This is a genomic window from Benzoatithermus flavus (assembly GCF_037908215.1).
Classification (GTDB): Bacteria; Pseudomonadota; Alphaproteobacteria; order Geminicoccales; family Geminicoccaceae; genus Benzoatithermus; species Benzoatithermus flavus.
In genome coordinates, this window is record NZ_JBBLZC010000001.1 from 111,031 (window position 1) to 168,701 (window position 57,671).

The window sequence follows — 57,671 nt, forward strand, 5'->3', positions numbered from 1 at the left end:
ACAGCGACGACAACGGCGTGATCAACGGCGCCGACCGAGACGTAGCGGTGGTAGGCAGGAACCTCGTCCTCGACATCGGCGCCGTCTGGGAGCACGCCATGGGCCGGCCGCTTCCCGGCGGTCAGCCGCAGCAGGTCGTGCTCGAGGGGCTGACCCAAGGCTTCGCCGTCTCCCTCGTCGACTCGCAGCTCGACACCCACCACGGCTACACCGTGCTGACCCAGGACTTCGTCCTCTGAGCCGCCGCGGCGGAACGCGGCCGCCCCGCTTGCACCGCTGCCGCGGGCGTGACAGCATCGCGCCGTCGAGGCGCCGGAGCGGACCGGCGCCCGCGATGGAGGCAGCGAGAGGCTCATGACCGAGGCGGTCGGTACGTTCGATTACATCGTCGTCGGGGCCGGCACCGCCGGCTGCGTGCTCGCCAACCGCCTCTCGGCCGACCCTGGCACGCGCGTACTCCTGCTCGAGGCCGGCGGGCGCGACCGCTATTTCTGGATCCACATCCCGGTCGGCTATCTCTACACCATGAACAACCCGCGCACGGACTGGTGCTTCGTCACCGAGCCCGAGCCGGGTCTGAATGGCCGCGCTCTCAACTACCCGCGCGGCAAAGTGCTCGGTGGCTGCTCCGCCATCAACGGCATGATCTACATGCGCGGCCAGGCCGCCGACTACGACCACTGGCGCCAGCTCGGCAACCGGGGCTGGGGCTGGGACGACGTTCTCCCCTACTTCAAGCGCTCCGAGGACCGCTGGTCCGGTGCGGACGAGTTCCACGGGAGCGGCGGCGAGTGGCGCATCGAGCTGCCCCGTGTCCAATGGGAGATCCTCGACGCCTTCCGCGAGGCCGCGGCCGAGTGCGGCATCCCGAAGGTGGACGACTTCAACCGCGGCGACAACGAGGGCTGCGGCTATTTCGAGGTGACGCAGAAGAAAGGCGTGCGCTGGACCACCGCCAAGGCATTCTTGCGCCCCGCCGCCGGCCGCCCCAACCTGCTGGTCCTCACCGGCGCCCACGCACATCGCCTTCTCGTCAAGGAGAGCCGCTGCATCGGGGTCGAGTTCGCGATCGCGGGCGAGCGCAAGACGGCCGCCGCGAGCGCCGAGGTGATCCTCGCCACCGGCGCCATCGGCTCGCCCCAGCTTCTCCAGCTCTCCGGCATCGGCCCCGGCGATCTTCTCCGGGCGCACGGTATCCCGGTCCGTCACGAGCTGCCGGGTGTCGGCGAGAACCTGCAGGACCACCTGCAGCTCCGCCTCGTCTACAAGGTCAAGAACACGCCGACCCTCAACGAGCGCGCCCGCTCGCTCCTGGGCCGCGCCGGCATGGCCTGGGAATACGCCCTGTTCCGCCGCGGGCCGATGACGGCAGCCCCCTCGCAGCTCGGCGCCTTCGCGAAGAGCGATCCGAGCTTCGCCACCGCCAACCTGGAATACCACATCCAGCCCTTGAGTCTCGACAAGTTCGGCGACGAACTCCATCCCTTCCCGGCCTTCACGGCCTCGGTCTGCAACCTGCGCCCCACGAGCCGCGGCCATGTCCGGATCAAGGCCCCGGATGCCGCCGTCCATCCCTCGATCCGCCCGAACTATCTCGGCACCGACGAGGACCGCCGCGTCGCCGTGGACGCCATCCGCCTCACCCGCCGGATCGTCGCCGCGAAGGCGCTCGCCCGCTTCGCGCCCGAGGAGTACCGCCCCGGTCCCGCGCTCCAGAGCGAGCAGGAGCTGGTCAAGGCCGCGGGCGACATCGGCACCACGATCTTCCACCCCGTCGGCACCTGCAAGATGGGTCCGGCCGCGGACCGGACCGCCGTGGTCGACGATCGCCTGCGCGTCCACGGGTTCGAGGGCCTGCGCGTCGCCGACGCCTCGATCATGCCGACGATCACCTCCGGCAACACGAACGCGCCCGTCATCATGATCGCCGAGAAGGCGGCCGACATGATCCGGGAGGACGCGAAGCTGCGCCGCGCCGCCTGAGGTCCGGCGAGCGAAAAGCCTGCCGGTGCGGTTGAGCGACGGCTAGGCCTGTCACCCGAGACGGCGTACACTCTCCGCGAACCTCGGCTGCGGGGAGGCGATCATGGAAGTCGGGCTGTTCGTTCTCGGTCTCCTGCTCGGCATCGGCCTTGCCATGTATCTGCAGGACCGCAGCCGCCGGGACGAGGCGCAGGCGCAGGACACCGTCCATGCGGCACAAGCGAAGCAGCTCCAGAGCGAGCTCAAGGACGCCGACGCCGCGCTCACCGAGACCCGCGACCGGCTGATCGCCCTGCAGATGGAGCACAAGGCGCTCGAGCAGCGCACGCTGCCGCTCGAGGCCGACCTCGCCCAAGCCAAGCGCGCCGCCCAGCAGGCCCTCGAGATGGAAGCGAAGCAGCGCGAGGCCGCGCGGGCGCTCCGGGAGCAGGTGACCCGCCTCGAACGCGAGCTCGCGCAGGCGCGTGCGGCAGCCTCCTCCGCCCAGCCGCCAGCGGCGGTCGCAGCCTCGGCCGCCGCCACGGCCGCTCCGTCCGAGCCCGAGTCCGCCGCGCCCCGGATCGATGCGACCGCGATCGAGCCTCCGGCCTCGGCGGCGCCGGCTGCAGTCGCCGAGCCGACCCCGGGTGTCGCGGCGAAGCCCAAGGCGGCTGCCGGCGGGAAGCGCCGCAGCGGTCGCGGCAAGCCATGAGGCGCTGCCCACGTCTCCCGCTGCGCGCGGCCGGTCCTTCGGGGGCGCTGCCAGAGCCGGACGACAGGCGCCCGTCGGCGGGTGGATCTTGCCGCCCGTTCCGGCGTGGCCTCCGCTCGGCCTGCCAGCCGCCGGCACGAGACGGAAGACCACCTCGCGGAACGGAATGCGCCTCATGAAGGGCACGATGCAGAACACGTGGGAGGATCTGATCTCCCTCAACTCGCAACGAACGCTCGAGAGCGCTGCGCTCGGTCCCGTGAACGCCTATCTCGGCCAGGACGATGGTCAGGTCGCCTGGGACACCGACCTCTATCCTTGCCAGGACGCCATCGAGCGCGATCCGTTCCCCCTTCCCGCAGCATCCGACCGGGAGGGATATTATGGCGACAACCACTTCCATTACTGGGCCTCGGGGCTGCGCGACCTGTCGCAGATGGTCCGCTGGGCCCGGGCGCACGGTCAGGAGCTCGGCAGCCTGCTCGACATCGGCTGCGCCAGCGGCCGCCTCTTGCGGCACATGCGTCTGCAGCTCGGCTCCCCGACCGTGCTGGGCTGCGACATCAACCGGCTGCACGTCGACTGGTGCTGCCGGCATCTGCCGCCCGGGATCACCGTCTTCCAGAACACCGCCGTGCCCCATCTCCCCATCCCCGACGCCTCCCTCGATCTCGTGTCGGCCTTCTCGATCTTCACCCACGTCGAGAGCTTCGACACGACCTGGCTGATGGAGATCAGACGGATCCTGCGGCCGGGCGGGGTAGCGTGGCTGACGGTGCACAGCAATCGCACCTGGCGCGAGCTGACGCCCGACTGGCCCCTCTTCCCTGCTGTCGCGCAGCACCCCGATTACGCGGCGTACCGCGGCGCCAAGGAGCTGCCGCAGGAGCGGCTGGTGTTCCGGTGGCACGCCGACCGGTCCTATAGCGCCAACGTCTTCTACAGCGAGAGCTACATCAAGAACAACTGGGGCAGGATCATGGAAGTCGTGGACATGTTTCCGGCACTTCCGCCCTATCAGGACATCGTGGTCCTGCGCGCACCGAGGGCGGCAGAACGGGCGTGAGCGGCGATCGTCGGGGGCGGGCGCACCGACGGTTGGCGGGAGTTAGTCCGCGCGCGTCGGTGCTCGTCGCGCCGCCGGACACCGCCCTTCCGGGCCGTCGCTCGCGTCGACCTGCACGCCACGCCGCCCGGCGAGCGCGCGCAGGAGCGCCTCGAACCGGTCCGGGGCGAGTGGCTGCGGTGGATCCTGCTCGGCGCCGAGCCGATCCAGATCGCGGTGGAAGCGGACGAAGGTGGCGAAGTCCCGCGGGTAGCGGGCCTCGTCCACACCGAGAAACAGACCGCGCCGGCGTGCCCGGCCGAGGAGCGCGCGCCACGTCTCGATCGGGGTGACACCGACGCCTTCCGTGCCGTGCGAGAACAGCATCTGGCCGATCTCGTCGAAAGCGGGCCCCTCGTCGAGCCAGCGGCGCAGGCTCCTGGCCGAAGGCTCGGTGTTGAAGAGGAGCCACAAGGGAACCAGCCGTCGCTGTAGGGCCGCGAGCGGCGCCATCAGCACGAAGCTCTCGACGAGCAGGCGCGACGGCTCGAGACCGAGTGCGCGATACCACGACCGGTACAGATCGGCCGCGAGCAGGCTCATGTCCTCGCCGTCCCCGAAGCGCAGCCGCACGAGGCGCCAGCCGTGCCCTGCTGCCAGCGCCTCGAGATCCGCAAGCAGCGCCGGCTCGAAGCCCCACTCCGCTTCGGGCGCCTCTCCGTCCGGTGCCGGCGGATCCCAGCGCTCGCGGTGCACGCCGTAACGCGCGAGGTAGGCCCGCACACGCGGGCCGCCCGTGAAGTATTCCTCGACCGTAGCTCCGCCGACCGCGCCGAACTGGAAACTGCAGCGCTCGGCCGTCCGGGTCACGGGCCAGCTCGTGCCGCACTCGACCACGTAGAGCGTCGCCCCCGGCGTCAGCGAGCGCTCGAGCAGGCGGCGATAGGCGGGCGGCAGCCGGCGGAACTTGAGGCGATGATACGCCATGGTGTGTAGCATCAGCCGGTCCTGGTTCGGATCGTGCATATGATGCACCGACACCTCGGGGTTGCCGGCGGCCAGCGCCTCGGCCACCGGCAGGCCGTCCTCGAGCGCCCGCTTCGGGTCGTCGGGATCGAGGCCGATCCGGCGGATCGGGCAGAGATAGGTCTGCGGCAGCCAGGGGCAGCCCAGCGCCGCGGCGAGGTGGACGATGCCGCCGTTGGACGAGCCGACGAAAGCCGCAGGGTAGTGCCGCTCGGGAAAGAGCCCCGCGATCCAGGCGGCGATCGCCTCGGCCCGCATTTCGGCCGCACGCTGGCGCGGCACCGCCTCGCCGAGAGCGCCGAGCGCATAGGCGACATCGCGCACCCGCTCCGGCAAGTGGTTGGCGAGTGGCATCAGCCGGTCGAGCAGAGGCGACTGGCTCGGACTGTCGAACGGCTGGCCCTGCAGGCAGAGTGCCAGAGCCTGCACCATGCCCGCGGCCGAATCGAAGCGGGCGATCCCCTGCGGCGGGTGCGTGTTCATGCCGGCACTCTCCCGGCGAGCGGCGCTGGTTCACCGGTCGGCAGGAGAAAGGCCTCGATCAGCGCGGCGAGCCGTTCGGGTTCGGTATAGTTCAGGGTATGGGTGCCACCCTCGATCACGGCGAGCGTGCCGTCCGGCAGCAGCCGGGCGACCTTTTCCGCCCAAGGCGGCGGCGTCACCGGATCACGGCTGCCGGCGACGACCAGGGTGGGTGCGCCGATGCGCGGGAGCTTGTCCTCGATCCGGTCCCGGATCATTGCCCGCATCGTGGCGACGGCGCGCGGCAGACCCGCCTTGGCGTAGTCGATCCGCGACAGGCGACCGAGAGCGGCCGGCTCGCGGCGGCCGTTGCGCAAGGCACGCCAGATCTGGACCCAGAGGCTGCGCGCGGCCGCGTCCATGGTGGGGCCCTGCAGGACCAGCCGGTCCACGGCTTCGGGATGGCGCGCCGCCAGCTCGGCGATGATCTGGCAGCCGAAGGAGTTGCCGACCAGCGCTGCCGGTAGCAGCCCGAGTGCTCGCATCCAGGCAAGGAGTGCTCGGGCCAGTTCCGGCACGTCCAGCGGCCTCGCCGGCTTGCTGCTTTCGCCGAAGCCGGGGAGGTCCGGGGCGTAGACGGGAAAGTCCGGTGCCAGGGCGCGCGCCAGCGGGACCATGTAGCGGCTCGAGACGACGAGCCCGTGCACCAGCACGACCGGCACCCGGCCGGGCGGCGCCGGCCGGGTCGAGACGCGGGCGAAGATCTCGTGTCCGCCCACCGGCGTGCGCAGGCTGCCGAGGCCGGTCCGCCGCGTCTCCGGCGTCTCCGCCGGTGTCCGCTTCAGCCGCATCCAGGCGATCGCCGCCGCAGCCGTGCTTCCGGCTGCCAGCAGGAGAATGGCAAGCGCCGCTATTCCCCGCATGCCGGCTACCCTGCTCGGGTCCGGCGCCGAGCGATGGCCTACAGGCGCATGGAGCGGCCGGCGCGATCCCTCCGCCATGGACACCTCGCTGGCGGTCGAACGAGCGCGCCGGCGACGAGCCTGCTGCGGCATCACCCGGCGCGTCCGGCCGCTCAACCTCCATCGCCGGGGGATGTTCCTCGCTGACACACCGGCCATGTCCGAGGTGCTGCCACACATCGGCGTGAACGTCTTTCGGCTCGGAGCGAATGTCCCCCCATGTGATCGGCCGCGCGCCCCGTGCGCGCAGCCGATCCGAGGGCCGATGTTATCGGCAGCGCAGGCGATGCGGCCGCATCACGGTGCCAGCGCGACGGGCACGGTGCTCCATCCCGGATCCTGGCGCACCAGCGCGAGGTCGGTCCGGCGATCGCCGTTGAAGTCGCCGGTCACCACCTCCACCCCGCTCTCGGTGGCCCAACCGGCGAAGCTGCCGGCCGGTCGATTCTCGATGTTGAACCCGCTCCCGGTCGAGAGCGCCACGGGTATGGTGTTCCAGCCCGGATCCTGGCGCACCAGCGCGATATCCGTGCGACGGTCGCCGTTGAAGTCGCCGGTCACCACCTGGACTCCGCTCTCGGTGGCCCAACTCGCGAAGGCACCGACGAACGGATTCAGGACGTTGAATCCGGTGCCGGTCGACAGCGCCAGCGGGATGGTGTTCCAGCCCGCATCCTGGCGCACCAGCGCGAGGTCGGTGCGACCGTCGCCGTCGAAATCGCCGGTCAGCACCTGCACCCCGCTTTCCGTCGCCCAGCCGGCAAAGGCACCGACGGACGGGTTCAGGATGTTGAACCCGGTGCCGGTCGACAGCGCCAGGGGCACGGTGGCCCAGCCGGCATCCTGGCGCACCAGCGCGATGTCGGTGCGACGATCGCCATCGAAATCGCCGGTCAGGACCTGGACCCCGCTTTCCGTCGCCCAGCCGGCGAAGGGGCCGACCGCGGGATTGAGAATGCTGAAGCCGCCGCCGATGGAAAGTGCCAGGGGCACGGTGGCCCAGCCGGCATCCTGGCGCACCAGCGCGACGTCGGTACGACGGTCGCCGTTGAAGTCGCCGGTCAGGACCTGGACCCCGCTTTCCGTCGCCCAGCCGGCGAAGGAACCGATCGGGTAGTTGCGGATGCGGAAACCGAAGTTGGTGGAGAGCGCCACCGGCAAGGTGCTCCAGCCGGCATCCTGGCGGATCAGGGCGACATCGGTGAGGCCGTCGCGGTTGAAGTCGCCGGTCAGGACCTGCACCCCGCTCTCGGTCGCCCAGCCGGCGAACAGGCTGATCATGCGGTTCTGGACGAGAAAGCTGGCACTGGTCGCCAACGCCACCGGCAAGGTGCTCCAACCCGGCTCCAGGCGGATCAGCCCGAGATCCGTGCGGCGGTCGCGGTTGAAGTTGCCGGTCAGCACCTCCACCCCGCTCTCGGTCGCCCAGGTCGGGAAGAGGCCGGCGGAGCGGTTCTGAATGATCCAGGCCGGCTGACTGTGCGCCTCCTGCGCGAACGCGAGGCAGCCGATACCCAGCGCCGCAGCCAGCAGCAGCGAACGCGACCACCGCTCCGGGCTGCAGCCGGACGCGATCCTGCCGCAGAAACGAGACGTCGCCTCGAGCATGATCCGGAACTCCTCTCGCTGGCTCGGACCTTCTGCACCGGACCGTTCGAGGCAGAATCGCTCGGCTGCATGGAACTTGCGGGCGGCTGCGGGCCGCTCATACCCGGCGCAGAGGGTGCGGCATCCATACCAACCTGCCAGCACGGAATCCGGCATGCGCTGCCGGTTCCCTGCCACCGCAATGGGATGGACCGCTATGCGATAAGCAACCGCATCTGCTTTCAAGAATGTAACACTGGAGCATTATGATATGGCATTTGTCAAGACTGACCGGCCATATCGTAAGTTTGGCCGAGAAACGAACCAGGCCGATAAAAAGATCGGGCCCTATAAAGCCGCACGGCCTGGAGCAAGACCTCCCGTCCGTGGTGAAGTTGGAAGCAGCGCGAACGAACGTCCGTCCTTCCCCGACCGCTTCTACCCCCCGAGCTCCCGCACCCGCGCACGGGTGAGCTCGACGCGGCAGGCGGCGGCGAGGTCGGGGCTGTCGGCCGGGGCGGATTCCTGCCGGCGGGTGCATTCGGCGTCGCGGTAGACTCGCCAGGCACCGATCGAAGTGGCGACGGGTTCGTCGACATCCGCACGGGGCGCGCCGGACCGGGTGCTGCGGGCACGGGCGACGGCACGTGCTTCGGCCTCGGCCAGCGCACGCTCGGCCTTGTGGAGAAGGTCGTCGAGGCAGGCAGCGGTCGAGCCACCGCCCGCGGGCCTGGCGCACTCGGCGAGCGCAGCGCCACCGTTCACGGTCTCGACGTCGACGAACAGCGCCCGGCCGTCGGGGCCGATCAGGCACCAATAGCGCAGATCGGCGATGGCCGTGCCGGTGCGGGCAGTACCCTGACCCGAGACCACCATGGCAAGCGGCTGGCTGCCGACATAGGTTGAGCGGCGCTCGATGCGGCTGGAAGCGGCAGGGTCGAGAACGACCGACCGGAACGAAGGATCGCGCGCGCGCAGCGCCAGGGCGGCGGGCGCCTCGCAGGCCCGGATCGCGGTCTCGGGGCTGAGGTTGACGGCGCCACCCCCGGTCGGGGCGCAGGCGGCGAGCGACAGGAACAAGCCCATGAGCAGGAGGGCTGCCGGGTGCCTGACGATGGGTGGCATGGCGGTCTCGTCTCCGCCCGCGCGAGCGCAGGCCGGGAACTCTCGTCCAGGGAAGGGAGAGCCGTTCAGCTCGGGGTTGCCGGCCCCTTCTGCCGCGCGCGGCGGCCGCCGACAAGGTCCTTGATGATGCCGCGCATGAGGTGGATCTCGGGCGTGGTCCAGCCGCGGCGCTCGATCATGACCGAGATGGCCCGGATCAGGCTCGCCCGGCGCTGGTCGGTGCGGAAGAAGTCGACCGCGTCCAGCTCGCGCACGAGATGCTCGAGCAGGCCCGCGACCTCGGCCTTGGTGGCGGGCGGGACCTCGGCGGCGGGTGCGGCGGCGGGAGCCGGGACCGGATGGTCCGCGGCGTGCGCGCGCCGGAACCAGGCATAGCCCATCAGCAGCACGGCCTGGGCGAGGTTCAAGGAGGCGAAGGCCGGGTTGACCGGAAAGGAGACGAGCGCGTCGGCCAGGAGCAGCTCGTCGTTGGTGAGCCCGGTGCGCTCGGGGCCGAAGACGAGGCCGACCCGCCTGCCCTCCGTGACGAGCTGCAGCGCTTCGGCCGCGGCCGCCTCGCCGTCCACGACCGGCTTCTTGAGCTCGCGCGGGCGGGCGGTGGTGGCGAAGGTGTGGTGCAGGTCGGCGGTGGCGGCGACGAGGTCGGGATAGATCTCGAGCCGGTTCAGGATCTCGACCGCACCCGAGGCCGCCGCCACCGCCTTGGCGTTGGGCCAGCCGCATTGCGGGGCAACGAGCCGGAGTTCGGTCAGGCCGAAGTTCAGCATGGCGCGGGCGGCGCTGCCGATGTTCTCGCCCATCTGCGTGCGGCAGAGGATGACGACGGGTCCGGGCGGCAGGGCCTCGACGTCGCCCCGCCTCTTGCCTTCGAGCTTCATGCGCCTGGCGCTCGTGCGCGGTCCACGTAGAGCTTCCAGATGATGGCGTCGTGGAGCGCATTGTAGGAGGCGTCGATGATGTTGCCCGAGACACCCACGGTCTGCCAGACGCGGCCTTCGGCGTCGCCGCTCTCGATGATCACACGGGTGACGGCGGCGGTGCCCTTCTCGGGGGTGAGGATACGGACCTTGTAGTCGACGAGCTGCATGGTCTCGAGCGTGGGATAGGTCTCGGCGAGCGCCTGACGGAGCGCGTGGTCGAGCGCGTTCACGGGGCCGTTGCCGTCGGCCACCGTGTAGTAGTTCCGGCCGCCGACCGCGACCTTGATCGTGGCCTCCGAGGTGGTGACGAGCTCGCCCCTGGCGTTGAAGCGGCGCTCGTCGATGACCCGGAAGCTGACGAGGTCGAAATAGTGCGGCACCTGGCCGAGCGTGCTCCTGACCAGAAGCTCGAAGCTCGCCGTCGCACCGTCGTAGGCCCAGCCGCGGGCCTCGCGGTCCTTGATGACGGCGAGGAGCTCTGCCGTCTGCTCCGGGTCGGGATCGACGTCGAGCCCCATCTCCGCGAAGCGGAACAGGAGGTTCGAGCGCCCGGCCTGGTCCGAGACCAGGATGTCGCGGCTGTTGCCGACGAGTGCCGGATCGATGTGCTCGTAGAAGCAAGGGCTCTTGGCGACGGCCGAGGCGTGGAGGCCGGCTTTGTGGGCGAAAGCCGAGGCACCCACATAGGCCGCATGCCGGTTCGGCGTGCGGTTGAGGCGCTCGTCGAAGGTGCGCGAGAGGTGGGTGAGGTGGCGCAGCGCCTCGTCGGTGACGCCGATCTCGTAGCCGAGCTTGAGCTTGAGCGTGGGGATCAGGCTCACGAGGTTGGCGTTGCCGCAGCGCTCGCCGAGGCCGTTGAGGGTGCCCTGGATCTGGCGCGCACCGGCGCGAACGGCGGCGAGGCTGTTCGCGACCGCGTTCTCGGTGTCGTTGTGGGTGTGGATGCCGAGCCGCTCGCCCGGGATGCGCTGTGCCACCTTCGCCACGATGGTCTCGACCTCGTGCGGGAGCGTGCCGCCGTTGGTGTCGCACAAGACGATCCAGCGGGCACCGGCCTCCAGCGCCGCCTCGAGGCAGGCGAGCGCGTAGCCGGGATCGTCCTTGAAGCCGTCGAAGAAGTGCTCGGCGTCGAACATCGCCTCTTCCGCGTGCCGCAGGGCCTCGCGGATGGAATCGGCGATCATGGCGAGGTTCTCCTCGCGCGTGACTCCCAGCGCCCCTTCGGCCTGCCGGGCCGAGCTCTTGCCGACCAGGGTGATGACCGGGGTGCGGGCCTGGAACAGCGTGACGAGGCCGGGGTCGTTGGCGGCGCTGCGGCCGGAGCGGCGGGTCATGCCGAAGGCGCACAAGCGGGCGCGGCGCAAGGTCGGCGGGCTCGCGAAGAACGCTTCGTCGGTCGGGTTGGCGCCGGGCCAGCCGCCCTCGATGTAATCGATGCCGAGATCATCCAGCTCCTTGGCGATGCGGAGCTTGTCGGCCGCGCCGAAATCGACGCCCTGGGTCTGGGCGCCGTCGCGAAGGGTGGTGTCGTAGAGCCAGATGCGCTCGGCCATGATCCGCTGCCGTTGAGCTTACGCGCGCCGCCAGGTGGTGCCTTGCGGATTGTCCTCGAGAATGATGCCTTGTGCCAGCAGCTCGGCCCGGATCGCATCCGCACGGGCGAAGTCCTTCGCCTTGCGCGCGGCCTGCCGCTCGACGATCAGGGCTTCGATGCGGGCCGGCTCGAGGCCCTCACCGCCCTTGAGCCACGCCTCGGGCTCGCTTGCGAGCAGACCCAGAAGGCCGGCCGAGGCGCGCAGGCGCGAAGCCAGCGCCGGGTCGCCCGTGCGGTTGAGCTCGTTCAGAAGCTCGTGGAGCACGGCGAGCGCCTTGGGCGTGTTGAGATCGTCGGCCAGCGCCTCGACCAGGGCCGGATCGGGCTCGCCCGCAGAAGCCGGCACCCGGGCGAGAGCACTGTAGAAGCGGTTCAGCGCGCGCTTGGCCTCGGCCAGCGCCTCCTCGGTATAGTCGATCGGCTGACGGTAGTGGGTGCCGAGCATCCACCAGCGCACCGCCTCGCCCGGCACGGCCGCCAGCGTCTCGGCAACGCGCACCACGTTGCCGACCGACTTCGCCATCTTCTCGCCGCGCATGTCGACGAAGCCGTTGTGCAGCCAGAAGCGGGCCATGGTGTCGAGGCCGCGGGCACAGCAGCTCTGCGCGATCTCGTTCTCGTGGTGCGGGAAGATGAGGTCGAGCCCGCCGCCGTGAATGTCGAACGGGAGCGGGCCCAGGAAGTGCTCGCTCATGGCCGAGCATTCGATGTGCCAGCCGGGCCGGCCGCGGCCCCAGGGGCTGTCCCAGCCGGGAAGATCGGGAGGGCTCGGCTTCCACAGGACGAAGTCGGCCGGATCGCGCTTGTAGGGTGCCACCTCGACCCGCGCCCCGGCGATCTGGTCCTCGCGCTCTCGGCCGGAGAGGCGGCCGTAAGCAGGCATGGAAGGCACGTGGAACAGGACGTGACCTTCGGCCGCGTAGGCGTGGCCCTTCGCGATCAGCGTCTCGATGAGCGCGATCATGTCCGTGACATGCTCGGTGGCGCGGGGCTCGAAGGTCGGCGGCAGGCAGCCCAGGGCCGCTACGTCCTCGTGGAACTGGGCAGCGGTGCGCTCGGTGAGCGAGCGGATGGTCTCGCCGTTCTTTCTCGCCTGATCGATGATCTTGTCGTCGATGTCCGTGATGTTGCGGACGTAAGTGACGTGGCCGGCGCCGTAGACGTGGCGGAGCAGGCGGAACAGCACGTCGAAGACGATGAGTGGCCGCGCGTTGCCGATGTGGATGCGCTGGTAGACGGTGGGGCCGCAGACATAGACGCGCACGCGCGCGGGATCGACCGGCACGAAGAGCTCTTTCGTGCGCGAGAGCGTGTTGTGCAATCGAAGCTGCACCTCGGTCACGTCCGAACCGTCCCGCTGGATCGCTAAGCCGTCTCGCCGCGCAGCCGGTGCCATGCCCGGTCACGGCCGAGGAGCGGTAGCAGATGTTTCAGCTCGGGTCCATGCTCGCGGGCGGTGAGCGCCAGACGTAGGGGCCGGAACAGCGCTTTGCCCTTCCTGCCGGTGCGGACCTTGAGCGCGTCGATCCAGGCCGTGAACGCGGCTTCGTCGCCCACGTCCTGCGGCAGGAGCTCGGCCGCAGCCGCGAGCAGCTCCGGGTCGGCGATCACGGGCCGAAGCGGCCGCGTGCAGACCTCCCACCAGTCCCTGGCGTCCTCGAGCCGGTCGAGATTGCCGCGCACGGCGCACCAGAAGGCCTCGTCCGCGCGATCCAGGCCGAGTGCGGCGAGCCTGGACGCCACGGCCGCGAACGGCAGGTGGTGGAGGACGGCCTTCGAGAAGCGCGGCAGGTCGTCGACGACGAGTTTGGGTGCGGCACGGCCATAGGCCTCGAGCGAGAAGCGGGCGACGAGGTCGCTCATCCCGAGCGCCGGGTCGGCGGCTTCGGCCGTGCCGAGTGCGGCCAGCGTCAGGACGATCGCCATGGGCTCGATCCCCTGCTCGCGCAAGGCGCGCAGGCTCAGAGCACCCAGGCGCTTGGAGAAGCTGCGCCCCGCGGCGTCGCTGATCAGCGGGAGATGAGCGAAGGCAGGCGGCTCTTCGCCCAGCGCTGCCCAAATGGCGAGCTGGAGCACCGTGTTCGTGACGTGATCCTCGCCGCGGATGACGTGGCTCACGGAAAGATCGGCATCGTCGACCGCCGAGGCGAAGAGATAGGTGGCGGAGCCGTCCGCCCGACGCAGCACGGGATCGCTCAGGCTCGCGGTCGGAAAGCGGCGGGGGCCCAGGAGCAGATCGCCGAAGCCGATCTCGCCTTCCGGCAGCAGAAGGCGCCAGTGCGGACGGCGGCCTTCGGCCTCGAGGCGGGCGCGGTCCGTCGGGGAGAGGGCGAGCGCACGGCGGTCGTAGCGCGGCGGCTGGCCCGCGGCGCGCTGGCGCTCACGGAGCGCCGCGAGCTCCTCCTGGGTCTCGTAGCACGGATAGACCCGCCCCTCGGCCACGAGCCGCGCGAAGGCCGCTTCGTAGAGCGCCGTCCGGTCGGACTGGCGGACCTCCTGCTGCCAGGAGAGACCGAGCCAAGTCAGGTCCTCGCGGATCGCGGCCTCGAACCGGGCTTCCGAGCGCTCGACGTCGGTGTCGTCGATCCGCAGGATCAGACGTCCGCCCTCCTTCTGCGCGAACAGCCAGTTGACCACGGCGATGCGGGCATTGCCGAGATGGAGATAGCCCGTGGGGCTGGGCGCGAAGCGGACGACGGGAGGCATCGGGCGGAGCAGTTCGCGAAGCGGCCGGCAGGATCGCCCGTGACTAACTCTCTGCCCCGCCCGCTTGCAAGCCAGGAATGCCGTCACCCTGCCCGGGCATCGCGGGCCGGAAGAGACCGGCCGCTCGCGGCCGGCCCTCAGTCCCGATAGTAGCCACCGAGCCGGGCGGCCGCGACTCCGGCATCATGCGCCGCGGATCGGGCGTGGCGACGCTGGTCGGTCTGGGTCAGGACGACGCCCGCCGGCTTGGCGCCGATGTCGATCAGGCTCTGCAGGCAGGCGCGGCAGAACTCGCGCCTCGTGTCGGCGTAGCGGACGACGAGGAGCACGGCGTCGACCAGGTCCGCGATCAGCTTCGGGTCGGCGACCGCGACCAGGGGCGCGCTGTCGATCAGGACGAGATCGAAATTGGGCCGCAGACCCATGAGCAGCGCTCCGAGCCCCTCGGGGCCGAGGAGGCGGGTCGGCTGGCTCAGGCGCTGGCTGCCGGGCAGAAGGCGCACGGGCGCCTTCGGGTCGACGGCGGCGACCTCGGCCAAGGGCACCTCGCGGCGCAGCACCTCGACCAGGCCCGCACCCGCCTTCAGGCCGGCGAGCGCGTGCAGGGAGGGCTTGCGCAGGTCCGCGTCGATCGCGAGCACCCTGAGGCCCTCGGCGGCGGCGGCACGGGCGAGGCTCAAGACGAGGGTGGACTTGCCCTCGCGCGGCAGTGACGAGGTGACGAGGACGACCTTCCCGCCCGCGCCGGCGGGACGGCGCAGGAGCGGCGAGGCCAGGAGCTCGCGCAGCGCTTCGGCGTAGCGCGAGCGCGGCCGCTCCAGGAGGTAATCCTGCGGCGGCAGCCCGCTCCGGCGGGTGTCGAGCTTCGGCACCAGGGCCAGGACCGGGAGGCCCAGCACCTCCTCGACGTCGCGCGCGGAGCGGAAGCCCCGCTCGCCCGCCTCGGCCAGGTACATGGCGGCGATGCCCAAGAGCAGGCCGCCGGTGAGCGAGAGCGAGAGGACGAGCTTCGGCTTCGGGAAGCTCGGCTCGGTGGGTGCCACCGCCTCGGAGATCAGCCTCGCATCGGGCGCGCGGATCGTCTCCGGCACCTCCTCGGCCGAGGCGCGGGCGAGATGGTCCTCGTAGAGGCGGCGGTCGAGCTCGACCGCGCGCTCGAGCTCCCGGATGCGCTGAACCGCCTGCTCGCGCTGCAGCGCTTTGCTCTTCAGCTCCTCGAGCTGTCTGGCGAGCGCTCGCTCCTTCGCCCGCGAGCGGTCCACCTCGCCCTCGAACTGGCGCAGCAGGGCTTGGCGCTCCTGCTGCAGGCGGGCCTCGAGCTTCGCCTTCTCCGCCCGGATATCGACGATCTTGGGATGGCGCTCGCCGTACTGGGCCGCGAGCTCGGCCTCGCGCCGGAGAAGATCCGCCTTGAGCGCCGTCAGATGGTCGAGGAGCGGCGAGCTGCCGAGCTCGCCGAGCGTGGAGACCGGCCCGTCGCCGGCGACGAGGCGGCGCAGGCGGTCGAGCACGGCTTCCTTGCCGGCACGTTCGGCCGTGACGGCGACGAGCTGACCGTTCAAGCCCGCGATCTCGCCGGGATCGGCCGCGAAGCCCTCGCCGAGCACGGGCCCGCTCGCGGCGCGAAAGCGCGCGAGCTCGGCCTCGGACGCATCGAGCCGCCCCTTCAGGGCCGCAAGGCGCTCCTGGAGCCAGCCGGACTGGCGCCGGCTCGCGTCGAATTTGCGCGAGAGCTGGCCCACCATGTAGAGCTCGGCGAGCTTGTTCGCGACTTCGGCGGCCCGCACAGGATCCCCGGAGCGATAGGCGATCTTGATGACGTGACTCTTGCCCTCCCGCTTGACGGCGAGGCGGTCGAGGAACCGGCCGACGAGATCGCCGTGCGCTGCGGCATCGGACGTCGTCTCGCCCAGCAGGAGGCGGAGGAGGCCGGCTCGTGGCCGTGCCGTCAGATCCGGATCCGTCTCGAGGTGGAGCTGGGCGATGACCTGGCGCGCGAGCGAGCGCGAGGTCAGGATTTCGACCTGGCTGTCGACCGAGGCGCTATCCAGGGTGTCGCTGGCCGAGGCCACGGTCGGGCCGCCGCGCCCGGCCCGGTCGGGCTCGATGATCAGGAGGGCCTGCGCGACATAGACCGGGGATACGAGCGCCACCACGCCGATTCCGCCGAGACCGCCCAGGAGCAGCCCGACCAGCAGCAGCCACCGGCGGCGGTGGACGAGCTGCAGCAGCTCGAGAAGCGAAAGCTCGCCATCCGCGCGCGGTCCCGCCGAGAGCGATGAGGGTGCCAAGGGCTCGCGTCCTGCCGTCGTCCAGGAAGACCGAAGCCTTATAATAGATGCAATTTTATTCTATTCAACTTTTGCGTTCAAAAGCGCTCGTGATGGCACCCACGGCCAGCGGCCGCGGCGCGCGGCTACCGTCTCGACCACGAGCTCCTCATCGCTACGAACGACGGCGATCCCGCCGGATGCGGCCAACGCCTTCGGGCCGATCAGCGCTCCTCCTCGCCCGCAGCGCTCGGGCCCGACCCGGGCGACGACGAGATCGACCCGGCCGCAGTCCTCGAACGCGGCCTCGGGTCGGCGGGCGAGTGCTACGCGCCTTCCGGCGAGCTCGACGGTGCAGCCGAACGGATCGCAGGCGATGCCGCGCTCGGCGCCGGCGACGGGAGTCGGCAGCGCCTCGGCGACCCCGAGATGCCTGAGCCAGGTGGCACGGACGAGCCGGTCGCGGTCCCATTCGATCATGGTGACGGCGCCGTCGGCGTGGCGGATCGCGGCCATGTTGAGCGAGCCGTCGACGAGGAGGTCCGGAGGGCGGCTCGTGAGCACGAGGACGGCCGCGGCCAGGCAGGGCAGCAGCCCCAGCCACCGCCAGCGCTGCTGCCAGAGGGCGAGCCAGAGGCCACCGCCCGCGAGCAGGGCCAGGGCCTCGGGCGGCCAGGCGTGCACGAGGAGGGAAGCGCCGGGCATGGCGGCAACGGCCCGCGCGGTCAAAAGGACACCTTCTACACCTCCGGTCATCAGCGCGAACAGAGGCTGGTCCCACCCGCAGGGGACGAGCGCCAGGCCCAGAAGCCCGGCCGGCATGACGAGAAAGCTCGTCAGCGGCACGGCGACGAGATTGGCGAGCACGCCATAGGTGGGAATGGTCTGGAAATGGAAGGCCGCGAACGGCGTCGTCGCCGCGCTGGCGACGAGCGTGGTCAGCAGGATGCCACCGAGATAGCGCCAGACGACGGCGAAGCGCCGAGGCTCCCGGTCGCCCGATCGTGGCCGCCGGCTCAGGCCCTCGTAGGCGACGACGAGGGCAAGAACGGCGGCGAACGAGAGCTGGAACGACGCGCCCAGCACGCTCTCGGGAGCGAGCACCAGGACGACCAGCGCCGACCAGGCGAGCAGCCGCAGCGAGAACGGATCGCGGTCGGCCACGATCGCGACCAGCGCCACGGCGGACATCAGGAACGAGCGCTGGGTGGGCACGCTGGCCCCGGTGAGCAGCAGGTAGAAGAAGGCCGCCGGCAGGGCCAGGAGGGCGGCGATCTTCTTGACCGGAAAACGGAGTGCCACGGCCGGAATCAGGGCGAGCAGCCAGCGGCAGGCCGTGAACACGGTGCCGGCCACGAGCGCCATGTGCAGGCCCGAGACCGAGAGCAGATGGGCGAGGCCCGAGACCTGCATCGCCCGCCAGGTCTCTTGATCGATCCCGGCCGTGATCCCGACCATGATGGCGGCAGCGACCGCACCGGCGGGACCGGGGTTGCTCGCCACGATGCGGTCGGCAATCGCGGCGCGCAGCCCGGCCACGATCAGCATCGGTCCGCTCGTGTGACCGGGGAGCCGCTCGGCGGCACCGAGCGCGAAGCCGATGGCACCCAGCCGCTCGAACCAGGCCTGCCGCGCGAAGTCGAAGGCGCCGGGCAAGACAGGAGCCAGCGGTGGCTGCAGCCGGGCGCGGAGCCGGATCCGCTCGCCGGGCATCAGGCCTTCGGGTGCCCGGCGCAGGCTCACCCTGACGGTGGCGGGCGTGCGCTCGGGCAGGACACCTTCGAGCCGGACCTGGTCGAGAAGCACACGGACGCCGCGAGGCAGCGGCGCGAGGTCGGCGATCCGACCCTCGACCACGACCGTGCGCGCCTTCCCGAGGACCGGGGCAGCGACGGCGTGCAGCCGGACCTGCGCCAGCGCCGCACCGAACAGGGTCGCCGCCACGCCGATGAACAGCGCCTCGCGGGCACCCACCGGTGCCGGCCAAGCGCGGCAGGCGAGGATCAGCAGGCCGAGGCCGAGAAGGGTGGCGAGCCAGCCCGTCCAGAGCGGGGGCTCGCCCGGCAGGGCGAAGAAGCAGACTATCCCGGCGCCGACCAGGACCGGCAGCCAGAGCAGCCAGCGCGAGCGCTCCTGCTCCAGGAGCCCGATGAGCTCCTCGAGGCTCGCGCGCACCGGGTGCAGGAGCCGCCAGGGACGTCGCCCGCCCGCGACGCTGCCGATCACCGATACGGGGTGGTCGAGCCTTTGCTGCACCGCATGCCGACTTGTGCTACAGGACCGGCTCCCTTATCACGCGGATGCGCGGCAGAATCAACTATGAGTGTTGTTGTTAGGTTTGCGCCCTCGCCTACTGGTTACCTGCACATCGGCGGAGCGCGAACCGCCCTGTTCAACTGGCTGTTCGCGCGCCATCACGGCGGCCGCTATCTGCTGCGGATCGAGGACACGGACCGGCTGCGCTCGACCAAGGAGGCGATCGACGCCATCTTCGACGGGCTGAGCTGGCTGGGCTTGACCCCGGACGAGCCGCCGGTGTTCCAGTTCGAGCGCGCCCCGCGCCATGCCGAGGTGGCGAGGCGCCTGCTCGAGGAGGGCAAGGCCTATTACTGCTATGCCACGCCCGAGGAGCTCGAGGCCATGCGTGCCGAGCAGCGCGCGAAGGGCCTGCCGATGCGCTACGACGGGCGCTGGCGCGACCGCGATCCGCGGGAAGCCCCTCCAGGGATACCGCCCGTGATCCGGCTGAAAGCGCCGCAGGCCGGCGAGACCGAGCTCGAGGACCTCGTCCAGGGCGAGATCAAGGTCGCGAACGAACAGCTCGACGACATGGTGCTGCTCCGCGCCGACGGCACGCCGACCTACATGCTCTCGGTGGTGGTGGACGACATCGACATGGGGATCACCCATGTCATCCGCGGCCACGACCACCTGACCAACACCTTCCGCCAGATCCAGCTCTACAACGCGATCGGCGCACCTTTGCCGCGTTTCGCGCACATCCCGCTGATCCATGGCGCCGACGGTGCCAAGCTCAGCAAGCGGCACGGAGCGCTGAGCGTTACCGAATATCGCGAGATGGGCTTCCTGCCGGAGGCGATGCGCAACTATCTTCTGCGGCTGGGCTGGGGTCACGGCGACGCCGAGATCATCTCGACCGAGCAGGCGATAGAATGGTTCGATCTCGACGGGGTCGGCCGCTCGCCCGCACGGTTCGACATGGCGAAGCTCTTGAGCCTGAACGCGCATTACCTGCGCGAGGCGGAGGACGAGCGGCTCGTCCTGTTGATCCGGCCGCGGCTCGAGGCCATGGGCTTCGCCCTCGACGAGACGGCGCTGCGCCGGCTCGAGCGCGGCATGAACGGGCTGAAGCAGCGGGCGCGCACGCTGGTCGAGCTCGCCGAATCGGCCGCGTTCTACGTGCGGCCGCGGCCGCTGCCGGTCGACGAGAAGGCGCGGAAGGTGCTGGACGAGGCGGCGCGGCGCACGCTGGCCGCGCTGATGCAGCCACTGGCCGCGGTCCCGGACTGGCAGGAGACGACGCTCGAGAACGTGACCCGCGCCCAGGCCGACCTCATGGGCATCGGCTTCGGCAAGCTCGCGCAGCCCTTGCGGGCGGCGCTCACCGGCTCCACGGTCTCGCCCGGCCTGTTCGAGGTCATGGCGGTGCTCGGCCGGGCCGAAGTGCTCGCCCGGATCGAGGACGCGGCGACAGGACGCAATCCTGCTGCGGTGCCGTCCCGTTGAGAGCACCGACGACGGTCCCTAATGTCCCGCGCGGGGCACACCCGGCAACCCGTTCCGGTTCTGCGTCGGCCCGCGGCTGAAGGAGGAGAACAGATGAGCGACCAGGCACCCAAGACGGCCGTGACCCTGTCGACCGGCGACGGCAAGACGCCCGAATTCCCGGTCCTCAAGGGCACGCTCGGGCCGGACGTGATCGACATCCGCAAGCTCTACGGCCAGACCGGGATGTTCACCTACGATCCCGGCTTCACCTCGACCGCGAGCTGCAGCTCGAAGATCACCTTCATCGACGGCGACGAAGGCATCCTGCTGCATCGCGGCTACTCGATCGAGGAGCTGGCCAAGAACAGCACCTTTCTCGAGACCGCCTATCTCATCCTGAACGGCGAGCTGCCGACCCGGGAGGAGCTCGACAAGTTCGTGAAGGGTGTGACCTACCACACCATGATCCACGAGCAGATCCAGTTCCTGTTCCGTGGCTTCAGGCGCGACGCGCACCCGATGGCGGTGATGATCGGCGTCGTGGGCGCGCTCTCGGCATTCTACTACGAAGATCTCGACACCGACGATCCCTACCATCGCATGATCGCGACCTACCGGCTGATCGCGAAGATCCCGACGATCGCGGCGATGTGCTACAAGTACGCGATGGGCCAGCCCTTCGTTTACCCGCGCAACGATCTCGATTACGCCAGCAACTTCCTGCACATGATGTTCGCGGTGCCGTGCGAGCCCTATCATGTGAACCCGGTGCTGGCACGGGCGCTCGACCGCATCTTCATCCTCCACGCCGATCACGAGCAGAACGCCTCGACCTCGACCGTCCGTCTCGTGGGCTCGACGGGAGCCAGCCCCTACGCCGCGGTCGCGGCCGGCATCGCAGCACTCTGGGGTCCGGCGCACGGCGGCGCCAACGAGGCCGTGGTCAAGATGCTCGAGGAGATCGGCAGCCCCGAGCGGATCCCGGCCTATATCGAGAAGGTGAAGGACAAGGAGTCCGGTGTCCGGCTCATGGGCTTCGGCCACCGGGTCTACAAGAACTACGATCCGCGCGCGGGCGTGCTCAAGGAGAGCGCCGACGAGGTGCTCGCCATGCTCGGGCAGAAAAACAACCCGAAGCTCGCGATCGCCAAGGAGCTCGAGCGGATCGCCCTCAACGACGAATACTTCATCCAGCGCAAGCTGTTCCCGAACGTCGACTTCTACTCGGGCATCATCCTGGAAGCCATGGGCATTCCGACCATGATGTTCACGGCGATTTTCGCGCTCGCCCGCACCGTGGGCTGGATGGCGCAGTGGAACGAGATGATCACCGATCCCGAGCAGAAAATCGGCCGGCCGCGCCAGCTCTACACCGGCGCTCCGCGCCGCAGCTACGTGCCGATCGACCGGCGCGGCTGAGCGCTGGCCGATCGGCTGCGCGTCGCGAGGAAAAGGCGGCAGGCGTCATCGCCCGCCGCCTTCTTCTTTCGGCAAGTCGGCTTCAAGAGCGCATCAGCTTGGCGCTGAACTCGGCCTCGGCCACAGCCTTGCCGTCCGATACCGCCTTGCCGGCGAACTTCCATACCCCGAGCTTGGCGCGCAGCGCCTCGACCTCGAGGCGGAGCTGGTCGCCCGGCCGGACCGGACGGCGGAAGCGGGCGTTGTCGATGCCCATGAAGTAGACGCCGCTGCCCTCGGCCTCGGGGCCCAGGCTCGCGGCCACGAGGACCGCCGCGGCCTGGGCCATGGCCTCGACGACGAGCACGCCCGGCATGATCGGGTCGGCCGGGAAATGACCCGGAAAGAACGGCTCGTTGATGGTGACGTTCTTGATCCCGACCGCGCGCTGGAACGCCGTGATCTCGACCACGCGGTCGATCAGGAGGAACGGGTAGCGGTGCGGGATCATCCGCATGATGCCGAAGATGTCGACGTCGGCCAGCGGTGACCCGGGCGCCACGGCCTGCTCGCTCATGATGCATCGTCCTTTCGCAGCAATTCGACGGCGGCCGGGCTCCGGAAAGAACCGGCCCTGCCGGGCGCCCCTCGCCTAGACGCGTTTTCGCGGGCGTGCAACCGGCCGAGCATGGCCGGCAGCAGCCGGCTCAGTCCACCTTCTCCGGCACCTTGATGGTGGGCACCTTGGCATCGAGACGGGAGAGAACCTCGTCGGTAAGGTCGATCCTGGGCGAGAACAGGAGCACCCCGCTCGTCGGCAGGACGAGGTTGAAGCCGCGCACGTCGGCGAGCTCGCCGATGATGTCGATCATCGCCGAGCGGACGTCGTTGAGTGCGGCGGCGGCGGCCTGATCGAGCTGCCGGCGGCGCTCCTGCACCATACGCTGCACCTCGGCGACCTGACTCTCGAAGTCGCGCCGCTTCTCGGCGAAGGCTTCGGGGGTCAGCACGCTACGCTGGCGGGCGAGCTCCTTGTCGAGTTCGTGCAGGCGCTGCTCCTGCTTGGCGATCTCGTCCTGGTAGAGCTTGCGGCGCGCCTCCACCTGATCGCGGATCGTCCGCGCCGCCTTGGAGTCCCTGAGGATGCGCTGGTAGTCGATGACCGCCGCCACCGCAGGCGGCAGGCGGTCCTGCGCGAGGACGGCGGCCGGAGCGGTCAGGGCGAGCATCGTGCCGAGCGCGAGCGCCGCGCCGCAGGACCGCCTCCCCGGCGCGCGTGACCCGATCGTGCCGCGATGCCGCCCGTGCATCAGAACCGCGTGCCGAACGACAGCCGGAACACCTCGGTCTCGTCGTGCGACTGCTTGAGGAACGGCTGCGAGACGTCGATCGACAGAGGACCGAGCGGCGACAGCCAGGACAGACCGACACCGGCGGATGCACGCAAGCCCTTGTTCTCGTCCAAGGTAGGGCCGCTCACGTCGATGTCTTCGAGGGTGCCGGCGTCGACGAAGGTGCGGCCGAAGATGCGCAGCTCGCTGGGCAGACCCAGAGGGAAGCGCAGCTCGGCCGTGCCGACATAGTAGAGATTGCCGCCGAGCTTGTCGTCGGTCTCCTTGTCCCTGGGGCCGATGCCACCGAAGCGGAAGCCGCGCAGGGTGTTGCCGCCGATGAAGAACCGGTTGGCGAGATGCACGTCCTCGCCGCCGAAGCCGAAGATGTAGCCGGCGCTGGCACCGAGATTGAGCACGACGTCGGGGAAGAACGGGTAGTAGAAGTCGGCACGTCCTTCGTGACGCAGGAAGCGGTTGTCGCCACCCAGGCCCGCCACGTCCTGGTCGAGACGGAGATAGTAGCCTTCCGACGGCAGGAAGCGGACGTCGCGCCGGTCGTAGGTGAAGGTCTGGCCCACGAGCGAGGTCGAGCGGCCGCCTTCCTCCTGGCGGATGAAGATCGAGGCGTCGCGGTCGACATTGTGGATGTCGTCGACGCGGTAGGTGTAGCGCACCGCGTGCCGCAGGTTCTCGGTCAAAGGATAGCCCAGCCGCAGCGTGCCGCCCGTGCTGGTCTCGTCGAACGAGGCCTCGCTCTGGAAGTCCGTGCGCGAGCGGAAGATGTCGAAGCCGGCCGCGAGATCGCGCTCGAGGAAGTAGGGCTCGGTGAAGCTGAACTCGATGTTCTGCCGGCGCTGCGAGACCGTGAAGTTCGCGGTGAGATCTTGGCCGCGACCGAGCAGGTTGCGCTCACGCAGGCGAACGTCGCCGAGCACACCGTCCTGGGTCGAGTAGCCGGCGCCGAACGAGAGCTCGCCCGTCGAGCGCTCCGTGACCTTGGTCTTGATGACGATCTTGTCGGGGGCGCTGCCCGGCTCGGTCTTGATGTCGACGGTCTCGAAGAAGCCGAGATTGCGCAGGCGCTGCTGCGAGCGACGCAGGAGCGCCGTGTTGAACGCATCGCCCTCGGCCAGGCGGAACTCGCGCCGGATCACCTCGTCGAGCGTGCGGACATTGCCCTCGATGTCGATCCGCTCGACATAGACGCGCGGCCCTTCGTTGATGGCGTAGGTGAGGTCGATCGTGAGATCGTCGCGATGCTTCGTGACCTTGGGATCGATGTTGACGAAGGCGTAGCCGAGCCGGCCGACCTCGTCGGTGAGCTTCTGGATCGTCGCTTCGATCTGGTCGGCGTTGTAGATCTCGCCGCTCCTGGTCTCGACGAACTGCCGGAGCTGATCCGGGCTGAGGTCGCGCAAGGTCGTGTCGATGTCGATCTTGCCGAACTTGTACTGCGGCCCTTCCTCGACCGTGAAGGTGATGAAGAACTCCTGACCGTCCGGCGTCAGCTCGGCCACGGCCGAGACGACCTGGAAATCGGCATAGCCGCGCGCGTAGTAGAAGCGGCGCAGGAGCTCCTGGTCGAACGAGAGCCGGTCCGGATCATAGGTGTCGTCGCTGGTGAAGAACCGGTACCAGGCGCTCTCCTTGGTCTGGACGACGCCGCGCAGCGTGCTGTCGCTGAACTTCTCGTTACCGATGAAGGCGATGCCGCCGACCCTGGTGACCGGGCCCTCGCTGATCTCGAACACGAGATCCACGCGGTTCTGGTCGAGCTCGATGATCTTGGGCTCCACCTTGGCGGCGTAGCGGCCGTTGCGACGGTAGAGCTCGAGGATCCGGTTCACGGCATTCTGTACGCGGGCCCGCGTGTAGACGACACGCGGGCGAAGCTGGATCTCGGCTTCGAGCGTCTTGTCGTCGAGGCGCTTGTTGCCCTCGAACGCGATGCGATTGATGATCGGATTCTCGACCACCTTGACGACGAGCGTGTCGCCCTGACGGTCGAGCGACACGTCGTCGAACAGGCCGGTCGCGAACAGGCTTTTCAGCGATTCGTCGAGCTTCTGGGGATCGAACGGATCGCCGGGGCGTACCGCCAGATAGCTCTCGACCGTGCTCGGCTCGATGCGCTGGTTGCCCTCGACGACGATCCGCCGGATGACCCCGCCGCTCTCCTGCTGCTGTTGCGCGAGCACCGGCAGCCCCGGCTGCAGCACAAGCAGGGCGACCGCTGCTCCGACCAGAGACAGCCTGCGAAATCCCATCATTTCCAACCTTTGCCGTACCCAGCTCGCGCGATGTCTTAGCCGAGACGGCCAAGGTATGAAAGCTACGAGATCAGATTCGCGAAGAACTCGACCACCTTGAGATGGACGAGATCGTTCCAGGTGGCAAACACCATGAGGCTCAGCACCATGGCGAGGCCGAAGCGGAAGGCGATCTCCTGGCTGCGCTCGGTGAGCGGCCGGCCCCGGACGGCCTCGATTCCGTAGAGGAGGAGATGGCCGCCATCCAGCATCGGGATCGGGAACAGGTTGATGAGGCCGAGATTGATCGAGAGCACGGCCGTGAACCACAAGGCCGGGATGAAGCCGTCCTGCGCGATCTGGCCCGACATCTGGGCGATCCGCAAGGGCCCGCCCAGCTCCTGCGTGCCGCGGCTGCCGATCACCATCTGGCCCAGGGCATGGAGCGTGCCGCCGATCATCCGTCCGGTCTCGGCGGTAGCCTCGAAGAGCGCCATGACCGGATTGCTGCGGCGGTACTCGATCCCGGCCCGGCTCACGCCGATGAGGCCGACCCGGTGCCGGTTGCCGAACCGGTCCTCGATCTCGCTCGCGGCGGGTGTGACGGTGAGCTCGACGGTCTCGCCCTGACGATCGATGGTGAAGCGCAAAGGCCGGGCGGCGCTGTCGCGCACGATGGCCTGAAGATCCTCGAAGCTCTGGATCGGAGCACCATCGACCGCGGTGATCCTGTCGCCCGGCAGCAGGCCGGCAGCGGCGGCAGGGCTGCCTTCCTGGACGGCGCCGACATCGGGCGGGGTGAACGGCCGGCCGACGGTCGCGAACAGGAGCGCCAGCGCCACGATGGCGAAGAGGAAGTTGGCGAGCGGTCCCGCCACGACGATCGCCATGCGCTGCAGGACCGGCTTCGCCGGAAAGCTGTCGGGGTCCTTGGCGTGACCGAGATCGACCGTGGCGCTGGCGGCATCGGCATCGCCCAGCATCTTGACGTAGCCGCCCAAGGGAATGGCGCTGAACTTCCAGCGCGTGCCGTGGCGATCGTTGCGGCCGAACAGCTCGGGACCGAAACCGATCGAGAAAGTCTCGATCCGCACGCCGTTGCGGCGCGCGACCCAGTAATGCCCGAACTCGTGAACGAAGACGACGACCGAGAGGATGAGGAGGAAGGGGATCAGATACTGGATGATGGTCGCGAGCATGGGAGACCTGGGTCCTTCATGAGGGGCCGCAGCCTTCGATCGTCGCCACGACCGCGGCCGCCATCCGCCGAGCCTCGGCATCGTACGCCACGACGGCGTCGAGATCATCAACGACGGCGCCCGCGAGACGCTCGAGCACCTGCCCTACGGTACGGGCTATGCCGAGAAACCCGATCCGTCGCGCCAGGAACGCCGCCACGGCCACTTCGTTGGCAGCATTGAGAATAGTAGGGGCGGCCCCACCCTGCCGCAAGGCGAGCCGTGCCAGCCGCAGCGCCGGGAAGCGCTCGAGGTCGGGCGGCTCGAAGTCGAGGCCGGAGCGGGCGCACAGATCGAGCTCCGGCGCCGTGGTGGCGAGGCGCGCCGGCCAGCCCAACGTGTAGGCGATGGGTATGCGCATGTCGGGCTCGCCGAGCTGGGCGAGGAGCGAGCCGTCCTTGAAGCTCACGAGACTGTGCACGATCGACTGCGGGTGGACCACGACCTCGATCGCCTCCTCCGGCACGCCGAACAGGTGGTGCGCCTCGATGATCTCGAGCCCCTTGTTCATCATCGTGGCGCTGTCGACGCTGATCTTGGCGCCCATCGACCAGTTGGGATGGCTCACCGCCTGCTCGGGCGTGGCCTTCGCCATGGCCTCGAGGCTCCAGCGCCGGAACGGGCCGCCGGAGGCGGTGAGGATCAGGCGTCGTACGGCCGAGCGCTCGCTGCCGGCCAGCGCCTGCCAGATCGCGTTGTGCTCGGAATCGACCGGCAGCAGGACCGCCTCGTGCCGGGCGACCTCGCGCATGAGCAGCGCGCCGGCGCAGACCAGGCATTCTTTGTTGGCCAGCGCCACCATGGCGCCGCGGCGGACCGCGGCCAGGGTCGGCCGCAGGCCCGCGGCTCCGACGATGGCAGCCATCACCCACTCGGCCGGCCGCTCCGCCGCCTCGACGAGGGCATCCATGCCGGCGGCGACCTCGATGCGCGTGCCGGCGAGGCGCTCCTTGAGGGCCGGATAGCATCGCTCGTCGCCGATCACGGCGAGCTTCGCGCTGCAGCTGCGCGCCACGGCGGCGAGCTCGTCGGCGCGCTGCCAGGCCGTCACCGCCTCGACGCGGTAGAGCTCCGGGGCTTCCGCCACCAGCGCCAGGGTGCTGCGTCCGATCGAGCCGGTCGCTCCCAGGATCGTGATGCTGCGCGGCCGGTCGGACGAAGGGGGAAGACGGCGGCTCACGGGCGGGCACCCGCCGCCATGAGCCACACGACGGCGGCGAAGGCGGGTGTCGCGAAGACGAGCCCGTCGATCCGATCCAAGAGGCCGCCATGACCCGGGATCAGCCGCCCGCTGTCCTTGACGCCGGCCCGGCGCTTGAGAGCCGATTCGAACAGATCGCCCGCCTGCGCCACCACGGCGAGCATCGACCCCAGCGTCGCGGCGAGGACGAAGCCGGCGCCGGCAGCGAGCGCCACGAGGCCGCCGAACAGGCCGGCCCCGACCATGCCACCCAGAAGTCCCGACCAGGTCTTGCCGGGGCTGATCGTGGGCGCGAGCTTGGGCCCGCCCACCGTGCGGCCGACGAAGTAGGCGCAGATGTCGGTCGCCCAGACGACGACGAGCAGCCACAGCACGTGCAGGGCTCCCGCGGCCACGTGGTTCCGCAGCCACACGAAGGCGACGATCGGCACCCCGACATAGATGACACCGCCCGCCGTGCGATCGGGCGAGCCGTTCGGCAGGAGGGCGGCCACGGCCGCGGCGAGTGCCGTGCCCGGCAGGAGGGCGGCGAACGCCAGCGAGACGTTGCCGGCCTCCATGGCGAGCACGGCGGCCGCCGGCAGGAGGGCGGCGGCGAGCAGCGCCACGAGGCGGGCCTCGAAGCCGGCGTGGGGTATCAGCCGGCTCCATTCGTCGGCCATGACGACGATCGCCGCGAGAGCCAGCAGCGTGAGCAACCAGCCGCCGACGAGCACGGCCGCGATCGCCGCGACGGCCAGCACGATCCCGGAGACGACCCGCTGCCGCAGCGCCGGGTCGAAGCCCTCAGCCGGCCGAGGCGCCATAGCGCCGTTCACGCTTCTGGTACTCACGGAGCGCCTCGTGCAGATGCTCCTCGGCGAAGTCGGGCCAGCTCACCGGCACGAACACGAGCTCGGTGTAGGCGAGCTGCCAGAGGAGGAAGTTGCTGATCCTGAGCTCACCGCTGGTCCGGATCAGGAGATCGGGATCGGGAATGCCGGCCGTGTAGAGCCGAGACGCCAGCATCGCCTCGTCGATCGCGGCGGGATCGAGCCGACCCGCCTGCGCTTCCATGGCGAGCCGGCGCGCGGCGTCGGTGATCTCGCGCCGGCTACCATAGTTCAGCGCCATGATGACGGTGATACGCTCGTTGTCGCGGCTCTGCACCTCGGCCACCTCGATGAGCTCGCGGATATCGGCGGCGAGGCCGGCACGGTCGCCGATCACCTTGAGGCGCACGCCGTTGCGGCAGAGCTCCGCGATCTCTTTCTTGAGGTAGAGCCGCAGGAGGTCCATGAGGTCGCCGACCTCGGCCGCCGGCCGGCGCCAGTTCTCCGAGGAGAACGCGAACAGCGTCACGTAGCGCACGCCGGCCTTGGCGCAGGCCTCGACCGTGCGCCGTACGACCTCGGCACCGCGACGATGGCCGTAGACGGGCGGCATCCCACGCGACCGTGCCCAGCGGCGGTTGCCGTCCATGATGAAGGCGACGTGGACCGGCGGCGCCGGCAGCACCGCTTCCTGCCGCAGAGGCTGCTTCAGCACGCGGAATCCGCCATCAGACGTGCAGGATGTCCTTTTCCTTCTGCTCCAGGAGCTGGTTGACCGCCTCGATGTGCTTGTCGGTCATCTTCTGGACCTCGTCGGACCAGTGCTTGTGCTCGTCCTGCGAGATGTCGCCGTCCTTCTCGAGCTTCTTGAGCTGGTCCATGCCGTCGCGGCGCACGTTCCTTATGGCGATGCGGGCCTGCTCGGCATATTTGTGCGCGACCTTGACGAGCTCGTTGCGCCGCTCCTGGGTCAGCTCGGGAAGCGGCACCCGGATGAGCTGACCGTCGACGGCGGGGTTGAGGCCGAGCGAGCTGTTGCGGATCGCCTTCTCGACCGCCTTCACGAGCCCGCGGTCCCAGACCTGGACCGTGAGCATCCGGGGCTCGGGCACGTTGATCGTGCCGACCTGGGTGAGCGGCATCTCGGAGCCGTAGGCCTCGACCATGATCGGCTCTAAGAGGCTGGCGCTCGCACGGCCGGTCCGCAAGCCCTGCAGCTCCTTGCGCAGCACCTCGAGCGCGCTGTCCATGCGTTTCCTGAGATCAGCCAGGTCCGGCTGGCGGCCGCTCATGCCAAAGCCTCCTCGGTGATGATGGTGTGGGGCCCCTCGCCCCGCAGCACCCGCGCGAACGCTCCCGGAGCATGCACGGAAAACACGATGATGGGAATGCTGCTTTCCCGTGCCAGGGAAATGGCCGAGGCGTCCATGACCTTGAGGTCGCGGGCGAGCACGTCGAGATAGGTGAGATGATCGTAGCGCTCGGCGGCGGGATCGCGCTTGGGGTCGGCCGAGTAGACGCCGTCCACCTGCGTGCCCTTCAAGATCGCGTCGCAGCCCATCTCGGCGGCGCGGAGCGCCGCGGCCGTGTCGGTCGTGAAGTAGGGGTTGCCGGTCCCGGCGGCGAAGATGACGATCCGGCCCTTCTCGAGATGGCGCACCGCACGGCGCCGGATATAGGGCTCGCACACCGCCGCCATCGGGATCGCCGACATGACGCGGGTCGGAATGCCGACGTGCTGCTCGATCACGCTCTGCACGGCGAGCGCGTTGATGACCGTGCCGAGCATGCCCATGTAGTCGGCGGTCGAGCGCTCGACGCCGGCGGCAGCCAGCGTGCTGCCGCGGACGATGTTGCCGCCGCCGATCACGAGGCAGAGCTGGACACCCATGGCGTGCACGGCAGCGCAGTCCTCGGCGAGCTGGCGCAGGACACGGCGGTCGTGGCCGAACTCGCGGTCGCCCATGAGCGCCTCGCCCGACATCTTGAGGAGGACCCGGCGGAACCTGGGTCCCGGTGTGGCTGCCTCGTTCATCGGCTGGGCTCCGGCACTTGCTCTGACGTCAGGAAAACGGCCCGGGCAGCAGGACACCACCCGGGCCGGTCGGTTCATGAACGGCGCCTCAGACGCCGGCGAGCTGGGCCACCTCGCTCGCAAAGTCGTCCGCGCCCTTCTCGATCCCCTCGCCCAGCGCCAGGCGCACGAACGCCTTGATCCGGATCGGCGCCCCCAGCTCCCTGGCGGCCGCCTCGACGGCCTGCTTCACGCGCTGGTCCGGGTTGATCACGAAGGCCTGCTCGAGGAGCACCGACTCCTCGTAGAACTTGCGCACCCGGCCTTCGACCATCTTCTCGATGATGTTCTCGGGCTTGCCGGACTGACGGGCCTGATCGGCGTAGATCGCGCGCTCGCGCTCGAGTACGGCGGGATCGACCTTGTCGGTGCTGACGGCCTGCGGATTGCTGGCGGCGATGTGCATGGCGAGCTGCTTGCCGAGCTCGGCGAGCTTTGCTCGGTCGCCGGTCGATTCCAGCGCCACGAGCACGCCGAGCTTGCCCAGGCCCGGAGCGAGCTGGTTGTGCAGGTAGCCGGCGACGATGCCGTTGTCGACCTCGAGATAGGCGGCACGGCGCAGGTTCATGTTCTCGCCGATCACGGCAATCGCCTGCGTGATCTCGTCCTGAACCGTGCGGCCGGTGGCCGCGATGGCCGCGGCCTTGAGCGCCTCGACGTCGCCCTTCACCTGCGGGGCAAGGGCGGTGATGCGACGGACGAGCTCCTGGAAGGTCTCGTTCCGGGCCACGAAGTCGGTCTCGGCGTTGACCTCGACGAGCGCGCCGCCGGTCTCGGCCAGCGTCAGGCCGATCAGGCCCTCGCTGGCGACGCGGCCGGCCTTCTTCGCCGCCGCGGCCAGGCCCTTCTTGCGCAGCCAGTCCGTGGCCGCCTCGATGTCGCCGCCGGTCTCCGTCAGCGCCTTCTTGCAGTCCATCATACCGGCGCCGGTGCGCTCGCGCAGCTCTTTGACGAGAGCGGTCGTGATCTCGGCCATACTCAAACGATCTCCATGCTGGTCAGGCTGGGTCGAAGCGAACACTCAGCCCGCATGCGTCTGCGACTCGGCCGCCTCGCCACCTTCCGCCGGGATCTCCACGCCCTCAGGCAGCTCCTCGATCTCGCCGAGATCGGCGATGGCGCCGACATCGATGCCGGACGCCGACATCTCGGCCTGGATGCCGTCGAGCACCGCCGCCACGGCCAGATCGCAATAGAGGTTGATGGCGCGGCTGGCGTCGTCGTTGCCGGGGAACGGGTAGCGGATGTTCTTGGGGTTGCAGTTGCTATCGACGACCGCCACGACCGGAATGCCAAGCTTGTTGGCCTCCTGGACGGCGATCTCCTCCTTGTTCGTGTCGATCACGAACAGGATGTCGGGCAGGCCGCCCATGTCCTTGATGCCGCCGAGCGCACGCTCGAGCTTGTCGCGCTCGCGGCTCAGGTTCAAGAGCTCCTTCTTGGTGAAGCCGTGCTGCGTGGCGGGGTCGGCGAGCTGCGCCTCGAGCTCGCGCAGGCGGCGGATCGACTGCGAGATGGTCTTCCAGTTGGTCAGCATGCCGCCGAGCCAACGATGGTTGACGTAGTACTGGCCGCAGCGCTTGGCGGCGGCCGCGATCGGCTCCTGCGCCTGGCGCTTGGTGCCGACGAACAGCACGCGCCCGCCACTGGCGACGACGTCGCGGATGGCCACCAGCGCCCGGTGCAGCATCGGCACGGTCTGGGTCAGATCGAGGATGTGGACTCCGTTGCGCACCCCGAAGATGTAGGGGGCCATGGCCGGGTTCCAGCGACGGGTCTGGTGGCCGAAATGAACGCCAGCCTCGAGGAGCTGACGCATGGTGAAGGTCGGGAAAGCCATCTCTTGGATCCTGTTCCGGTTGATCCGCCACGGGCAAGTCACCCGACCCGCGTGGGCCGGGCACCGGACGGCGCAAGGGTCACGCCTTTCGCCCGCGTGTGAGGTCGCGTGCTATCTATAGGCGGCTCCGGCGCTTGGCAAGGGCGTGCGGCGGAAAAGCCGAGACCGTGGAGCGGACGGCGAGGTACGGTGCGCCCGATGCGCGGTGCTGGCAGCGTGCCGCCGGGACGCTTCCTCAACACTTTTTATGTTAATCGTTGCCACGGCTGCATTTCTCGAATTCGTTCGTGCAATTTCGCTTCACATGGCCGCGAGCTCCCGCCTCGCGGCCGTCCCGGAGCCGATCCGGAAATATTATCCTGAACGACTCTCGCGCACGAGGCCGGGCGGCCGTGGGCCGCCATCACGCCGGGCTCGTTCGCGGTGTCGCCCGCGCTCGTTCGTCCGGTGACCCCGGCTAGTTCGGGAGCGACAGGTCCCGCACCGCCAGCACGCCGGCGAGCCGCTCGACGTCGAGGCGCTGGCCGCTGGCGAGGAGATAGTCCTCCGGCAGCACCAGGACCGCCTCGTCCTCGCCGGGCATGGGCACCACGAGGCGGATGCGGGCACCCGTGCCCGCCCGGCGCTCCAGCATCGGCTTCAGCTTCAAGGCCACGGCGGGCGCCGCGACCCTGATCTCGACCACGCCGCGGGCCTGGTCGGCGACGTCGTCGAGCTTCTGGATGCGCTGGGCGGTGAGACGGAGATTGTCGCCGTCGACCCGCGCGTCGACCTCGAAATAGAGAGGAACCGAAGCCTGAAGCAGCTCGCGGGTCTGCGAGAGGAGCTCGCTGAACACCGTGACCTCGAACTGGGCCGCGTGATCGGAGACCATGACGCGGGCGAAGCGCGTGCGCTCGGTGACCCGCTCCTGTATGCTCGCGACCACGCCGGCGAGGCGCAGCCTGCCGCCTTCTCCGGAAGCCGCCACCTGCCGCAGCCGGTCGCCCGGCACGACCATGAGCCGGGCGAGCGCGTTCTGGTAGCCGTCGAGCGGGTGGGCCGAGAGATAGAGGCCGAGCACGTCGAACTCCATCTGCAGCCGCTCGAGTGCCGGCCAGTCGTCGGCATCGGGCAGGTCCGGTACCGGCATCCGGGCGGGACCGGCCTCGCCGAACAGGCTCACCTGCGCGCTCTCGGCGGCCTCGGCCGCAGCGGCGGCGTAGCGCAGCAGAACGTCGGCGCCCTCCACGACCCGGCGGCGGTTCGGGATCAGGCTGTCGAGCGCCCCGGCGCGGGCGAGGCTCTCGAGCAGGCGCTTGTTGATGATCTTCGTTCCGCAGCGGGCCATGAGGTCGAACACGTCCCGGAACGGCCCCTTCGCCTCGCGCTCCTCGACGAGCTGGTTCACGGCGGCGGCCCCCACGCCCTTGATGGCGGCGAGAGCGTAGCGCACGCCCGTGCCCGCGCTGCCGTCCTCGACGATGAAGCGGGACGTCGAGGCGTTGACGTCCGGCGGGTAGAGCGGGATGCCGCGCTGGCGCATCTCGTTGCGGTAGCCGGCGAGCTTCTCCTGGTTGTCGCACTCCATCGTCATGGCGGCCGCGAAGAACTCGACCGGGTGGTTGGCCTTGAGGTAGGCCGTCTGGTAGGCGAGGAGCGCGTAGGCCGCGGCGTGGGATTTGTTGAAGCCGTAAGAGGCGAACTTCGCGACCGCATCGAAGATCGTGTTGGCGAGCCCCTCCTCGATACCCCGCTCCTTGCAGCCTCTGACGAACACCTCGCGCTGGGCGTCCATCTCGGCCTTGATCTTCTTGCCCATGGCACGGCGTAAGAGATCGGCGCCGCCCAGCGTGTAGCCGGCGAGCTGCTTGGCGATCTCCATCACCTGCTCCTGGTAGATGATCACACCGTTGGTCTCGGCGAGGATCGGCTCGAGCAGCGGATGGAGATAGCTCGGGTCCTCGAGCCCGTGCTTGACGTTGGTGTAGCGCGGAATGTTGTCCATCGGGCCCGGCCGGTAGAGCGACACCATGGCGATGATGTCCTCGAAGCAGTCGGGCTTGAGCTTGCGCAGCGCGTCGCGCATGCCCGTCGATTCCAGCTGGAACACGCCCTGCGTCTCGGCGCGGGAGAGGAGCTCGTAGGTCGGCCGGTCGTCGAGCGGCAGCGCCGCGAGGCTGAGCGGCGTGCCGCGCGCGCGGACGAGCTTCTCCGCGTGCACGAGCATGGTGAGGGTGGAAAGGCCCAGGAAATCGAACTTGACCAGCCCCGCCTTCTCGACGTCCTTCATGTTGAACTGGGTCGAGGGCATGAGGGCCCTGGGATCGCGGTAGAGCGGGACCAGCTCCTCGAGCGGCCGGTCGCCGATCACGACACCGGCGGCGTGCGTCGAGGCGTTGCGCGGCAGGCCCTCGAGCTGAAGGGCGATGTCGATCATCTTGGCCACACTCGGGTCCTCGTCTCGCGCCTCCCTGAGGCGGGGCTCGATTTCCAGCGCCTGGGCGAGGGTCACCGGGTTCGCCGGGTTGCTCGGCACGAGCTTGCAGATCCGATCGACCAGCCCGAAGGGCAGGCCCATTACCCGGCCGACATCGCGCAGGGCCGCCCGTGCCTGCAGCGTGCCGAAGGTGATGATCTGGGCGACGCGCTCGGCACCGTAGCGGTCGCGGACATAGGTGATGACCTCGTGGCGCCGGTCCTCGCAGAAGTCGATGTCGAAGTCCGGCATCGACACGCGCTCGGGATTGAGGAAGCGCTCGAACAGGAGGCCGAAGCGCAAGGGATCGAGATCGGTGATCTTGAGGCTCCAGGCGGCGAGCGAGCCCGCCCCGGAGCCGCGGCCGGGACCCACGGGAATCCCGTGCGCCTTGGCCCACTTGATGAAGTCCGAGACGATGAGGAAGTAGCCCGGGAACTTCATCTGGGCGATGACGTCGAGCTCGTAAGCGAGCCGCTCGCGGTAGGGTCTGGCCGCCGCCTCGCGCGCGGCCTCGTCCATGCCGGGCCTGAACACGGCCTCCTCGAGGCGCTCCTCGAGCCCTTCCCAGGCCTGCCGGCGCATCTCCGCCTCCTCGTCCTCGGCGAAGGTGGGAAGGATCGGGTTGCGGGAAGGCGCCATGAAGGCGCAGCGCCGTGCCACGACCAGCGTGTTCGCGATCGCCTCGGGCAGGTCCGAAAACAGCTCCGCCATCTCGGCCGCGGACTTGAAGCGGTGCTCGAGCGTGAGCCGGCGCCGGTCCTCCTGCGCGATCTGGGTACCCTCGGCGATGCAGATCAGCGCATCGTGCGCCTCGTAGCCTCCGGCATCGAGGAAGTGCACGTCGTTGGTGGCGACGAGCGGCACGTCGTGGGCGTAAGCCAGATCGACCAGCGCCGGCTCGACCGCGTCCTCCTCCTCGAGTCCGTGGCGCATCAGCTCCATGTAGAGCCGGTCGCCGAAGACAGCCTTGAGCTCGAGAAGAAGGCGCTCGGCGAGCTTGGCATCGCCGCGGCGCAGCGCGCAACCGATCGGGCCAGAGGGACCGCCGGTGAGGAGGATCAGGCCTTCGTGGTGCCGGACCAGCTCGTCGAGGGTCACCTTGATCTCGGCACCGGGCTCGGCCGCGACGTAAGCCCGGCTCAGGAGCTTCAGAAGGTTGCCGTAGCCCGTCTCGTCCTTGACCAGGAGCACCACGTGCTCGGCCGCCTGCTGCCGGCTCGGCGTGCGCGGCAGCGGCTCGAGAGGGGCGAGCGGCAGCAGCGCACCCACGATCGGCTGCACGCCCGCCTTCTTGGCCGCGGTGCAGAACTGCATGACGCCGAACAGGTTGGCGTGATCGGTCACCGCCACGGCCGGCATCGCCGCCGCCTTGCAGGCCTTCACCAGAGGCTCGAGCCGGACCGTGCTCTCGAGCAGCGAGAAGGCGGAGCGGACGCGCAGATGGACGAAGTCGGCGTGAGGCATCGCAGGCTGATCTCCGGGTCGGCCGCGATGGTACACCCGAGGCGGGTACAACGATCAACCGGCTGCGCGCACTTGTCCCCGCCTTCCACAGGCGGGAGAACGCGCTTGTATCATCAACTGGTGATAAAGGCGCGGCGACCATGACGCTGCGCCTCGACTGCGAGCAGATCGACCGGCTGGCGTAGGAGCTGGCCGAGGCCACGGGCGAGAGCGTCGAGGCCGCCGTCGGCAAGGCGATCCGCGAGCGGCTGGAGCGCGTCAGGCCGCTCGCGATGTCATCTCTCAACGTGTACGAGGCACGGGTGGTGCTTTCGGGCCGTGGACCGCGTGGCCGCGCCCGTTTTCCCTCGGACCCGGTCGATCGTTTCCTGGCTCGGCTACAAGTCGACGCAGTCGAGATCGTCCCCTTCGATCCCGACCAGGTCGTTCTCGCCCACGAGGCCCATCTCCGCTTCGGGAGGGGCTTCCATCCGGCGGTCCTGAGCTTCGCCGACTGCGCTGCCTATGCGCTCGCGAAGCTCCGGGGCGAGCCCTTGCCGTTCAAGGGCGACGACTTCTCCCGGACCGACATAACGCCGGCGCTAGCACCCCGAGCCTTCCTCAGGCCGCGAGCGGCAGCCGCGCCAAGCGGCCGTCCATCAGGCGGTAGGTGACGTCCATCCGGGCGGCGAGCTCGGGGTTGTGGGTCGCGATCAGCGCCGCCGTGCCGGTCTCGCGGACGATCTCGAGCAGAACCTTGAATACCTCGTCGGCGGTGTGCGGATCGAGATTGCCGGTCGGCTCGTCGGCCAGGATCAGGCCGGGGCCGTTGGCGAGCGCCCGGGCGATCGCGACCCGCTGCTGCTCGCCGCCCGAGAGGCGCGCCGGGCGGTGATCGAGGCGGGGCGCAAGGCCGAGGCGGCTCAGGAGTCCTTCCGCCCGCACCCTCGCCTCGCGCCGGCCGCGGCCGGCGATGAGCTGCGGCATCAGCACGTTCTCGAGCGCCGTGAAGTCGGGCAAAAGGTGGTGAAACTGGTAGACGAAGCCGATCCGCTCGCGCCGGAGCCGGGTTCGCTCGGCATCGCCGAGCCCGCTGCAGGCCCGGCCGTCGATCGCGACCTCGCCGGCGCTCGGCCGCTCGAGCAGGCCCGCGATGTGGAGAAGCGTCGACTTGCCGGCGCCGGAGGGGCCGACCAGGGCGGCGATCGTGCCGGGTGCGAGAGCGAGATCGATGCCCTGCAGCACCTCTAGCGCCACCTCGCCCTGGCGGAAGCGGCGCTTGATGCCGGAGAGGCGCAGGACGGGCGCCCGCTCACTCATAGCGCAGCGCCTCCACCGGATCGAGCCGGGCCGCACGCCAGGCCGGGTAGATCGTGGCGAGGAAGGAGAGGATCAGACCCATGGCGACGACGCTCAGCACGTCGCCCGCCTCGACCTTGGCCGGCAGCTCGGAGAGGAAGCGGATCTCGGCCGACCAGAGCTCGGTACCGGTCAGGCTCTCGAGCCCTTTGCGGATCGTGTCGATGTTGAGCGCGAAGGCGAGCCCCAGGACGAAGCCCGTGAGCGTGCCGACGATGCCGATCGAGGCACCGCTCAGGAAGAACACGCGCAGGATGGCGCCGCGCGTGGCGCCCATGGTGCGCAGGATGGCGATGTCGCGGCCCTTGCTCTTCACGAGCATGGTGATGCCAGTGATGATGTTGAAGGCGGCCACGAGGATGATGAGGGTGAGGATCAGGAACATCACGTTCCGCTCGACCTGTAGCGCCGCGAAGAAGTGCGAGTTGAGCTGCTGCCAGTCGACGAGGCGCACGTCGGGCCCGAGCCGGGACTGCAGCTCCGGGCGGTAGGCACCGATCCGGTCCGGATCGTCGACCATGATCTCGATAGCGTTGACGCGATCCGGGAGCTGGAAATAGGCTTGCGCGTCGGCGAGCGGGATATAGACGAAGCTGTTGTCGTACTCGTACATCCCGACCTCGAAGATGGCGGCCACCGTGAAGGTCTTGATGCGCGGCACGCTGCCGAACGCGGTGGCGGCGCCCTTGGGCGAGATCAGGGTGAGCTGGCTGCCGAGGCCGAGGCCCATGCGCTCGGCCATGCGGCTGCCGATGGCGGCCGAGCCCGGCGCGTTGAGCCCCACGAGCGAGCCCTGCACGACGTGGCCCGCGATCACCTCGCGTTTCTGCAGCTCCTCCGGCCGCACGCCGCGGACGATCGCCCCCGCGGCCACGCCGTTGGCGCTCACCATCACCTGGCCCTCGACATAGGGCATGACGGCGACCACACCGGGGGCACCGTCGAGGCGCTTTGTCAGCGCGTCGAAGCTGGCGATGCCGGCGGGGCCGCTCACCACGGTGGCATGGCCGTTGACGCCCAGCACCCGGCCCAGGAGCTCGACGCGAAAGCCGTTCATCACGGCGAGCACCACGATGAGCGTGCCGACCCCGAGCGCTATGCCGATCAGCGCGAAGCCCGCGATGACCGAGATGAAGCCCTCGCCCCTGGTCGGCCGCAGGTACCGCCAGGCGACCAGGCGCTCGAAACGACCGAAGGCCATCAGCCGGCGAAACGCTCCAGGAGCTCCACCGGCGTCACCTCCTCGCGCTCGCCGGTGCGGCGGCTCTTGATCTCGACCTTGTCCTCCTTGACCCCGCGCGGGCCCACCGTCACCTGCCAGGGCAGGCCGATCAGATCCATGGTCGCGAACTTCACCCCGGCGCGCTCGTCGCGGTCGTCCAAGAGCACGTCGACACCCATGGCGGTGAAGCGCATGTAGAGCTCCTCGGCCATGGCGGTGGTGGCGGCATCGTCAGGGCGGAGATTGACGAGGCCGATGCGGAACGGGGCGACGCTCTCGGGCCAGATGATGCCCTTCTCGTCGTGAAACGCTTCGATGAGCGCCCCCACGAGTCGCGAGACGCCGATGCCGTAGGAGCCCATCTCGACCGGCACCTCGGTCCCGTCGGGGCCCATGACCACGGCTCCCATGGGCTTCGAGTACTTGGTGCCGAAATAGAAGATGTGGCCGACCTCGATGCCGCGGCCGGAGCGCAGGCGCTCCGGCGGCACCGGACAGCTCGCCGGATCGTGCTTCTCGTCGGCGGCGGCGTAGAGCGAGCGCAGCATCTCCGGGTCGAGATCGGGAGCGTTGAAGTCGATCTGCTCGAAGGCCGCATCGTAATAGACGGCACTCTCGCCGGTCTGGGCCAGGATCTGGAACTCGTGGCTCATGTTGCCGCCGATCGGGCCGGTCTCGGCCTGCATCGGAATGGCGGTGAGGCCCATGCGCTTGAAGGCGCGAAGATACGCTACGAACATGTTGTCGTAAGAGCGCTTCGCCCCTTCGTAGTCGAGGTCGAAGCTGTAGGCGTCCTTCATCAGGAACTCGCGCCCGCGCATCACGCCGAAGCGCGGCCGGATCTCGTCCCGGAACTTCCACTGGATGTGGTAGAGGTTGAGCGGAAGCTGCCGGTAGCTGCGCACGTGCCGACGGAAGATGTCGGTGACGTTCTCCTCGTTGGTCGGCCCGTAGAGCATCTCGCGCTCGTGCCGGTCCTTGATGCGCAGCATCTCCTTGCCGTAAGCCTCGTAGCGCCCGCTCTCGCGCCAGAGATCGGCCGGCTGGATGGTCGGCATCAGGATCTCGATCGCACCCGCCGCGTTCATCTCCTCGCGGACGATCTGCTCGACTTTCTTCAGGACGGCGAAGCCGAGCGGCAGCCAGCTATAGATGCCCGCCGAAAGCTGCTGGATCATGCCGGCGCGCAGCATGAGCTTGTGCGAGACGATCTCGGCCTCGGCCGGGGCCTCCTTGAGCACGGGGAGGAAATAGCGCGACAGACGCATCGGCGGCACATCTACCTGTTTGGGAGCGCGCGCACTCTAGGCAGGGAGCGCCGGTTCGGCAACGCGAAAGCACCGCGCGGGCGGACAGGGAACATTCCTGGAACGCTTGCTCTCTCCAGCAGACGTCAACTTAGAGTTAAGAACATTCCCGCCCGCGGCAAAGAAAAAGGCCGCAGCTTGCTGCCACGGCCTAGTAGGGAGGAAACGCCTCAAGTCGGGTGTCACAGGGGAACTCCCAAGACACGCCTCTCATATAGACGCTCGTCGAACTCGATGCAAGGGGCGGCGACACAAAAAAAGTCCGTGGATTTACCGACACGTTTTCGTTGAAAGAACCCTAATAGCTTTTACACAAAATTTGCCGAAGTTTTAGTTGATCACATCGCGGTGATCCTATGGGGTCATACAGCCCCTCCTGCCACAGCATCAAAGAACCATGGCAGTGCTTCTACTTTCCAGCGGCTGAACAGTGAACGGCAGAGCACCATGTGCCGATAACGCACCACGGTTATCCATAAGAAAAAGCGACCAGGAGGGCTCCGGTTCCAAACCCGGCTTGCAGCCGGCAAGAGAACACACGGAACCTTTGGCTCGGCCCGCCGCGACCGAGCACCGGCTGCACCACCACGGCAGCCCGGAACAAAAGGACAACGGCACTCCAGCAGGAGGCGAAAGCACCGGCCGAGCGCCGGGCAGTGCTTTCGCCCTCCGGGACGGCTTCGGCCTAAGAAAGCCGATGCGGCCGCAGGTCGACGAGGCCGCTGCCGATGAACCAGGCGATGGCGTAAGTGACGAGGACGGCGAGCACGGTCGTGATCGCGGCCTTGAGCAGGAGCCGGGGTCTGGCCGGCGCGCTCTCGACATTGCCGACCTGCGGGTTCTCCTCGGGCGAGACACCGATCGGCAGGGCCATGAAGAAGATCAGCCACCAGACCACGGCGAAGGTGACGATGGCACCGTAGATGTTCATGCCTGCTCGAGCTCGATGAGGGTGCCCTGGAAATCCTTGGGATGCAGGAACAGGACGGGCTTGCCGTGGGCGCCGATCCTGGGCTCGCCGTCGCCCAGCACCCGAGCCCCCTGCTGCCGCAGCCGGTCACGGGCAGCCAGGATGTCCTCGACCTCGTAGCAGACGTGGTGGATGCCGCCCGACGGGTTCTTGTCGAGGAAGCTCCTGATCGGCGAGGCATCCCCGAGCACGCCCAGAAGTTCGATCTTGGTGTTGGGCAGCTCGATGAACACGGTCTGTACCCCGTGCTCGGGCTGATCTTCGACGGGCGAGGTCCGGGCCCCCAGCACGTCGCGATAGTGGCGGGCGGCGGCCTCGATGTCGGGGACGGCGATGGCGACGTGGTTCAGGCGACCGAGCATGGGGCGGTTCACTCCTCGAGAGCGGCGAGCGTCTCGGCGCTCAGCCGGGTGATCTGGACCTCGACGATCGGGCGCCGGTGACGGGGCAGGTCGAGCGCCTGGCGCAGCGCCACACGCACGATCTCGCGCACGCGCTCGTCGTCGCGCACAGCCTCGTCGCTCATGTCCTCGACGGCATCGGCGATCGCGTCGCAGACCTGCCCCTTGATCTCGCCGAACCGGTCCGCCTCGAAGGCGCCCAGAGGCGTGAGCTGCGGCGGGGCCAGGATGCTCCCCTCCTCGTCGAGCACGAGGCTCACGAGAATCGTGCCGTGGTTCATGAGCCGCCGGCGCGTGCGGAACAGATCGTCGCCGGCCTCGACCAGGCCGTCGGTCTCCATGACCATCCGGCCGACCGGGATCTCGTCGACGACCTCGGGCGCGCCGGGTGCGATCCGCAGCACGTCGCCGTTCTCGATCAGAACGGCGTGCTCGATGCCGAGATCCTGCGCCAGGCGCTGGTGCGCGTGCAGGTGGCGCGCCTCGCCGTGCACCGGGATCGCGATCTTGGGCTTGATCCAGCGATACATCTGCTCGACCTCGTCCCGGCACGGATGGCCCGAGACGTGGACGAAATGGTCGACCTCGGTGATCACCTCGATGCCGGAGCGGACGAGCTGGTTGTGCAGATTGTAGAGCGTGCGCTCGTTGCCGGGGATGATCTTGGCGCTGAAGATCACGGCATCGCCCGGCTCGAGGCGCACGCGCGGGTGCTGGTGGCCGGCGATGCGTACGAGAGCGCTGCGCGACTCGCCCTGGCTGCCGGTGCACAGGTAGAGCACGCGGTCGCGCGGCAGGAGCTCGGCCTCGCGCTCGTCGCGGATCGGCGGGATGTCCTTGAGATAGCCGACCTCGCGCGCCGCCTCGATCATGCGGCGCATGGAGCGCCCGACCACGAAGATCTCGCGGCCGGCGGCATGGGCCGCCAGCATCGCCGTCTCGAGCCGCGCTATGTTGGAGGAAAAGGTGGTGAGCACCACTCGATAGGGCTGATCGGCGATCAGCCTGGTCAGGCTCTCGCGCACCTCGGCCTCGGAGCCGGAGGTGCCGGGCGAGAGCACGTTCGTGCTGTCGCCGACGAGGGCCAGCACCCCTTCCCGCCCCACCGCCTCCAGCGTCGCCACGTCGGTCCGAGCACCCACGAGCGGTGCCGGATCGAGCTTCCAGTCGCCGGTATGGAGCACGCGCCCGAAGGGCGTGTCGAGGACGAGGGCGTTGGAATCGGGGATCGAGTGGGTGACGTGGACGAAGCGGCACTCGAAGCCGCCCACGCGAAAGCGCTCGCCCGGCTCGACGACGTTGATCGGCACCTCGCGCGCGATCTCGGTCTCGGCGAGCTTCGCGCGCAGGACCGCCGCGGCGAAGGGCGTGCACCAGACCGGGCAGCCGAGGCGCTGCCAGAGATAGGGCACGGCACCCACGTGGTCCTCGTGGGCGTGGGTGATGACGATACCATCCAGCGCCGAGCGCTGTTCCTCGATGAAGCGGAGATCGGGGAGAACGATGTCGACACCGGGCAGGCGGTCGTCGGCAAAGCCGATGCCGAGGTCGACCATCAGCCAACGGCCCTCGAGACCATAGAGATAGGCATTGACGCCGATCTCGCCGGCCCCGCCCAGGGCGACAAAACGCAGGTCGGAGAATGCGGTCACGCGGACTGCCCCTTTCCCGAGCGGATCAGCTCGCGGTTCATGGCATAGATCTCGAGCAAACCGGCCATGGTGAGGTCACGGTCGATGTGCTGCAGCGCTGGGCAGCGCTTGGCGAACAGAGGCGCCAGTCCACCGGTTCCGATCACCGTCATCGGCTTGCCGTGCTCGCTCTGGATACGGCCGACGAGCCCCTCGATCAGGCCGACGTAGCCCCAGAACACGCCGGACTGCATGGCCTCGACCGTGGAGCGGCCGACCACCCGTTCCGGCGGCTCCACGGCGATGCGCGGCAGCTTGGCCGCGGCACGGTGGAGCGCCTCGAGCGACAGGTTGATGCCGGGGGCAATGGCGCCGCCGCAATAAGCGCCAGCCTCGTCGACCACGTCAAAGGTAGTGGCGGTGCCGAAATCGACGATGATGAGCGGCGGCTTGTAGCGCTTCTTCGCCGCCACGGCGTTGACCACGCGGTCGGCGCCGACCTCGTGCGGGTTCGTCAGGCTCACCTTGATCGGATATTCCAGATCCTCGCCGACGACGAAGGCACGGCAGCCGAAGAAGTCGCGGCTCATCCAGCGCAGGCCGATGACCGCCTGCGGCACCACGCTCGAGATCACGACGGCTTCCACCTGCTCGTGGGAGAAGCCTTTGAGCCGCATGAGCTGGATCAGGGCGGCCGCGTATTCCTCTGCCGTCCGCTCACGGTTGGTCGACAGGCGCCACTGCCCGACGAGCTCGGGCTCGCGGTAGAGCGCGAAGACCGTGTTGGTATTGCCGACATCGATCGCGAGGAGCATGAACTCCGCTTCCGTCTGCTCGCCTGGATCCCCGTTTCCGGCGATGTCGTTCTAGCGCCGGCGGCGCACGAGAGCCAGAGCCGATGCCGGTCGACGGCCGGCCGCCATGCTCAGCCGAGCACGATCTCGCCGGCCGTGAAGCGCTCGATCCCGCCCGGAGCCCGCTCAAGGTGGATGGCACCGGTTCCGTCCACGTCGACGAAACGACCCTGGATGATCCCGCTTCCGACTTTGAACTCCACGACGGCGCCAAGGCGATGGGCGCGGGCGAGCCACGCGGCGCGCAGAGCCGCGAAGCCGCCCTCCTCCCAGGCCGCGAGCCGCTGCCGCAAAGGTCCGGTCAGGGCATGGAGCAGAAGCATGGGCTCGATATCGCCGAGTCCGGGCTGCGCCGCGAGGCGGGTCACCGGATAGGGCACCGCCTCCTCGGGCGGCGACCAGCGGACGTTCACCCCGATGCCGATCACGAGCCAGGCGCAACGTCCCGTCGCATCCGCGTTCCCCTCGAGCAGAATGCCCGCGGTCTTCGCACCCGCGATCAGGACGTCGTTCGGCCACTTCATCCGCGGGGAAACCGCCCCTGCCGACAGCAGCTCCACGGCCTCGGCCAGGGCCAGGGCAGCGACGAGAGAAAGGGTCGAGGCCTCGGCGAGCGAGTGGCGGTCGGGGCGCAGGATCAAGGATGCGTAGAGATTGCCCGGCGGCGACTGCCAGATCCGGCCGAGCCGTCCTCGTCCGGCCGTCTGGCGCTCGGCCACCACGAACAGGCCCGCAGCCTCGCCCCGCTCGGCGAGGCCGCAGGCCACGTCGTTGGTGCTCGTGGCTTCCTCGAGACGAAGACAGCGGAAGCCGTGCGGCAGATCGCTGCCGAGACTCACTTGGCGAGTGCCGTCGCGGCCGTCTGGGCGGAACCCAGGATCGGCGAGGACAGGACCGGGATCACGAAGAACAGCATCAGCACGGCGCAGATCGCGACCACCGAGCCGACCGCCGGATAGGTCGGCGGATCGAACGCCTCGGCGGGCTCGTCGAAATACATGATCTTGACGATCCGCAGGTAATAGTAGGCGCCTACGACCGAGATGACGACACCCAGAACGGCGAACCGGATCAGGCCGGCATCGATCGCCGCCTTGAACACGTAGAGCTTGCCGATGAAGCCCGCGAGCGGCGGAATGCCGGCCAGGGAGAACATGAAGATGGCAAGGGCCAGCGCCATCATCGGCCGCCGCCGCGACAGGCCCGCGAGATCGGCGATTGATTCGACGTAGCGGCCCTGACGGCGCATCAGGAGGATGCAGGCGAAGGTGCCGATCGTCATGAAAAGATAGATCGCCATGTAGACCAAGGCGCCGTTGATGCCGCCGGCCGTTCCGGCAGCGACGCCCACGAGCGCGTAGCCGACATTGGCGATGCCGCTATAGGCCATCAGTCGCTTGAAGTTGCTCTGGCCGATGGCAGCGAAGGAGCCCAGCGCCATGGAGGCGATCGAGACCACGATCACGATCTGCTGCCACTGGTCGACCCACTGGTGGAACGGCCCCATCAGCACGCGGAGCAGGAGGCCCACGGCCGCGACCTTGGGCGCACCCGCCATGAAGGCGGTGACCGGCGAGGGGGCGCCCTCGTAGACGTCGGGCGTCCACATGTGGAACGGCACGGCGGCCATCTTGAAGGCGAGGCCCGAGACCACGAAGATCAGGCCGACGAGAGCGCCGAGCGGCAGGCCCTTGGCCCCACCGTCCGCACCCGACCACAAGGTCGCCAGTGCGTCGAACTGCAGCGTGCCGCTGAAGCCGTAGACGAGCGAGCAGCCGTAAAGGAGCATGCCCGAGGCCAGGGCACCCAGGACGAAGTATTTCAGGCCCGCCTCGGTCGAGCGCAGATTGTCGCGATGGAAGGCAGCCATCACGTAGATGGACAGGCTCTGCAGCTCCAGCGACATGTAGAGCGCGATGAGGCTGTTGGCCGAGACCATCATGCTCATGCCGAGCGAGGCGAACAGGACGAGCAGCGGGTACTCGAACCGGTCGATGCGCTCGTCCTGGAGGAAGCCGCCGGCGAGGGCCAGGGCTCCGGCCGAGCCCAGGAGGATCAGCACCTTCAGGAACGCGGCGTAGCCGTCGAACACGAAGTGGCCGTCGAAGCCCAGGGCTCTGGTCTTGTCCTGGGCGATCACGACGATCGCGGCCACGATCAGGGTGAGGATGGCGAGCGGCGCCAGGAGGCGGCTGGTCGCGTCCTGCTCGCGGAAGGCGCCCACGAGCAGAAGCGCCAGCACGCCCACGAACAGGATCAGCTCCGAGAGGACCGGCGTCAGATCGAAGGTCATGGTCCGGCTTCCTTCCTCAGCGCAGCGCCAGCTTGGTGGTCTCGACGCCGATCTGCGCGAGGAGCTGGTCGACCGAAGCGTGCATGGGATCGAGGAACAGCGACGGGTAGACGCCCATGACGAGTGCCAGCACCACGAGCGGGGCGAAGGCAACCACCTCGTTGAAGCGCATGTCGCGAATGCCCTTGAGGCTCTCCTTGACGAGCGCGCCGAAGATGACGCGCCGATAGAGCCAGAGCATGTAGGCGGCGCCCAGGATCATGCCGGTGGCGGCGAAGGCCGCGACCCAGCTCGAGAACTGGAAGATGCCGACGATGACCAGGATCTCGCCGATGAAGCCGCTGGTGCCGGGCAGGCCCACGGACGCCATCATGAACAGCATGAAGGTGAAGGCGTAGACCGGCATGGCTTCCGCGAGCCCGCCATAGGCCGCGATCTCGCGGCTGTGGATGCGATCGTAGACCACGCCCACCACCATGAAGAGAGCGCCCGAGACGAGCCCGTGCGAGAGCATCTGCATGATGCTGCCCTCGACGCCCAGCGCGTTCGGCGTGAAGATGCCGATCGTGACGATGCCCATGTGCGCCACCGAGGAGTAGGCGATGAGCTTCTTCATGTCGTTCTGCATCAGCGCCACGAGCGAGGTGTAGACGATGGCGACGATGGAGAGCGTGAACACGAAGGGCGCGTAATAGGCCGAGGCCTCGGGCAGCATCGGCAGGGAGAACCTGAGGAAACCGTAGCCACCGAGCTTCAGGAGCACACCGGCGAGCAGCACCGAGCCCGCGGTCGGAGCCTCGACGTGGGCGTCGGGCAGCCAGGTGTGGAACGGCCACATCGGCACCTTGACCGCGAAAGAAGCGAACATCGCAATCCACAGGAACTTCTGGATCGAGAGGTCGAGGCCGCTCGCGTGCAGGCGGGCCGTCATCTCCGGGATCTCGGTGGTGCCCGTGTGCAGATAGATCACGAGGATCGCGACCAGGAACAGGACCGAACCCAGGAGCGTGTAGAGGAAGAACTTGAAGGCGGCGTAGATCCGCCGCGGGCCGCCCCAGATGCCGATGATGAGGTACATCGGGATCAGGATGCCCTCGAAGAAGAGATAGAACAGGATCGCGTCCAGGGCACAGAACACGCCCACCATGAGCGAGTCCATGAGCAGGAACGCGATCATGTACTCCTTTACCCGGGTATGGACCGAGTGCCAGGAGCCGATCACGACCACGACGGTCAGGAGCGTGGAGAGCAGCACGAACCAGAGCGAGATGCCGTCCACGCCCATGTAGTAGGTGATGCCGAGCCCGGCGAGCCAGGGCGCCTTTTCGACGAGCTGGAAGCCGGGCTGCACCGGATCGAAGTTGCCCCACACCAGAAGCGAGAGAAGGAAGGTGACGAGCGACGTCCAGAGCGCGACGCTCCGGCTGTTGCGCGCCACGACCTCGACCTCGCCGCGGATGCAGAGAATGAAGCCGGCACCCACCAGCGGCAGGAAGGTGACGAGCGAAAGAAGCGGCCAGTCGCCCATGAGCCTCACCCGAGGGTCAGATAGAGGTACCAGCTCACGAGCGCCGCGACGCCGATGAGCATGACGAAGGCATAGTGATAGAGGTAGCCGGTCTGGAGCCGCGTCGCACGGCGCGCCGTGAACAGCGTCGAGGCGGCGACGCCATCGGGGCCGAAGCGGTCGATGATGCCGACGTCACCGCCGCGCCAGAAGACGAGGCCCAGGGCCTTGGCGGTGCGGACGAACAGGAGGTCGTAGAGCTCGTCGAAGTACCACTTGTTGAAGAAGAAGCGGTTGATGGGACCTGCGGCCTCCGCGATCCGCACCGAGAGACCCGGCCGCGCCATGTAGCAGTAGTAGGAGAGCCCGAGGCCCACCACCATGGCGAAGAACGGCGCCAGGCGGACCAGGAACGGCACCTCGTGCATCGCGTGCAGCACGTGGTTGTGCTCCCCGTAGTAGATGGAACCGGCCCAGAACTCGCTCTCGGGCTCGACCATGCCCTGGCCCAGCCAGCCGGCCAGCACCGCGCCGGCGGCGAGGACGATGAGCGGGATCGTCATCACGGGCGGGCTCTCGTGGACGTGGTGCATGGTCTCCTCGTCGGCGCGTGGCTCGCCGTGGAAGGTGAGCCAGATCAGTCGGCCCGAGTAGAACGCGGTGAGCACGGCCGCGATCACACCCAGCCAGAAGGCGTAGAAATGGAGCGGACGGTCCGATGCCCAGGCGGCCTCTAGGATCGCGTCCTTGCTGAAATAGCCGGCGAAGCCCGGAAAGCCGATCAAGGCCAGCGTGCCGATCCACATCACCGCATAGGTGATCTTGATGTGCTTCCAGATGCCGCCCATGCGCCGCATGTCCTGCTCGTCGGACATGGCGTGGATCACGGAACCGGCGCCCAGGAACAGGAGCGCCTTGAAGAAGGCATGGGTGTAGAGGTGGAAGATGCCGGCCCCATAGACGCCGACGCCGCAGGCGAAGAACATGTAGCCGAGCTGCGAGCAGGTCGAGTACGCGATCACCCGCTTGATGTCGAACTGGGTGAGGCCGACGGTGGCGGCGAAGATCGCGGTGGAGGCGCCGATGAAGGTGATGAGCGTCGTCGCCGCCGGAGCGTACTCGTAGAGCGGCGAGAAGCGCGCGACGAGGAAGACGCCGGCCGTCACCATGGTAGCGGCATGGATCAGCGCCGAGACCGGAGTCGGACCCTCCATGGCATCGGGAAGCCAGGTGTGCAGCGGAAGCTGCGCCGACTTGCCCATGGCGCCGATGAACAGCAGCACGCCGATCAGGTTCAGGGTCTGGAAGTCGTGGCCGAAGGCATGGATCGTGGTCGAGGCGATCTCGTGCGTCTTGCCGAAGATGACGTCGTACTGGATCGAGTCGAACACGAGGAAGGTGGCGGCGACACCGAGCACGAGGCCGAAGTCGCCGACCCGGTTGACGATGAACGCCTTGATCGCCGCAGCACAGGCCGAGGGCCGCGTGTACCAGAAGCCGATCAGGAGGTAGGAGGCGAGGCCCACGCCCTCCCAGCCGAAGAAGAGCTGGATCAGGTTGTCGGAGGTGACGAGCATCAACATCGCGAAGGTGAAGAGCGAGAGATAGCTCATGAACCTCGGGATGCTGTTGTCGTGGGCCATGTAGCCCACGGAGTAGACGTGGATCAGGAAGCTGATGAAGCTCACGACCAGCATCATGATGGTCGAGAGCGAATCGACCCGGAGCATCCAGCGCGCGTCGAAGCTGCCGACGCTGATCCAGCGCATGATCTCGACCTGGAACATGGGCTCGCCGAGATTGGCGAACAGATTGATCCAGGCGCACAAGGCCGAGACACCCATGAGGCCGCAGGTCACCCACTGCGAGGCTCGATCGCCGATCAGGCGGCCGAAGAAGCCCGCGACGATGGCGCCAAGAAGCGGCGAGAAGACGAGGAGGATCTGCAGCATGTCCTGCCCTCAGCCCCGCATCATGTTGATGTCGTCGACCTCGATGCTTCCGCGGTTGCGGAAGTAGACCACGACGATCGCGAGCCCGATCGCCGCCTCGCCGGCAGCGACCGTGAGCACGAACATCGCGAACACCTGCCCCGCGAGATCGTGGAGATAGGCCGAGAACGCCACGAAGTTGATGTTGACCGCGAGCAGGATGAGCTCGATCGACATCAGGATGACGATGACGTTCTTCCGGTTGAGGAAGATGCCGAACACGCCGGTCGTGAACAGGACCGCGGCCAGCGTGAGGTAATGCGAAAGTGCGATCGACATCAGATGCCGCTCCCCGAACGGACCTTCCGGAGCTCCACCGTCTCCTCGCGGCGGCGGTGCACCTGGCGGGCGATGTCCTGCCGGCGCACGCCGGGGCGGCGGCGCAAGGTGAGGGTGATGGCGCCGATGATCGCGACCAGGAGGATGAGGCCCGCGGCCTGGAACAGGTAGAAGTACTGCGTGTAGAGCAGGTTGCCGAGCGCTTCGGTGTTGCTGACCGGCTGGGCGGCTACGGGAGCCGCCGCCTCGGTGGTGCCCTGGAACGCCCAGGTGCCGCCCACGAGCACGAGCTCGGCCAGGAGGATGATCCCGACCAGAAGTCCCACGGGCAGGTACTTCATGAAACCTTCCTGCATGCGCAGGAAGTTGATGTCGAGCATCATGACGACGAACATAAACAGCACCGCCACGGCGCCGACATAGACGACGACCAGGATCATCGCCAGGAACTCGGCGCCGATCAGGACGAACAGGCCCGCCGAGTTGAAGAAGGCGAGAATCAGGAACAGCACCGAGTGGACCGGGTTGCGCGCCGAGATCACCATGACACCCGACGCTACGGTCACCGCAGCCAATACGTAGAAGATGAACAGCTCGACGGTCATGTCCCCCCGTCCACTAGCCGGGTGTCGTTGTCGTCAAAGGCGCGAGCCATCGCGACCGGCTCACCGATAGGGCGCATCGGCGGCGATGTTGGCCGCGATCTCGCGCTCCCAACGCTCGCCGTTCGCGAGGAGCTTCTCCTTGTTGTAGAACAGCTCCTCGCGCGTCTCCGTAGCGAACTCGTAGTTGGGCCCGAGCACGATGGCGTCCACCGGGCACGCCTCCTCGCACAGGCCGCAATAGATGCACTTCGTCATGTCGATGTCGTAGCGCGTGGTGCGGCGGCTGCCGTCGGCGCGCGGCTGGCTCTCGATGACGATGCACTGCGAAGGGCAGATCGCCTCGCACAGCTTGCAGGCGATGCAGCGCTCCTCGCCGTTGGGATAGCGCCGGAGCGCGTGCTCGCCGCGAAAGCGCGGCGAAAGCGGGCCACGCTCGTAAGGATAGTTGAGCGTGACCTTCTTCTTGAACATGTACTTCAGCGTGAGCGCAAAGCCGGTCACGAGCTCCCGCCAGAGGAGCGTGCGCGCCACACGATCGAGGGTCGCCATCCTTGCCTCCAAAGATCCCGGGGCTCCGCGCTCAGTGATGCGGCAGCAGATCGAAGGTCACCATGAAGCCTGCCGTCAGCACCACCCAGAGCAGCGAGGCGGGCAGGAACACCTTCCAGCCCAGACGCATCAGCTGGTCGTAGCGGTAGCGCGGCAGCGTCGCCCGTGCCCAGAAGAACACGAACAGCACGAGGCAGATCTTCAAGATGAACCAGATCGGACCGGGGATCAGGGTGAACGGGAAGATGTCGAACGGAGGCAGCCAGCCACCCAGGAACAGCACCGAGGTGATCCCGCTCATCAGGATCATGTTGGCGTACTCGCCCAGGAAGAAGAGGGCGAACGCCATCGAGCTGTACTCGACGTTGTAGCCGGTCACCAGTGTCGCCTCGTCCTCCGGCAGGTCGAAGGGATGCCGGTTGGTTTCGGCCAGGATCGAGGCCAGGAAGATCATGAACATCGGAAAATGCGGGATGAAGAACCAGACGGTCTTCTGCGCCCGCACGATGTCCGAGAGGTTCAAGGAGCCGGCGCTGATCAGGACGCTCAGGATGATGAGGCCGATCGCGATCTCGTAGCTCACCATCTGCGCCGAGCTGCGCAAGGCCCCCAGGAAGGCGTAGCGCGAGTTCGACGCCCAGCCCGCCATGATGATGCCGTAGACGCCGAGCGAGCTGATGGCGAAGAGGTAGAGCACGCCGACATTGATGTCGGCCAGTACCATGCCCTCGCCGAACGGGATCACCGCCCAGCCGATCAAGGCCAGAATGAAGGTGACGCAGGGTGCGAGGATGAAGACGAAGCGGTTGGCGCCGCTCGGGACCACGGTCTCCTTGACGAACAGCTTGAGGCCGTCGGCCAGAGGCTGCAGCAGACCGTAGGGGCCCACCGTCATCGGGCCCTGGCGGAGCTGCATGAAACCGATCACCTTGCGCTCGGCGTACGTGACGTAGGCCACTGCCACCAGGAGCGGCACCACGATCAGGAGGATCTGGACGACCGTGATCGCCACGGGCCAGACCATGCCGGTCCAGAGGTCAGCCATGGGTCCCTGTCGCTCCGAGCTGGCCGCCGCGGACGAAGAGCGCGCTGCACTCCTCCATCACCGCCGACGCCCGGCTGATGGGGTTGGTGAGGTAGAAGTCGGTGATCGGCGAGACGAACGGCGCCTTGCCGAGCTCGCCCGGCCGGCCGAAGGTCCCCCAGGCGGCCTTCGTGACCACGTCGGGTGTCGCCAGCACGGGTGCCATCTCGGCCATACGGGCGCGCACCTGCGCCAACGTGTCGAGCGGCACCGTCCTGCCCAGGACCTCGGAGAGGGCGCGCAGGATCTTCCAGTCCTCCTTGGCCTCGCCGGGCGGGAAGATGGCGAGGCTCGCCCGCTGCAGCCGGCCCTCGGTATTGACGTAGGACGCGTTCTTCTCGGTGTAGGCGGCACCCGGCAGGATCACGTCGGCGGCATGCGCCCCGCGGTCGCCGTGATGGCCCTGATAGATCACGAACGCCTTCCCGAGCGGCTTCGTGTCGATCTCGTCGGCGCCGATCAGGAACACGACCTCGATCTCGCCGCTCTCGGCACCGGCCAGGATGCCGGCCACGTCGCGTCCGCCCTCGCCCGGCACGAGACCCAGATCGAGGCCGCCGACGCGCGCCGCCGCGGTGTGCAGCACGTTGAAGCCGTTCCAGTCGTCACGGACCATGCCGAACGCATCGGCGAGCTCGCACACGGCGGCGAGGACGGCAGCACCGTCGGGACGGGCCAGAGCCCCCTGCCCCACGATCACCATCGGGTTCTTGGCCCGACGCAGCGTCTCGGCGAAGGCGATGTCGCCCGCGAGCAGAGCCTGGAGCGTGTCGGGACCGGCACCCAGATCCTCGACCGGGTAGGTCAAGGGATGGACGGCACCGATGCGCGCCACCTTGAAGCCGCCCTGCCGCCAGCGCTTCCGAAGCCGCGCGTTGATGATCGGCGCTTCCCAGCGCGGGTTGGTGCCGATCAGGAGGCAGACATCGGCCTGCTCGATGCCGGCGATCGTGGTGTTGAAGAGATAGCCGGCACGGGTACTGGCATCGAGCGCGGCCCCGTCCTGGCGGCAGTCGACGTGCGGCGTGCCGAGCCGGGCGGCCAGCTCCTTGACCAGCACCATGGTCTCGCAGTCGACGAGGTCGCCAACGACGAACGCCACCTTCCGGCCGTCCACACCCTGGAGCCGGTCGCGGATGGCGCCGAACGCGTCGCGCCACTCCGCCGGCTGCAGCCGGCCGTCGCGCTTGACCATCGGCACGTCGAGCCGGCGGCGCTTCAGGCCGTCGCAGGAGAAGCGGGTCTTGTCCGAGATCCACTCCTCGTTCACGTCCTCGTTGAGCCGCGGCAGGATGCGCATGACCTCGCTGCCGCGACTGTCGACGCGGATGTTGCAGCCAACGGCATCCAGGACGTCGACCGATTCGGTCTTCTTGAGCTCCCAGGTGCGGAAGCGGTACTCGCCCGGCTTGTTGTTGAGCGCACCCACCGGGCACAGGTCGATGACGTTACCCGAGATCTCCGAGCCCAGGGCCTTCTCGACCCAGGTCGTGATCTCCATGTGCTCGCCGCGATTGACGGCACCCAGCTCCTCGACACCCGCCACTTCCGTGAAGAAACGGATGCAGCGCGTGCAGTGGATGCAGCGCGTCATGTGGGTCGAGATCAGGGGGCCCAGATACTTGTCGGGCACGGGCCGCTTGTTCTCGGCGAAGCGCGAGTGGTCCGGCCCGTAGAACAGGGTGAGGTCCTGCAGATCGCACTCGCCGCCCTGGTCGCAGATCGGGCAGTCGAGCGGGTGGTTGATCAGCAGCAGCTCGAGCACGCCGCGGCGCGCCTTGTGGATGGCCGGCGTATTGGTCTTGACCACCATGCCTTCCGCCGCCGGCAGTGCGCAGGAAGCCTGCGGCTTCGGCATCTTCTCGACCTCGACCAGGCACATGCGGCAGTTGCCGGCGATGTTGAGCCTGGGATGGTAGCAGAAAACGGGAATCTCGCGGCCGGCCGCCTCGCAGGCCTGGAGCACCGTCGAGCCCGGCGGGACCTCGACCTCCTGTCCGTCGATCGTCAGCTTCGGCATCGTGTCGTCCTAGCCTGCTCTCAATGCGAAAGGGAGCGCACCGCCCGCCGCCTCAGGCCGCGCGCCGCGTGTGCTGCGTGTACTCGAGGATCCGCCGCTCGATCTCGGGGCGGAAATGCCGGATCAGGCCCTGCACCGGCCATGCGGCCGCATCGCCGAGCGCGCAGATCGTATGGCCCTCGATCTCCTTGGTGACGTCCCACAGGAGATCGATCTCCTCGACCTTGGCCCGGCCCTCGGCCATGCGCGTCACCATGCGCCAGAGCCAGCCCGTGCCCTCGCGGCAGGGCGTGCACTGGCCGCACGACTCGTGCATGTAGAACTTCGAGAGCCGAGCGATCGCCTTCACCACGTCCGTGGACTTGTCCATGACGATCACACCGGCCGTGCCGAGGCCGCTCTGCACCTCACGTAAAGAGTCGAAGTCCATCCGGATCGTGTCGCAGATCGACTTCGGGATGAGCTGCACGGACGAGCCGCCCGGGATCACCGCGAGCAGGTTGTCCCAGCCCCCGCGCACGCCGCCGCAATGCTTCTCGAGGAGGGTCTTGAGCGGAATGCCCATCTCCTCCTCGACCGTGCACGGACGGTTCACGTGGCCGGAGATGCAGAAGATCTTGGTGCCGGTGTTGTTGGGCCGGCCGAGGCTCGCGAACCAGGAGGCACCGCGGCGGAGGATCGTGGGTGCGACCGCGATCGTCTCGACGTTGTTCACCGTGGTCGGGCGGCCGTAGAGGCCGACCATGGCCGGGAACGGCGGCTTCAGGCGCGGCTGACCCTTCTTGCCCTCGAGGCTCTCGATGAGCGCCGTCTCCTCGCCGCAGATGTAGGCACCGGCACCACGGTGGAGATAGAGGTCGAAATCGTAGCCGGAGCCCGCCGCGTTCCTGCCGATAAGACCGGCGTCATAGGCTTCCTTGATGGCGGCGTCCAGAACCTCGGCCTCGCGGATGAACTCGCCGCGGATATAGATGTAGGCCGCCGTGCAGCCCATGGCGAAGCCGGCGACGAGGCAGCCTTCGATGAGCTTGTGCGGCTCGTGGCGGATGATCTCGCGGTCCTTGCAGGTACCGGGCTCGGACTCGTCGGCATTCACCACGAGATAGGCCGGACCCGTCGGCTGCTTCGGCATGAACGACCACTTGAGCCCGGTCGGGAAGCCGGCACCGCCGCGACCACGCAGGCCGCTGTCCTTGATCTCCTGGATGATCGTATCGCGGCCTTTCGCGATCAGGTCCTTGGTCGCGTCCCAGTCGCCGCGCCTGCGCGCCGCATCCAGGGTCCAGGGCTGCTCGCCGTAGAGATTGGTGAAGATGCGGTCCCGGTCGTGCAGCATGGCGCGTCAGTCACCCAGCTCGGTCAGGGTCGTCTTGCCGCCCAAGGGCATCGAGGCCTTGCGGCCGTTCTGCGGCCCCGGCTGCGGGCGCTCGCCCCGCTTCAGGGCCTCGAGGATCGCCTTGGTCTTCTCGTAGTCGAGATCCTCGTAGAAGTCGTCGTCGACCCAGAGCACGGGCGCGTTGGCGCAGGCCCCGAGGCATTCGAACTCGCGCAAAAAGAACCGGCCGTCGTCGGTCGACTGGCCGACCTCGATGCCCAGCACCTCCTTGCAGGCGCGCACGATGTCGTCCGAGCCGCACAGCCAGCACGGGGTCGTGGTGCAGACCCGCACCTGGATCCGGCCCGTCGGCTCGGTGTTGAACATGTCGTAGAAGGTCGCGACCTCGTAGACACGGATCCGGGGCATGCCCAGGAAGTCCGCGACATAGTCGAGGGCGGCGCGTGGCAGCCAGCCGCCGTGCTGCTTCTGCGCCAGATGCAGGAGCGGCAGGACGGCGCTCTGCCTGCGGTCCGGCGGGTACTTGGCGAGATGCTTCTCGGCCTCGGCCATGCTTTCGGGCGTGAACGCGAACTCGCTCACGTCCGGCGCCATGACGCCCTTCACTTCGGCCTTGCCGGCGGGTGCGCTCACCGGTCGATCTCCCCGAAAACGATGTCGAGCGAGCCGATGATCGCCGGCACATCGGCGAGCGTGTGGCCCTTGCTCATGAAGTCGAGCGCCTGCAGGTGGACGTAGCCCGGCGAGCGGACCTTGCAGCGGTAGGGCTTGTTGGTGCCGTCCGAGACCAGGTAGACGCCGAACTCGCCCTTGCCGCTCTCGACCGCGGCATAGACCTCGCCCGCGGGCACGTGGACACCCTCGGTGAACAGCTTGAAGTGATGGATCAAGGCCTCCATCGAACGCTTCATCTCGCTCCGCGGCGGCGGCGCCACCTTCTGGTCGCGCACCATCACCGGGCCTTCCGGCATCTGCTCGAGGCACTGGCGCATGATCTTCAGGGACTCGCGGATCTCGAGCATGCGGACGAGATAGCGGTCCCAGCAGTCGCCGTTCTTGCCGACCGGGATGTCGAAGTCCATCCGGTCGTAGACCTCGTAGGGCTGTGCCTTCCGGAGATCCCAGGCGATACCCGAGGCGCGCAGCATCGGACCGCTGAAGCCCCAGGCCAGAGCATCCTCGGCCGAGACCGTGCCGACGTCGACCGTGCGCTGCTTGAAGATCCGGTTGTCGGTCAAGAGCGCGTCCATGTCCTCGAACTTGGGCACGAACTGGTCGATCCAGGCCGCGATCTCCTCCTCGAGGCCCTTGGGCAGATCGCGATCCACCCCGCCGAAGCGGTAGTAGAAGGCGTGCATCCGCGCCCCCGAGACGCGCTCGTAGAAGTGCATGAGCTTCTCGCGCTCCTCGAACATCCAAAGGAGCGGCGTCATGGCACCGACATCCAGCGCCATGGTGGTGACGTTGAGGAGGTGGTTCAAGATGCGCGTGATCTCGTCGAACAGCACACGGATGTACTGCGCCCGGATCGGCACCTCCACCCCCAGGAGCTTCTCGACCGCAAGGACGTAGGCATGCTCCTGCAGCAGCATGGAGCAGTAGTCCATCCGGTCGAAATAGCCGATGTTCTGGAGGTAGGGCCGGTACTCCATCAGCTTCTCGGTGCCGCGGTGCAGGAGCCCGATGTGCGGGTCGGCGCGCTCGACGACCTCGCCGTCCATCTCCAGGATCAGCCGCAGCACGCCATGCGCCGCCGGATGCTGCGGGCCGAAGTTGATCTGGAAGTTGCGCATCTGAATGTCGGGCATGGCGTCCTAGCCCCGAATCTCGTGCTGTCGTCTGTTCCGGAGCACCGGCCGATCGGAAGGGTCAGGCGCTCGCCTTCTCGTCGCCGGGCAAATAGCCGCCGCCCCCCTCCCATGGCGAGAGGAAATCGAAGGTACGGAAATCCTGCCGCAGCTTCACCGGCTCGTAGACGACGCGCTTCTGCTCCTCGTCGTAGCGCATCTCGACATAGCCCGTGAGCGGGAAGTCCTTGCGCAGGGGATGCCCCTCGAAGCCGTAGTCGGTGAGGAGCCGCCTGAGGTCGGGATTGTCGCTGAACAGGATCCCG

49 protein-coding genes (2 of these 49 only partly in view) are annotated in these 57,671 nt (G+C 68.5%); 7 read left to right on the forward strand and 42 right to left on the reverse strand.

The window, feature by feature from the left end:
- From U1T56_RS00510 to U1T56_RS00525, 4 genes are all read left to right on the forward strand, one after another.
- Window positions 1–239, forward strand: the end of a protein-coding gene (locus tag U1T56_RS00510) for a calcium-binding protein (protein WP_418157469.1). The gene continues 1,225 nt to the left of window position 1, outside the view; the window shows 239 of its 1,464 coding nt (coding positions 1,226–1,464); the start codon falls outside the window, past its left edge; the stop codon is at window positions 237–239.
- Between the two features lie 115 nt (window positions 240–354).
- The gene (locus U1T56_RS00515; protein ID WP_418157470.1) at window positions 355–1,983 is read left to right on the forward strand and encodes a GMC family oxidoreductase; all 1,629 of its coding nucleotides are present in this window, start codon (window positions 355–357) and stop codon (window positions 1,981–1,983) included.
- Window positions 1,984–2,086: 103 nt separating this feature from the next.
- Window positions 2,087–2,674, forward strand: coding sequence for a hypothetical protein (locus U1T56_RS00520; protein ID WP_418157471.1), 588 nt, complete (start codon window positions 2,087–2,089; stop codon window positions 2,672–2,674).
- A gap of 187 nt (window positions 2,675–2,861) precedes the next feature.
- A complete protein-coding gene (locus U1T56_RS00525) occupies window positions 2,862–3,740 on the forward strand; it encodes a class I SAM-dependent methyltransferase (RefSeq protein WP_418157472.1) in 879 nt (292 codons plus the stop codon).
- A 42-nt stretch (window positions 3,741–3,782) separates the two neighbouring features.
- Here the strand turns inward: U1T56_RS00525 and U1T56_RS00530 are convergent, their stop codons facing one another.
- From U1T56_RS00530 to U1T56_RS00575, 10 genes are all read right to left on the reverse strand, one after another.
- On the reverse strand, window positions 3,783–5,228 hold the full coding sequence (locus U1T56_RS00530; protein WP_418157473.1) for a hypothetical protein: 1,446 nt from the start codon (window positions 5,226–5,228) through the stop codon (window positions 3,783–3,785).
- Window positions 5,225–6,130 (reverse strand): alpha/beta fold hydrolase, encoded by a 906-nt coding sequence (locus tag U1T56_RS00535; RefSeq protein ID WP_418157474.1) that lies wholly within the window; start codon window positions 6,128–6,130, stop codon window positions 5,225–5,227. The genes U1T56_RS00530 and U1T56_RS00535 overlap by 4 nt, the downstream gene beginning before the upstream one ends.
- A gap of 336 nt (window positions 6,131–6,466) precedes the next feature.
- A complete protein-coding gene (locus tag U1T56_RS00540; RefSeq protein WP_418157475.1) occupies window positions 6,467–7,933 on the reverse strand; it encodes an FG-GAP repeat domain-containing protein in 1,467 nt (488 codons plus the stop codon).
- A 261-nt stretch (window positions 7,934–8,194) separates the two neighbouring features.
- Window positions 8,195–8,881, reverse strand: coding sequence for a lysozyme inhibitor LprI family protein (locus U1T56_RS00545; RefSeq protein WP_418157476.1), 687 nt, complete (start codon window positions 8,879–8,881; stop codon window positions 8,195–8,197).
- Between the two features lie 65 nt (window positions 8,882–8,946).
- The gene (locus U1T56_RS00550; protein WP_418157477.1) at window positions 8,947–9,759 is read right to left on the reverse strand and encodes an RNA methyltransferase; all 813 of its coding nucleotides are present in this window, start codon (window positions 9,757–9,759) and stop codon (window positions 8,947–8,949) included.
- Entirely contained in the window at window positions 9,756–11,354 is a 1,599-nt protein-coding gene (gene cimA, locus U1T56_RS00555) for a citramalate synthase (RefSeq protein WP_418157478.1), read from the reverse strand. The genes U1T56_RS00550 and cimA overlap by 4 nt, the downstream gene beginning before the upstream one ends.
- A gap of 18 nt (window positions 11,355–11,372) precedes the next feature.
- Window positions 11,373–12,728: a cysteine--tRNA ligase gene (gene cysS, locus U1T56_RS00560; protein WP_418157828.1), complete on the reverse strand. Its 1,356-nt coding sequence runs from the start codon at window positions 12,726–12,728 to the stop codon at window positions 11,373–11,375.
- A 32-nt stretch (window positions 12,729–12,760) separates the two neighbouring features.
- Window positions 12,761–14,101 carry a glutamate--tRNA ligase gene (gene gltX / locus U1T56_RS00565; RefSeq protein ID WP_418157479.1) on the reverse strand — a complete coding sequence of 447 codons (1,341 nt, stop codon included), beginning with the start codon at window positions 14,099–14,101 and terminating at the stop codon, window positions 12,761–12,763.
- 137 nt (window positions 14,102–14,238) lie between these two features.
- Window positions 14,239–16,392, reverse strand: a complete 2,154-nt coding sequence (locus U1T56_RS00570; protein WP_418157480.1) for a GumC family protein — start codon at window positions 16,390–16,392, stop codon at window positions 14,239–14,241.
- A 60-nt stretch (window positions 16,393–16,452) separates the two neighbouring features.
- Entirely contained in the window at window positions 16,453–18,627 is a 2,175-nt protein-coding gene (locus tag U1T56_RS00575; protein ID WP_418157481.1) for a ComEC/Rec2 family competence protein, read from the reverse strand.
- A 63-nt stretch (window positions 18,628–18,690) separates the two neighbouring features.
- Here U1T56_RS00575 and gltX (U1T56_RS00580) point away from each other — a divergent pair, with 63 nt between their 5' ends.
- Window positions 18,691–20,118: a glutamate--tRNA ligase gene (gene gltX / locus U1T56_RS00580; RefSeq protein ID WP_418157482.1), complete on the forward strand. Its 1,428-nt coding sequence runs from the start codon at window positions 18,691–18,693 to the stop codon at window positions 20,116–20,118.
- Between the two features lie 93 nt (window positions 20,119–20,211).
- A complete protein-coding gene (gltA, locus tag U1T56_RS00585) occupies window positions 20,212–21,519 on the forward strand; it encodes a citrate synthase (RefSeq protein WP_418157483.1) in 1,308 nt (435 codons plus the stop codon).
- Window positions 21,520–21,601: 82 nt separating this feature from the next.
- Here the strand turns inward: gltA and fabZ are convergent, their stop codons facing one another.
- The 12 genes from fabZ to dnaE form a co-directional block, all read right to left on the reverse strand.
- Window positions 21,602–22,075 carry a 3-hydroxyacyl-ACP dehydratase FabZ gene (gene fabZ / locus U1T56_RS00590; RefSeq protein ID WP_418157484.1) on the reverse strand — a complete coding sequence of 158 codons (474 nt, stop codon included), beginning with the start codon at window positions 22,073–22,075 and terminating at the stop codon, window positions 21,602–21,604.
- Window positions 22,076–22,205: 130 nt separating this feature from the next.
- Window positions 22,206–22,727, reverse strand: coding sequence for an OmpH/Skp family outer membrane protein (locus U1T56_RS00595; RefSeq protein ID WP_418157485.1), 522 nt, complete (start codon window positions 22,725–22,727; stop codon window positions 22,206–22,208).
- Window positions 22,728–22,807: 80 nt separating this feature from the next.
- On the reverse strand, window positions 22,808–25,102 hold the full coding sequence (gene bamA / locus U1T56_RS00600; protein ID WP_418157486.1) for an outer membrane protein assembly factor BamA: 2,295 nt from the start codon (window positions 25,100–25,102) through the stop codon (window positions 22,808–22,810).
- A gap of 62 nt (window positions 25,103–25,164) precedes the next feature.
- The gene (gene rseP / locus U1T56_RS00605; protein ID WP_418157487.1) at window positions 25,165–26,280 is read right to left on the reverse strand and encodes an RIP metalloprotease RseP; all 1,116 of its coding nucleotides are present in this window, start codon (window positions 26,278–26,280) and stop codon (window positions 25,165–25,167) included.
- Window positions 26,281–26,296: 16 nt separating this feature from the next.
- Window positions 26,297–27,499 (reverse strand): 1-deoxy-D-xylulose-5-phosphate reductoisomerase, encoded by a 1,203-nt coding sequence (locus tag U1T56_RS00610; protein WP_418157488.1) that lies wholly within the window; start codon window positions 27,497–27,499, stop codon window positions 26,297–26,299.
- A complete protein-coding gene (locus U1T56_RS00615) occupies window positions 27,496–28,353 on the reverse strand; it encodes a phosphatidate cytidylyltransferase (RefSeq protein ID WP_418157489.1) in 858 nt (285 codons plus the stop codon). Before U1T56_RS00615 ends, U1T56_RS00610 begins: the two co-directional genes overlap by 4 nt.
- Window positions 28,307–28,981 carry a polyprenyl diphosphate synthase gene (uppS, locus tag U1T56_RS00620; RefSeq protein ID WP_418157829.1) on the reverse strand — a complete coding sequence of 225 codons (675 nt, stop codon included), beginning with the start codon at window positions 28,979–28,981 and terminating at the stop codon, window positions 28,307–28,309. Before uppS ends, U1T56_RS00615 begins: the two co-directional genes overlap by 47 nt.
- A gap of 79 nt (window positions 28,982–29,060) precedes the next feature.
- Window positions 29,061–29,624: a ribosome recycling factor gene (gene frr, locus U1T56_RS00625; protein ID WP_418157490.1), complete on the reverse strand. Its 564-nt coding sequence runs from the start codon at window positions 29,622–29,624 to the stop codon at window positions 29,061–29,063.
- Window positions 29,621–30,367: a UMP kinase gene (gene pyrH, locus U1T56_RS00630; protein WP_418157491.1), complete on the reverse strand. Its 747-nt coding sequence runs from the start codon at window positions 30,365–30,367 to the stop codon at window positions 29,621–29,623. Before pyrH ends, frr begins: the two co-directional genes overlap by 4 nt.
- Window positions 30,368–30,455: 88 nt before the next feature.
- Entirely contained in the window at window positions 30,456–31,382 is a 927-nt protein-coding gene (gene tsf / locus U1T56_RS00635) for a translation elongation factor Ts (protein WP_418157492.1), read from the reverse strand.
- Between the two features lie 45 nt (window positions 31,383–31,427).
- Window positions 31,428–32,246 (reverse strand): 30S ribosomal protein S2, encoded by an 819-nt coding sequence (rpsB, locus tag U1T56_RS00640; RefSeq protein WP_418157493.1) that lies wholly within the window; start codon window positions 32,244–32,246, stop codon window positions 31,428–31,430.
- A gap of 457 nt (window positions 32,247–32,703) precedes the next feature.
- Window positions 32,704–36,171, reverse strand: coding sequence for a DNA polymerase III subunit alpha (gene dnaE, locus U1T56_RS00645; protein ID WP_418157494.1), 3,468 nt, complete (start codon window positions 36,169–36,171; stop codon window positions 32,704–32,706).
- Window positions 36,172–36,443: 272 nt separating this feature from the next.
- On the opposite strand from dnaE, the gene U1T56_RS00650 reads away from it, so the two are divergent.
- Window positions 36,444–36,824, forward strand: a complete 381-nt coding sequence (locus tag U1T56_RS00650) for a type II toxin-antitoxin system VapC family toxin (protein ID WP_418157495.1) — start codon at window positions 36,444–36,446, stop codon at window positions 36,822–36,824.
- Here the strand turns inward: U1T56_RS00650 and U1T56_RS00655 are convergent.
- The 20 genes from U1T56_RS00655 to U1T56_RS00750 form a co-directional block, all read right to left on the reverse strand.
- The gene (locus U1T56_RS00655) at window positions 36,772–37,470 is read right to left on the reverse strand and encodes an ABC transporter ATP-binding protein (protein ID WP_418157496.1); all 699 of its coding nucleotides are present in this window, start codon (window positions 37,468–37,470) and stop codon (window positions 36,772–36,774) included. The two genes, U1T56_RS00650 and U1T56_RS00655, sit on opposite strands and share 53 nt — an antisense overlap.
- A complete protein-coding gene (locus tag U1T56_RS00660) occupies window positions 37,463–38,710 on the reverse strand; it encodes a lipoprotein-releasing ABC transporter permease subunit (RefSeq protein WP_418157497.1) in 1,248 nt (415 codons plus the stop codon). The genes U1T56_RS00655 and U1T56_RS00660 overlap by 8 nt, the downstream gene beginning before the upstream one ends.
- Window positions 38,710–39,999, reverse strand: a complete 1,290-nt coding sequence (proS, locus tag U1T56_RS00665; RefSeq protein ID WP_418157498.1) for a proline--tRNA ligase — start codon at window positions 39,997–39,999, stop codon at window positions 38,710–38,712. Before proS ends, U1T56_RS00660 begins: the two co-directional genes overlap by 1 nt.
- Before the next feature lie 724 nt (window positions 40,000–40,723).
- On the reverse strand, window positions 40,724–40,969 hold the full coding sequence (locus tag U1T56_RS00670; RefSeq protein ID WP_418157499.1) for a DUF1467 family protein: 246 nt from the start codon (window positions 40,967–40,969) through the stop codon (window positions 40,724–40,726).
- The gene (gene mce / locus U1T56_RS00675) at window positions 40,966–41,370 is read right to left on the reverse strand and encodes a methylmalonyl-CoA epimerase (RefSeq protein WP_418157500.1); all 405 of its coding nucleotides are present in this window, start codon (window positions 41,368–41,370) and stop codon (window positions 40,966–40,968) included. The genes U1T56_RS00670 and mce overlap by 4 nt, the downstream gene beginning before the upstream one ends.
- Window positions 41,371–41,378: 8 nt before the next feature.
- Window positions 41,379–43,061: a ribonuclease J gene (locus U1T56_RS00680; RefSeq protein WP_418157501.1), complete on the reverse strand. Its 1,683-nt coding sequence runs from the start codon at window positions 43,059–43,061 to the stop codon at window positions 41,379–41,381.
- On the reverse strand, window positions 43,058–43,855 hold the full coding sequence (locus tag U1T56_RS00685; protein ID WP_418157502.1) for a type III pantothenate kinase: 798 nt from the start codon (window positions 43,853–43,855) through the stop codon (window positions 43,058–43,060). Before U1T56_RS00685 ends, U1T56_RS00680 begins: the two co-directional genes overlap by 4 nt.
- Window positions 43,856–43,965: 110 nt before the next feature.
- Window positions 43,966–44,733 (reverse strand): biotin--[acetyl-CoA-carboxylase] ligase, encoded by a 768-nt coding sequence (locus U1T56_RS00690; RefSeq protein WP_418157503.1) that lies wholly within the window; start codon window positions 44,731–44,733, stop codon window positions 43,966–43,968.
- Window positions 44,730–46,187, reverse strand: a complete 1,458-nt coding sequence (nuoN, locus tag U1T56_RS00695; protein WP_418157504.1) for an NADH-quinone oxidoreductase subunit NuoN — start codon at window positions 46,185–46,187, stop codon at window positions 44,730–44,732. Before nuoN ends, U1T56_RS00690 begins: the two co-directional genes overlap by 4 nt.
- 16 nt (window positions 46,188–46,203) lie before the next feature.
- Window positions 46,204–47,715, reverse strand: a complete 1,512-nt coding sequence (locus tag U1T56_RS00700) for an NADH-quinone oxidoreductase subunit M (RefSeq protein WP_418157505.1) — start codon at window positions 47,713–47,715, stop codon at window positions 46,204–46,206.
- 5 nt (window positions 47,716–47,720) lie between these two features.
- Entirely contained in the window at window positions 47,721–49,646 is a 1,926-nt protein-coding gene (gene nuoL / locus U1T56_RS00705; RefSeq protein ID WP_418157506.1) for an NADH-quinone oxidoreductase subunit L, read from the reverse strand.
- Between the two features lie 9 nt (window positions 49,647–49,655).
- Window positions 49,656–49,964 carry an NADH-quinone oxidoreductase subunit NuoK gene (nuoK, locus tag U1T56_RS00710; RefSeq protein WP_418157507.1) on the reverse strand — a complete coding sequence of 103 codons (309 nt, stop codon included), beginning with the start codon at window positions 49,962–49,964 and terminating at the stop codon, window positions 49,656–49,658.
- Window positions 49,964–50,569: an NADH-quinone oxidoreductase subunit J gene (locus U1T56_RS00715; protein ID WP_418157508.1), complete on the reverse strand. Its 606-nt coding sequence runs from the start codon at window positions 50,567–50,569 to the stop codon at window positions 49,964–49,966. Before U1T56_RS00715 ends, nuoK begins: the two co-directional genes overlap by 1 nt.
- A gap of 60 nt (window positions 50,570–50,629) precedes the next feature.
- On the reverse strand, window positions 50,630–51,118 hold the full coding sequence (gene nuoI / locus U1T56_RS00720) for an NADH-quinone oxidoreductase subunit NuoI (RefSeq protein ID WP_418157509.1): 489 nt from the start codon (window positions 51,116–51,118) through the stop codon (window positions 50,630–50,632).
- 31 nt (window positions 51,119–51,149) lie between these two features.
- Window positions 51,150–52,163: an NADH-quinone oxidoreductase subunit NuoH gene (gene nuoH / locus U1T56_RS00725; RefSeq protein WP_418157510.1), complete on the reverse strand. Its 1,014-nt coding sequence runs from the start codon at window positions 52,161–52,163 to the stop codon at window positions 51,150–51,152.
- Window positions 52,156–54,222: an NADH-quinone oxidoreductase subunit NuoG gene (nuoG, locus tag U1T56_RS00730; RefSeq protein ID WP_418157511.1), complete on the reverse strand. Its 2,067-nt coding sequence runs from the start codon at window positions 54,220–54,222 to the stop codon at window positions 52,156–52,158. The genes nuoH and nuoG overlap by 8 nt, the downstream gene beginning before the upstream one ends.
- A 52-nt stretch (window positions 54,223–54,274) precedes the next feature.
- Entirely contained in the window at window positions 54,275–55,558 is a 1,284-nt protein-coding gene (gene nuoF, locus U1T56_RS00735; protein WP_418157512.1) for an NADH-quinone oxidoreductase subunit NuoF, read from the reverse strand.
- Between the two features lie 6 nt (window positions 55,559–55,564).
- The gene (gene nuoE, locus U1T56_RS00740; protein WP_418157513.1) at window positions 55,565–56,191 is read right to left on the reverse strand and encodes an NADH-quinone oxidoreductase subunit NuoE; all 627 of its coding nucleotides are present in this window, start codon (window positions 56,189–56,191) and stop codon (window positions 55,565–55,567) included.
- Window positions 56,188–57,366 (reverse strand): NADH-quinone oxidoreductase subunit D, encoded by a 1,179-nt coding sequence (locus U1T56_RS00745; protein ID WP_418157514.1) that lies wholly within the window; start codon window positions 57,364–57,366, stop codon window positions 56,188–56,190. Before U1T56_RS00745 ends, nuoE begins: the two co-directional genes overlap by 4 nt.
- Window positions 57,367–57,427: 61 nt before the next feature.
- Window positions 57,428–57,671, reverse strand: partial view of an NADH-quinone oxidoreductase subunit C gene (locus U1T56_RS00750; protein ID WP_418157515.1) — the 3' portion only. The gene runs 383 nt beyond the window's last position; the window shows 244 of its 627 coding nt (coding positions 384–627); its start codon lies off the right edge, out of view; it ends in the stop codon at window positions 57,428–57,430.

Coding starts and splice junctions, on each gene's coding strand:
- U1T56_RS00515 (WP_418157470.1), top strand. CDS start 355: ATGACCGAGGCGGTCGGTACGTTCGATTACATCGTCGTCGGGGCCGGC.
- U1T56_RS00520 (WP_418157471.1), top strand. CDS start 2,087: ATGGAAGTCGGGCTGTTCGTTCTCGGTCTCCTGCTCGGCATCGGCCTT.
- U1T56_RS00525 (WP_418157472.1), top strand. CDS start 2,862: ATGCAGAACACGTGGGAGGATCTGATCTCCCTCAACTCGCAACGAACG.
- U1T56_RS00530 (WP_418157473.1), bottom strand. CDS start 5,228: ATGAACACGCACCCGCCGCAGGGGATCGCCCGCTTCGATTCGGCCGCG.
- U1T56_RS00535 (WP_418157474.1), bottom strand. CDS start 6,130: ATGCGGGGAATAGCGGCGCTTGCCATTCTCCTGCTGGCAGCCGGAAGC.
- U1T56_RS00540 (WP_418157475.1), bottom strand. CDS start 7,933: ATGCCGGATTCCGTGCTGGCAGGTTGGTATGGATGCCGCACCCTCTGC.
- U1T56_RS00545 (WP_418157476.1), bottom strand. CDS start 8,881: ATGCCACCCATCGTCAGGCACCCGGCAGCCCTCCTGCTCATGGGCTTG.
- U1T56_RS00550 (WP_418157477.1), bottom strand. CDS start 9,759: ATGAAGCTCGAAGGCAAGAGGCGGGGCGACGTCGAGGCCCTGCCGCCC.
- cimA (WP_418157478.1), bottom strand. CDS start 11,354: ATGGCCGAGCGCATCTGGCTCTACGACACCACCCTTCGCGACGGCGCC.
- gltX (WP_418157479.1), bottom strand. CDS start 14,101: ATGCCTCCCGTCGTCCGCTTCGCGCCCAGCCCCACGGGCTATCTCCAT.
- gltX (WP_418157482.1), top strand. CDS start 18,691: ATGAGTGTTGTTGTTAGGTTTGCGCCCTCGCCTACTGGTTACCTGCAC.
- gltA (WP_418157483.1), top strand. CDS start 20,212: ATGAGCGACCAGGCACCCAAGACGGCCGTGACCCTGTCGACCGGCGAC.
- fabZ (WP_418157484.1), bottom strand. CDS start 22,075: ATGAGCGAGCAGGCCGTGGCGCCCGGGTCACCGCTGGCCGACGTCGAC.
- U1T56_RS00595 (WP_418157485.1), bottom strand. CDS start 22,727: ATGCTCGCCCTGACCGCTCCGGCCGCCGTCCTCGCGCAGGACCGCCTG.
- bamA (WP_418157486.1), bottom strand. CDS start 25,102: ATGATGGGATTTCGCAGGCTGTCTCTGGTCGGAGCAGCGGTCGCCCTG.
- rseP (WP_418157487.1), bottom strand. CDS start 26,280: ATGCTCGCGACCATCATCCAGTATCTGATCCCCTTCCTCCTCATCCTC.
- uppS (WP_418157829.1), bottom strand. CDS start 28,981: ATGGACGGCAACCGCCGCTGGGCACGGTCGCGTGGGATGCCGCCCGTC.
- frr (WP_418157490.1), bottom strand. CDS start 29,624: ATGAGCGGCCGCCAGCCGGACCTGGCTGATCTCAGGAAACGCATGGAC.
- pyrH (WP_418157491.1), bottom strand. CDS start 30,367: ATGAACGAGGCAGCCACACCGGGACCCAGGTTCCGCCGGGTCCTCCTC.
- tsf (WP_418157492.1), bottom strand. CDS start 31,382: ATGGCCGAGATCACGACCGCTCTCGTCAAAGAGCTGCGCGAGCGCACC.
- rpsB (WP_418157493.1), bottom strand. CDS start 32,246: ATGGCTTTCCCGACCTTCACCATGCGTCAGCTCCTCGAGGCTGGCGTT.
- dnaE (WP_418157494.1), bottom strand. CDS start 36,171: ATGCCTCACGCCGACTTCGTCCATCTGCGCGTCCGCTCCGCCTTCTCG.
- U1T56_RS00650 (WP_418157495.1), top strand. CDS start 36,444: ATGTCATCTCTCAACGTGTACGAGGCACGGGTGGTGCTTTCGGGCCGT.
- U1T56_RS00655 (WP_418157496.1), bottom strand. CDS start 37,470: ATGAGTGAGCGGGCGCCCGTCCTGCGCCTCTCCGGCATCAAGCGCCGC.
- U1T56_RS00660 (WP_418157497.1), bottom strand. CDS start 38,710: ATGGCCTTCGGTCGTTTCGAGCGCCTGGTCGCCTGGCGGTACCTGCGG.
- proS (WP_418157498.1), bottom strand. CDS start 39,999: ATGCGTCTGTCGCGCTATTTCCTCCCCGTGCTCAAGGAGGCCCCGGCC.
- U1T56_RS00670 (WP_418157499.1), bottom strand. CDS start 40,969: ATGAACATCTACGGTGCCATCGTCACCTTCGCCGTGGTCTGGTGGCTG.
- mce (WP_418157500.1), bottom strand. CDS start 41,370: ATGCTCGGTCGCCTGAACCACGTCGCCATCGCCGTCCCCGACATCGAG.
- U1T56_RS00685 (WP_418157502.1), bottom strand. CDS start 43,855: ATGCTCCTCGCGATCGATGTCGGCAATACCAACACGGTCTTCGCGCTC.
- nuoN (WP_418157504.1), bottom strand. CDS start 46,187: ATGACCTTCGATCTGACGCCGGTCCTCTCGGAGCTGATCCTGTTCGTG.
- U1T56_RS00700 (WP_418157505.1), bottom strand. CDS start 47,715: ATGGGCGACTGGCCGCTTCTTTCGCTCGTCACCTTCCTGCCGCTGGTG.
- nuoL (WP_418157506.1), bottom strand. CDS start 49,646: ATGCTGCAGATCCTCCTCGTCTTCTCGCCGCTTCTTGGCGCCATCGTC.
- nuoK (WP_418157507.1), bottom strand. CDS start 49,964: ATGTCGATCGCACTTTCGCATTACCTCACGCTGGCCGCGGTCCTGTTC.
- U1T56_RS00715 (WP_418157508.1), bottom strand. CDS start 50,569: ATGACCGTCGAGCTGTTCATCTTCTACGTATTGGCTGCGGTGACCGTA.
- nuoI (WP_418157509.1), bottom strand. CDS start 51,118: ATGGCGACCCTCGATCGTGTGGCGCGCACGCTCCTCTGGCGGGAGCTC.
- nuoH (WP_418157510.1), bottom strand. CDS start 52,163: ATGGCTGACCTCTGGACCGGCATGGTCTGGCCCGTGGCGATCACGGTC.
- nuoG (WP_418157511.1), bottom strand. CDS start 54,222: ATGCCGAAGCTGACGATCGACGGACAGGAGGTCGAGGTCCCGCCGGGC.
- nuoF (WP_418157512.1), bottom strand. CDS start 55,558: ATGCTGCACGACCGGGACCGCATCTTCACCAATCTCTACGGCGAGCAG.
- U1T56_RS00745 (WP_418157514.1), bottom strand. CDS start 57,366: ATGCCCGACATTCAGATGCGCAACTTCCAGATCAACTTCGGCCCGCAG.